Consider the following 57,671-nt stretch of genomic DNA (forward strand, 5'->3'; position numbering starts at 1 on the left):
GCTAATGCTGAAGAGACTTGCAGCCACTTCTTAAGATCTCAAATGGGTTCTATAATGGTACGGTTAGCTTCAGTTTTGGTACATCTTCCAGCAATGTGATCGAAGCTCCCTTTGATATCCTCGATATTCGCTCCAGTTCTCGTAACTACGAAGTATCCCTTCGCCAGCCACTGTTTCAAAGCACCTCTCAAGACTTTGCGATCGGCTTGACCGCAAGCCATCGCCAAAGCGAAGCTTCTTTGCTAGGGGGTGAAATCCCCTTTCCTTCCCTTGGCTCCGATGATAATGGCAAAACAAATCTCTCAGCCCTTCGTTTCTTTCAAGAATATGTGGAACGGAGTAGTGAAGAGGTGTTTGCTGCGCGGTCTCAATTTAGTTTAGGCATAGATGCTTTCGGTGCAACCATCAATCCTTCTTCCCCAGACGGTCGTTTTCTAACATGGCGTGGACAAGCCCAGTACGTCCGCCTGTTAGCACCTGAAACGCTGTTGCTACTTCGCGCCGATCTTCAACTTGCCGATCGCCCCCTATTGTCACAGGAACAGATTAGTTTTGGCGGACAGGATACTTTGCGAGGTTTCAGGCAGGATGCCGTACTCACAGATAACGGTCTGCTGTTCTCAGCAGAGGTACGAATTCCCGTGTTGAGGATTCCCGAAATTAGCGGTCTTTTACAAATTGCGCCTTTCTTTGATTTTGGTAAAGCATGGAATCACAGCATCAGACCCGATCCCGACCCCAGCACTTTAGCCTCGTTCGGCATGGGATTGCGCTTTCAAATCAGCGATCGCCTCACCGCTCGATTAGATCTAGGCATTCCCCTCAGCCGCATTTCAGGCGTGAAAAACACTTGGCAAGAGAATGGGTTTTACTTTTCTCTAGTTGCCAATCCGTTCTAAAAGCGCTAAAACTTACCGCTAAAATTGAGATATGTGGGCAAATCTAAAAAAGCGACTCTGGAAATGGCGTGGTGTCTTTGTTATCGTTCCTGCTACAACGGGTATTTTGCTGGGGCTTCGCTTTGCAGGACTATTACAGCCTTTAGAATTAGCCGCCTATGACTTGTTCTTTCAATTACAACCAACAGAATTAACCGACGATCGCTTTATAATCGTAGCGATTGACGAGCCCGATATTGTGAAATATGGTTTGCCGATTTCAGATGCCACCCTAGCCCAACTGCTCAATTTAATCAAGCAACAGCAACCCAGAGCGATCGGCTTGGATCTATATCGCGATATACCCATAGAACCCGGACATCAAGATCTAGTTAACGTATTTGAATCCACGCCAAATCTGTTTGGCATTCGCAAAGTGGTTGGCAACCGAGATGGTATTGGCGTTGCTCCTTCTCCTACTCTCAAAAAACGCAATCAAGTAGCAGCAAACGATTTACTACCCGATGGCGATGGTAAGATTCGCCGCGTCCTTTTGTCATTAAAAGATAAGCAGGGTAAAACAATTCCTAGTTTGAGCGCAGCCTTAGCATTGCAATATTTGAAAACAGAAAATATTATTCTGAAGGTGCTAGATCCTAAAATCCAGAAGTATAAATTAGGACAAGCAATATTTCTCCCTTTGGAATCAAATAACGGTGGCTATGTTCGAGCCGAACTGGGAGGGTATCAAATCCTATCAAACTATCGCAATTTTCAGAATGAGTTTCGCACAGTTTCACTGACTGACGTTCTAGAGGGGCATATTTCTAAAGACATCTTTCGCAATCGCATTGTTCTAATTGGCGTTACCGCAGAAAGCAGCAGCGATTATTTTGTGACTCCATATAACAATGCCATCTTTGGGCATTCATTTAGGACAACTAATGGCGTAATTATCCATGCCAATATCGCCAGTCAATTGATCGGTAATGCCTTGGGCGAACGACCGCTTCTCCGTGTGTGGACAAAACCCCTAGAGTCCTTGTGGATTGGAATATGGGCTCTTATTGGTGGGCTCTTTTGCTGGACGAGACGTCATGTAGGAGGACAGAAGCAATCAAAGCAGATCTTGAGTATCCCTTGGACGGTTTTGGCGATCGCAGTGTTAGGTACAGGTCTAGTCGCTGTCAGCTATGTGGCATTTCTACAAGGATGGTGGATTCCTATCGTGCCTTCCCTATTTGCACTATTCGGTTCGGCGATCGCTGTTGCTGGCTATACAGCTCGAAGCATTCGCTCCATGCGGCAGATCTTTGGGCGCTATCTCACCGATGAAGTCGTTACAAACCTCTTAGAAACTCCTGAAGGTTTGAACTTAGGGGGAGAGAAGCGAAAAGTCACCCTTTTATTTTCCGATCTGCGAGGATTTTCTGCTCTGTTTGAGCGCGTTACACCAGAACAAGGGGTCGAGGCGATTTCGCTTTATCTTGAGGTTATGACCTCCGTCGTTGCTAAATATAAAGGCACAATTAATGAGTTTGTTGGTGATGGCATCATGGTGATGTTTGGCGCTCCGATTCAACGGGAAGATGATACGCAACGAGCCGTTGCCTGTGCGATCGCGATGCAACTTGCTATGACTGAGATGAATGAAACATTGGATAGAATGCACCTGCCTGCATTACAAATGGGAATTGGCTTACATACGGGGGAAGTATTGGCAGGCAATATTGGATCGCATCAACGAGCTAAATATACGGTAATGGGTAGTGCTGTAAACCTAGCGTCAAGAATTGAATCCTATACCGTGGGTGGGCAAGTGCTAGTTTCAGAAGCGATTCTCGATGAAGTCAAATCGATCGTTCGCATTGACGCACAAATGCGCGTAAAACCCAAAGGATTTAACGAAGCGATCGTCCTGTTTGATATTGGTGGAATCAACGATCTCGCACTACCTGAGGATAAGGAAACCTTAGTAAAATTGGCGAACCCAATTACTATGGAATGGAACATCCTTGATGGAAAGCATGTTATAACCCAAAAATTTTCGGGTAGCCTGATCCAACTTTCAGCTAACAATGCCAAGATCCGCAGCGATCGCGTCATGGAACCCTTGACCAATTTACAAATCACCTTTATTGATGCCGACATGACAAGGAGGATAGATAACGTCTATGCCAAAGTCGTAGAAGTCAGTCTTGAAGATACTTCTCATTGTTGGATTCGCTTTACTGCCGTTCCACCAGATGTGGCTGAATGGCTCTACGATCTACGTCAAACTGCTTTGAGGATTCCTGTTCCTTTAGAGGAGATTGATTCTTAATACTCCGTGACACCCGAATAATCGCCGAATGTATGCCCATCCCCCATACCCTAGGTTCACGGTGCATACCGACTCGGATAAGGACAGATAGTATCGTTCGTTGCATCTGGCACTCTATCGGGGCAGGATAGGTTTGCATTTTCCACCTGTTTTGACTCTGTCTCTCTAGCTTACAGGCATAATTGAAGGATTACATTTTATTCAATCTTCGAGCCTGAGTTGTAATACTTCGCTGCTTGTTTTTAACTTCCCAATATCCCCAAATCCTTTGTTCAAAGGCTGATACAGTATTCATAAAAGAAGCAATGTAATAAGGAATTGCCAAGAAACTCATGTCGTTCCAAATCATTACGCTTGCTCCAATTCCAACAGTTTTAGATTGGGAATATCTGAAGGCAAAGGAACATGAGAGGTAAGAATTAACGCCCCACCCCGATCTGTAAAATCCCTAAGCACGTTTAGCATCAATGCCAAAGAATTTGGATCTTGCCCCACCATAATCTCATCCAGCAAACAGATTTTAGGTCGCCTCGCCAAAACCGCCCCTAAAGCAAGCCTTCTTTTTTGCCCCTGCGATAAAGACTGAGGGTGCCGATCGCCGCGATCGCTTAAATTCAGGCGCTCTAGCAAAGCCATCCCAAACTCCAGAGAAACCCCAGATTGCAGCACTTCCGATCGCACGCTATCAGCAAACAATTGGTGATTGGGATTCTGGAGCACAAAACCGACATCCCCAGCAATTTGCACGACGCTCCGCTTATTCACATTTCGCCCCAAAATCTCTAGCGTACCTGTCGAAGGCTTTAGCAAACCGCTCAAAAGCTTGAGGAGCGTCGTCTTACCGCAGCCATTATCTCCCTTGAGCAAAACCGTCTCCCCAGACGCCACCTCCATATCTGGGAAGAGAGGATATGCACCCCAACCCAATTGGCAAGTTCGTAGCAAAATTTTTGCAACCGTAGAAGATGGAGAAGAAATGCTGACGCGATCGAACTCTGTAGGGTTGCTGAAGCTACTCGCAGGTGAATCTTCTCGCCTATCGCTCTTCCTCTGTCCCGATTGCACCTCGAATAGCGTGCCATCTTCAAAAGCATAAAAGCGATCGCAGATTTCCTCCACCATATCCATTCTATGTTCGACCAGAACGATAGAGCGACCTTCCTCCGCTTTGGCACGCAATAATTGCAAGAGGAGCGCCACCCCTTTAGCATCGAGGTAAGCGAGCGGTTCGTCCAACAGCAGAACAGGCTGATCGATGAGCAACTGACAGGCAAGCAGCAAGCGTTGCTTTTGTCCGGCCGAGAGTTGCGCGATCGCCCAATTTCGCTGCACCTCTAGACCAAATTCTTGCAGTGCCGTATTAGCCAAATGGGGAATTCGCTCTGGAGGGATATTCCAATTCTCCAAACCAAATAGAAGCTCCTCCCAAACGCAATCTGTGAAAATTTGCGTCTCCACATTTTGCAGAAGCGTACAAAAATGCTGAGATCGCTGGCGCACCGATCGGCTCTGGATATCAACTCCCTCATACAGGATCTTGCCCTGCAATTTTCCACCCGTATGATTCGGCGAAATTCCAGCCAGACAGTTTAAGAGCGTACTTTTCCCGCTTCCTGTCGCACCCGCGATCGAAACAATCTCGCCCGAATAGAGTGCCAAATTAACACCCGCGATCGTAGGCTGAGACTGACCGGGATGCCTGAAGGAAAGATCGATTACCTCAAGCCTTGGGGAAGTCGCCATCTGCGTTTATGCCCCCCATTCCATATATCCAACGGTTACTAACATAGCAGCGCCAACTACGATAAAGACCGTATCCTTAACTTGCCAAGTCAAAGGCTGACCAGTGCTGCGGGGCGCGGCAGGATCGTAACCCCGCGTCTCTAAACCTATCACCACATCATCGGCATAGGCCACAATCCGAAAAATCAAGGGGATAAACAGACCAGAAAGCCATTGCTGGGGCTGGCGAGATAGATTGACACCCCGCAACTGATTTGCCTCAAGAATGCGCTGTGTTTCTTGCCGAATCAAGGGTAGAAACCGCCAAGTAAGCATCAGACTCAAAACTAAAAAATTGGGTAATCGTACGGCTTGAAATGCACGCACTAAATCAGTTGGGGAGGTTGTACTGGCGAGTAATGGGCCTGGTAAGAGAATTGCCATGAGCCGCAAGGCACTTAAAATGGATGTATGCCAATCTCTCAGCCAAGCAGAGATTCCCACAAACACAACTAAACAGAGTACTGTATAGGCAAAAATTTTGAAATGTACGCGATTGGAAGCCAGCAAAAAGAACAACAAAACCCCCACCAATAAGCCCATTGCCCCGATCTGCTGCAAAACTAGAGCGATGCTTGTGAGGATCAGGCAAAGAGCTATTTTGAGCAGAGGATTTATCTGGCGTAGGAAACCACGCTCTATGTTATTGGTTGAGTTGGCAGGCTGAGAAACTGACCTAGAGGCAGATTTAGGCGTCAACATCCATCTTTCCAGCTTTGCGTAATTGCGCGATCGCCAGTTCGCCCAGCCACCAGCCAGCACCACCCGCAATCCCAGACACAACTGTAAGCAAGATCAGCAACCAAGTCTGACTCACAATGTTCGTAAATGCGGCGGCTTTAGTACCTTTGATCAGGTAAGCTGCCAGTAGCAAGCCACCAAGGTTGGCACTGGCAAAAAAGAGGATGTTTCCCAACAGGCGATTGAGCTTTTGCCCGTAATTGCCTAAAAAGCACATGACTAACTCGGTCACCAAGACTGTGCTACCTAAATAGAGCGTAATAATGGGCGAAATCAATCCTAATATGAGTGCTAGGGGCAAAATCATGAGCGCCACGCTACCACGACGCTGCAACCGTGCCATGCCTAATGTCAGGAAAATTCCGCCCAAAGGAGCCCATAGAAGGAGTTGCAGTCCGGGCGGTGCAAAGGGACCTACCACGACAACCGCAATGACCATGCCGATGGTCATAAAGGCAGCGAATACATAGTCTCTAAGTTGCCAAGAATTTCCCATATTGGTTTTTTAGAGCCATTGACAGTAAATCTGAGCCGCGATCGAAAATATACGAACAGTATAAGGCTCATGCTTACCAGTAGTCATACCGTTTTAAAAAATCCCCTTACGCATTTCAGCCCTTACACATTTCAACTAGGTTCGCAAATTTCGTCATTTGCCTCAAATTCTCTAAATCCTAAGATTGGATCTTACAAGCACTCACTCCTCGTAGATTCAGCTTTCAGGTAAGTAAGATTTTGAAACGCGATCGCCTAACTAACCACCTCAAAAACAGTGCGATCGCCAAATCAATCCAAAACGCATATTTAACTTTGAGAAGTAGTTCAACTGGATTAGTTTTGAGTGAGTTCTTCTCGCAATACTCTACGCAATATGCTTTCTAGTGGTTCTTGGGTTTGTTGATGGATATGTTGGCGCAAGGCTTCGTTGATGGATGTTTGATAATTATCACCACCCTTGTTGTTCGCTTCTGAGCGAAACCATTCCAAGATGTCATCATCTAGTCGAATCGTAATACGAGTTTTGCCTTTAGCGACTGGCTCGATCGCTCCACGATTGCCTTTACTGAAGTCATATTCTGGTTCCATATTTTTGAAGGTTTGATGAGGCTTTGTTTTTGTCCTATTGATACTTCATCTAATTATAGTGTGTACAAGTGTACATACTATTCTGCCATAAATTTGTATCAAGGCGATAGCCCAATCAACCACCAAAAAGTAAAATGCGATCGCCTAACCAACTACCTCAAAAACACTGTAATTGCCAAATCCAGCCTAAATTAAGCTTTATACTGGACAAAGTTAACAAGAAAAAATTTAGGAATACCAATTCTAATGGGTCAGGCTTGGAATAAGGTAAAAAAGCGGCGGCAGGCGAAAAGTAAACTTGCCGAGTTAATGAGTAAAGCTGAGCAAGTTATAGTCATTCACTATTCCTGTGAAAGTTTCTATGACAGACCAGATGGATCATCACCAAGAATTACGTCTATTGCTGTTCGGAATCTAGAATCTGGTCAAACTACTTCTTTCTCAATTCACCAAGTGGCTGAGAGAAAAGGCTATTCGGCAAGTGCCTTAGAGCAGCATTACAATGAATTGGAAAAGCTTATGTTGGATGAGTTTTATGCCTATGTGCGTCTTCACGGCTCTCATTTTTGGCTACATTGGAATATGAGAGATATAAACTATGGATTCCCAGCTATAGCACATAGATATAAAGTTCTCCAAGGCGATCCTGAAGAAATTAATGAGTCTAAGTTGGTTGATTTATCCCGATTACTGATAGCGATTTACGGGGATAACTATATTCCACATACTCGACTATCGAATCTAATTGATAAGAATTCGATATCAAACAAAGATTTCTTAAATGGGAAAGATGAAGCAGAGGCTTTTGACAAAAAACAATATGTAAAACTTCATCAATCCACTCTTAGAAAAGTCGATGTTCTTTCTAGCATAATTGAACGCACCGCCGATGGTTCGCTTAAGACAAATTCTAAAAAAAGAGATCTTTACGGAAATTACTTCACAGCATTGACAGAGCTGATTAAAGAAAATCCAATCATAAGCGGGGCAATAGCATTAATAGGTTTTGTGAGCGCTGTGATCAGTTTTTTTAAGTAAATCTTTCAGCGCTCTACACTAAACTACTTCAATCGCTCAATTAACCGATCGCCTACTCTTAGAGCGTTTGCAATAATTGTCAAAGCAGGGCTAACTCCAGCATTAGACGAAAAGAAGCTACCATCGACAACATAGAGATTATCGAGATCGTGGGCGCGGCAATCGCGGTCAAGAACGGAGGTTTTCGGATCGTCGCCAAAGCGACAGGTTCCGCATTGATTTGCCATCACTTGTAAGGGAACTTCTCCACGGGGATGTAGGAAACCGCTATGGAAGCCATCTAGGGATTTTTCGATATTCTTTAATACATCTGTCCAGCGATAAATCAAGCGATCGTGGGCTTCAGTATTATTGGGCGTGTAATCGATATGAATCTTGTTGTTTTCTACACGTACGCGATTATTGCGATCGGGAAGATCTTCCGTTTGTGCCCACCAGCCGATGGAATGGGTGGCTAATTGCTTCAGTCCAAACCCTGGCATTAGCTTGGCAACGACAGAAAAGACAGGTGGGGATTCCGCAAAAATAATATCGGTGAGCAGACCGCCCGAATTTTGGATATGTCCCATCGGGTAGGGGAAATCCGCATCACCCCAGTAGAAATCATTCACATAAATTGTCTTTTGGAACGAGCCTGAATTTGGTTTTGTACTGAGTTGTACCACCGTTGACAACAGACTTTTCATCAAATTTCGTCCCACTTGATCGGAACTATTGGCGAGTCCTTTGGGATGTTGATCGCTGGCGGACTTCAGTAGCAAAGCCGCTGAATTGACTGCACCACAGGCAAGTACAACGATATCTGCCAAAAAGAGATAGGATTGACCCGCAACTTCCGCTTCTACACCTTTAACCACTTTCCCAGTCGGGTTGGTATGTAAACTGATGACCTTGGCTTGGTTTTTTAAGGTGACATTTTCATACTTCAAGGCAGGGACGATGCCGCTGACTTCCGAATCATTGGTGGGGTCATCTTCTTGACGGGTCAAGCCTAGGGGAATTGTGGATGGATGCAGACCTTGGTTGGCGATCGCATCGTAAATCTTTTGAATGTCAGGCTCGTGACTGACGGCAGGATAGGGATATTCGGAACTGTGGGTTGGCTCGGTGCGATCGCCATTCGTTGCACCATGTACCTTATACAAATTCTCAGCTTCGGTATAGTAGGGTTCAAAGTCAGCATATTTCAAACACCATTCGGGGGAAATTCCTGCTTGATGGGGTACTTCCTCAAAGTCGCGTTCTCGTAGGCGTAGCAGAGCCGCACCATAGATTTTGGTATTGCCCCCGATCGCATAGTTCGTCTGCGGTGAAAACGGTTCGCCTGAAATGTCGTACCACTGTTCGGGGGCGTGATAGCGTTCGCGTTTAAAGATATCGATATTGCTGCGGTTCTGTTCTTCGAGGGGCATAAAATCGCCACGTTCGAGGATGAGAATCTTCTTTCCTGTCGCCGCCAGCTTATAAGCAAGGGTTCCACCACCCGCACCAGTTCCCACAATAATTACATCGTAATAATGGTCGTCAATAATCATCGTTTTGCCTTTGAATAAAAGAATTAAGTGTATTGAGATCCCCGACTTTTTCTACTCCATCAAAAGAGACTTGCTAGTCCACAAAAAAGTCGGGGATCTATGTACGGGGATTTATGTACGAGGATCGAAGTTATTGCCAAATGTAAATCAAGGTAAACAAAACAATCCAAATCACATCGACAAAATGCCAGAATAGCGATGTCGAGGCAACACCAAATTCTCCCTTCGCATAATTATTGGGAAGGAACGATCGCCCTAGCATAATTAACTGCAACAGCACGCCCGTAAGTACGTGTAGACCGTGAAATCCTGTCAGCAGATAGAATGTGCCGCCAAATACGCCATCGCCAAAGCCAAAGGGTAATCCACTCCATTCCACAGCTTGACCGTAGAGGAAGTAACTCCCCATCGCGATCGTCAGCAACCAAAAAGCACGGAAGCCCCAGAGATTCTTTTTATGGAGGAATTTTTCTGCGAGATAGATTGTGAAGCTACTCGATACGAGAACTACCGTATTAATCGCAGGTTCTTGGATTTCTAAACCTGTCACACCAGCGGGGAGCCAATCCAAGGCTGTGGTTTTGTAAACGATATATCCTGCAAAAAAGCTGAGGAAGATCACACTTTCCGAAAGTAGGAACACCACAAAGCCAAACATGCGGTTGTCATGTTCCTCATGCGCTGACCCATGAGCGAGCGTTGACGCAGCGATCGCTGCACCAGAAGTATTCAGAGAAGTATCAATTGGTTGCATGAGCGACCTCCAATGCATCAGGATTAGAAACTAAGGGTTCATCTTTGCCGTAGCCGTAGGGTTCAGAAATCACAATGGGAAGCTCTTCAAAGTTCTCATGGGATGGAGGTGACGAAACTAGCCATTCCAAACCGATCGCCCGCCAAGGATTTTTGGGAGCTTTTTCGCCCTGTACCCAAGAACCAACCATATTCAGCAGGAACGGTAGGGTAGATATGCCCAAGAGAAAGCCGCCCAAACTCGCAATCACATTCCAAAAGGCAAACTCAGGGTCGTAGGAAGCAACGCGGCGGGGCATTCCCTGCAACCCCAAGGGATGCATGGGGAAAAAGCAGGCATTCGTACCGATAAACGTAAGCACAAAATGTAGTTTCCCTAAACCTTCGGAATACATGCGTCCTGTCATTTTTGGGAACCAATGGTAGATCGCTGCATACATGCCCATAACCACTGCGCCATAAATCACATAGTGGAAATGTCCGACCACAAAGTAGGTATTGTTGACGTGAATATCCACGGGAACCGATGCCAGCATGATGCCCGTGATTCCTGCAAACACAAACATGGTTAAACCGCCGAGAGCAAACAGCATTGCCGTCGTTAGTTTGAGTTTACCGCCCCAGATCGTTGCCACCCATGCGAACACCTTAATCCCCGTCGGCACGGAGATCATCATCGTGGTTGCCATGAAGATCATGCGCATCCAGCTTGGTGTGCCGCTGGCATACATATGATGCACCCACACAATGCCGCTTAAACCTGTGATCACCAGCGATGAAATCGCCACAACCTTGTAGCCAAACAGCGGTTTGCGGGCATAGACGGGAAAAATCTCAGAGAAAGTCCCAAAGATCGGCAAGATAATCACATAAACCGCAGGGTGCGAGTAGAACCAGAAAAAGTGTTGAAACAGAACGGGATCGCCGCCTTTTGCTGGATCGAAGAAACTCGTGCCGAAGGTGAGATCGGATAAGAGCATGACGGCTCCTGCGGTCAGGGCGGGTAAGCCAAACAATTGAATGATCTGTGCTGACAGCACTGCCCAGACAAATACAGGCATTCTGAACCAAGTCATCCCGGGGGCGCGCATTCTAAAAATGGTGGTAACAAAGTTAATTCCACCCATAATCGAAGAGATCCCTGAAAGCGCGACGGCTAACAACCAGAGAAACTGACCGTTGATGAGGTTACCCGTGGGATTTTGAAGACTAACGGGAGGATAAGCCCACCACCCCGACTGCGAGGGCCCGCCGGGTACAAAAAAGCTTGCCATGAGGATAATGCCAAATACAGGAACCATCCAAAAGGCAACCGCATTTAAACGCGGAAAAGCCATATCCTTTGCCCCAATCATCAATGGCACAAGGTAATTAGATAATCCCAACAGGGAGGGAAATGTCCAGAGAAATAGCATCACCGTGCCATGCATGGTAAACATGGCGTTGTAAACCGTGCGATCGAGCAGATCGGCTTCTGGGGTAATCAGTTCGCCCCGAATAATCATGGCAAAAATGCCGCCCACCAAAAAGAAAAAGAAAGAAGTAACCAAATACTGAATTCCAATTACCTTATGATCGGTGCTGAAACCAAAGAACCGCTTCCAGTTTTCGGGTTTGCCGGGGAGTGGCTGTTGCACGCCCCCGATCGCATCAACAGAAATATTCGTCATGAGTCACTCGCTTGAGAATTAGAACTTGAATAGTTGACCACTGGGGGAGCCGCAGGTTCGACGGTCTGCCAGTTATTGCTGCTACGATTATTGTATTCAGCCGATGCAGGATTGTAAGCAGCCACAGGAGTTTGCTGAGCAGCATCCGCTAGCCATTGCTGATAGGCTTCGGGCGACTCCACCACCACATCCGTTTGCATTGACGCAAAATAAGTCCCACTATATTGAGAATCGCGCAGACGATATTTCCCTTCGCGAATTGGCGTAAATTCAAAATCAATGGTTTGCCCGGGAATGATATCTTGTTTGACCCGAAAGGCAGGAATATACAATCCATGCAACACATCTTCAGAATGAAGTGCTAGCTTGATCCGCCGATTGTTAGGGATATGTAATTCCGTACTCGTAACATTGCCACCTGTCCCATTGCTATAACGGAACTCCCATGACCATTGTCTGGCAAAAACCTCAATATTTTCAGAGGTTGCAGCCTTCTTCTCTGTTTCTAATCGGGCAGCATGGGCAGCAGCGATCGTATGCACATGTTCCATAGGGCCCAATATCGACATCTGGTCGTAGATTTGGTAGCTATAGCCAGCAATCCAAATCACTAAAGCGATCGGAATTGCTGTCCAGACGATTTCTAGTTTGACATTTCCCTCAATGGGAGGCCCGTCGCTAGAATCGTATTTACCTGCCCGTTGAAATAAGATCGAATAGCTTAACGTGCCAATGACACCTAGAAAGATGAAAGTTCCTTGGGTGACTAAAAAGCTGAATAGATCGTCAATCAAAATTGATTCAGCCGAGGCTTGGGGCGGAAACCATGTATAGGCTTGTTGCCCCATCCACAAACTAATCAAAGCATTCACGATCGCCAAAACCACCAAAATTAAAATCGTGCGAATTTCCATAGATCTCCTTATTGTCCCAGCAGACTTAGATCTTTACCCATGCGTAACAGGCGATCGGCAGTGATATGGACGCCAAAATCAGAGGCAAGCTGTGCGCCCAAGGTTCCATGCACGAACATGATCGCAAAAATTCCCAATCCTGCTAACAAATAGCTCCACTCCACTTGACGCGCCATATCTTTGCGCCACAGAAACCTTTGAAACCCTCGCCACACGGTCATGCCAATAATTAGGGCGAGGAGTGCAACACCACCTACACCGTGCCAGAGCATTGTTTCCAGTGGATGCAAGCCCCAAGCACTCTTCACATGCTCATCTGGGGAAGCCAACAAGATTTCATAGAACCCTGCGCCCACCGTAAAGAAGGTGATAATTGCTGCCCCCACCATGTTGTACCAACCGACATCAAAAAAGTTGGAACGCGTAGCTGGAATCGCCAGGAATTTGAATACAGACTTTTCTAGGGGGAATAGGGCTCCGACAATATCAAACCCGATCGCGACAATAAACAAACCCAAGGTCATGTGAACTAAATTGGGATGAATGGGAATTGCGTAGGGTAAACCATTCGCACCTAGTTGAGCAATTAATCGATCGATTGAAACAACAGTCATTGCAAACTACCCTCTCTAAATGCTTCCACGACTGGAACTGTGTGCAATCCATACACCCAGACCAGTAAATCGCCAAGATAGACTTGAAAGAAGACCAGTCCTGTTAATAATACTCCCACACCCAAGAAGGCGACAGGTAACTCTTTGGGGTCGCGGAGCCGCACCACGTAACGCCATCCCGTAATGGCAGTAATGATGCCCGACAGTGCCCAGCCCAGTAAAGAATGTAAATTCAATGTCTTTTCCACGGAAGCATAGGGTTCTGCCAATCCCGCTTCGATCTGCCCAAAAATAATCGCAATAAAGATAGAAATGGTGGCAAAAAAGAAATTCCACCAACTCACTTCATACAGGCGAGGATTACGCGTGAAGTAGCCGATCGCGTCGCATAGTACGGCAAACAACACCATCGCAATGACAAAATGAACCACGATCGGATGAATCGTATCGGGATAGGGTAAGTTATGGTCGTTTAACGGTGGAAGGTATTCCAGCATAGTATTTTCAATACTTAACGAAATAATTGGTTTTCTGGTAGCGCTTTTAGGCTAAGCCAATAGCGCTGTGCCTTTCCAAATGCCCATCCAGATTTAGGACTGTCACTTAGATTAATTGATACATTCCTGTATTGGAGAAAATCATATCTGCTCTAAGCGCATCTTTAAAGTACAAGTTGTAACAAAAGAGAGGTATGAGGAGCGATCGGACATGATTAATTCATTGCTATTGAAATTGAAGTCAATAATGAATGGATTCTTAAGATTTATTGATTCTATTCTCAATAATCCTGTATCCTTTACATAAATTAACCTCTCAAAAGCTTGTTTGAAAAGTATTTGAGTCGGTAAAATTCGTTAAATAGACCTTTATTTTTTAGTGGAATACCTATCGATACTCCTTCGTTTTATCAATGTCAAAAGACGTCTTGTCAAGGAAGTATGAAGCTGTGTTAACTTGTAGGGTAGTTCTGGCATAGTCATCCAAATCTAGTTTGTACATGAGGACAATTCATAAATTGACTCCATCGTTCAATCCTGAAAAATAATCTCTTATATATCCTTTAGCCTGTCTAAAGTTCTTATCCTATTTCAGAATAGTTATTCAGAATACTTATATAGAATATTTAGCGAAACAGCTTTGCTACTAGCTCAGTTCGAGCCGAGACATTCAACTTGCAAAATATCCGTTTCAGAGATTGTTTGACCGTATTTTGAGTAATCCACAATTGAGCCCCGATTTCCGCATTGGTGAGCCCTTGAGCTACTAACTCAGCAATCTGTTGCTCTCGTGGTGTTAGTTTCGTGAATACATCGGATATAAATGGCTTTGGTTGAGATCGCAGCATTGCTAGCGATACAGAAAGATGGGCGCAAATTGCACTGAGATCCGCAAGATCTTGGCGATCGAATGCTGGGGTTCCCCTTGTGCGAGCAAAGTTAACAAGTCCAATGATTTGTCCAGATCCCACAATTGCACCTGTCATCGCATGTTCGTGATCGAACTGCTTCCCACAACCATGCAAGTATAAGTCGCTGCGCTTCCATCGCGCTTCGGTGAATAAAACCTGTTCGTGAACAGGGGCATGGTGAGCCAGTACATAGGCTCTCAAGGGATCGATCTCCATACCGTACTGAATGTAATAGTCAAGGAAACTATCTGGCAACCCTTTTAGATCGACCTGGGCCAAATTCCCTGCGCCATCCCTTAAAGAAATACTCCAATGATGCGAGTGAAATATAGCACCCGCACCATCCATAAATACCAAGCGCAGGTCTTTTTCGGTTTTGGCAAGCGAAATATTCCGAATTAGCGTTTTAACTGGGTTTGCAATCATTCAAGTGTACTCAACTGGGTACTATTAACCATTTTAGATCCAGTTTACGATGCAGAACAATCTTGAATTTTTAGAGAACCTGTATGTCTAGAGAAGCACTATTCCATGAAATTTCGATTCCAGATAGCGTACTTGCTCAAAGAGCTACGAGGCTCGTGCAAGAGGCCTCACCACAATTCCTATATCATCACTGCCTCCGAACCTTTGTATTTGCAGATCTAATCGGACAGCAACAGGAAATGAAATACGATCGCGAGCTACTATATTTGAGTGCCATCATGCACGACTTGGGGTTAACCGAACGATTTGACGGACAGCAACGCTATGAGGTAGATGGCGCTGATGCAGCAAAGTCATTTCTCATTGAGAATCATATCTCCGATGAGAAAGCGGAGCTGGTTTGGGATGCGATCGCGCTTCATACATCCGTTGGAATTGCATCTCGAAAACAGCCAGAAGTTGCCCTAGTACAAGTCGGGGCATCCATGGATGTGGGTGGATTCAGATTGCAAGATTTACCGAGGGAAACCGTAGAAAAAGTTTTAGCGACTTATCCCCGATTGAACTGTGGGCAGGCGCTATTAGATCTCATCTTGACTCAAATTAAACGCAAACCTCAAGCGATCGCATTTACTTGGATGTCTGAGATTGGTCGATGCCACGTGCATGATTTTGCCTGTCCCACGATTGCAGACTTAATCCAAAACAATCCGTTGGATCGAGGGTGACAAAGATCTGTTTATTCTTTGAAGAACAATCGGAGACGATTGTTCAGCGTAAGGTGAGTTAACCAGCAAAATAGCGAGTTTTAGGGGGACTTCTCTATGGCTTGCAATAAATTCTCCTCAGAGAAAGCTGTCACTAAACTGATAGGAACTGTCGGATTGCTGATCGTTTTGACATAGGTCGCACTCAGGTAGGGACGAAATTCCATTTGGTTCGCAAGATATGTCTTAAAGAAAGCCAAACTTAAAGCTTTAAGATAGGGCTGCGATAGGTTCGGATCGGCTCCGATTAGAGTTTGAGGAACCGTGAGTACGCCTCCTTCTCCACTAGCTAAAAAAGAGAAGTGCGTTCCTCCCTTTACTACAGCTAAGTACTTAATCGGGGCTGTTAACCAAGTAAATGGAAACATTTGTTCGGGAATTGCTGGTGTAAGCAGATCGTCCCCACTCGCAACAATCATAATTGGGATTTGAACTTGCCTCATGCCCTGTTTGCCAAATAACGTGTTTGCGAGGGGGTTGACAGCAAGTACTGCCTTAATGCGGCGATCGCGTAGGTTGTAATTGGCTGGTGGCAAGTCAGCAACCCGACATTGCAAAATCTGGGAGGCATTGAAAGAGCGGACATTTGGTTCGGGTTGAGCACAGGTTGACTGAATCTGCTCGAAGTTAAACTCAGCACCACTCAAGAGTAAAACCGTATAGCCTCCTAGGGATTGACCAATAACGCCGACTTGTTGCGGATCGATGCGTAAAGTTGGATCGCTTTTTGTTTGACGTTCCAGTTCGTCCAGCAAGAACTTGATATCTAAGGGGCGATAAACAAATTCTTTAGGATTCGGTGCGGAATGGAAGCCTGATAGGTAGGCTTTAAAATCTTTACTGCCAGTAGTAGGGTGTTCTAATACTGCCACGGCAAACCCATGGGAAGCTAAATGTTGCGATAGATAGGCAAAGGTATCGGGATTGGAGGCGAGCCCGTGGGATATCACAATTACTGGCGCGAGCGAAGTCTTGTCTTGCGATGGATAAATAGGCAAATAAATTTGAGCTGGAATTTTTACGCCTCTTTCAGGTTGTGGAACCGAGAAGTTACGAACCTGCCATTTAAGTTGACCAACTTGTCGCAGATCGGGAATTGCGGTAGGTATAGAAGAATTGGTTAAAGCTTCTTTTTCTGCTTCTAGCTGAATTGCGGCGATCGCCGCGTCTTTTTTGCCTAATAACAGTGCTAGCTGACTGTAAGCCTCAAGTCCCAATGGCAAGTCGAGTTTAATCGTCGTTACGGGAAATTTTTTCATCACATTGATCGGGGTTAAGCCATCAGGATCGGCTGCCGACAAAATAAATGCCGCTCTCAATGCGTAAAATCCATTTTGATTATCATCGGTCTTAAGAAATGCCCCGAGCCGCTTCACCAAAATCTGTCCTATAGGAGAATAGGTAAACTGGGAAACTGTGACATGGCTAATTGGATAGCGTTGGTTTAAGAACTCGCGAAATTGCGCTTTTTGCTCTGGTGATAAGGGGTCTAGATAAAAAGACAAGTAATCGCTAACAGTACCATCCTTAGCAAACTTAGCTAGATCTGCGATCGGGATTGTGAACTCGCCAAAAGGAGAGAACCAAAAAGAAATTTTGTTGGCGCAAATTGCTGGAGCTGCTGTATAGTGCTGGCCGAGTAGAGCGGCAGTAAATGTTCCAAAGGGAACTGCCATTCCTAGCAAAAGTGAGAGACAGGAATTTCGCCAAGTTCGCCGCTTAAGCCTACGCATCTATAACCTCACTTACTCGTTTTACCTTTTCTATCAGATTACAGCAAACTTACCGATAGAGCTTATTTCTAATGAAAGCAAAGAACCCCAAGAATGCGTAGCAAAGTTTATTGGTTCGCACTTTCTATTTTATTTACGTTAATTCTAAAAGATCTCGATCTTCGGAAACAATTAGCTACTGGTTCAGTTAATTTCCCGGTAGAAAGGATAGCATCGATCCCATTCTATAGATCGTTCTTTCAGGGTAGAGCTTTCTTTGCGATCTTCAACTTTGACTGTAGAAAAAGCGAGTAGCAGCCAAGTATTAGCTCTTAAGTTCAGAAAAAATTCTAGCAATCAATCGTCAAATTACTAGCCAGATCTAGTTCCTAAGGCAGAAGCAGAATATCAGCATATCCACTTCTCTGCGCGAGGCACTGTGAATTAGGTAGCATAAATTACAATCATCCCTTTGATTGGTCAGCGTTTGCGCTAATGAGTAATGGATTGTAGTTAGGCAAAAAGATTCTAATACAAAGCTAATTTTCTTGTGAAGAACTTAACCTCCATTACAAGGAAATAAAATCTATGGGAATTATTTGTGCGTATTACCTGAGCCTATCTCCTAATAAGCGATTACAAAAACAGAAAGATATAGAAAAGTGATAGAAAGGTTATCTATGCTTTGCGAATTACTCCATACCATGTTATGTAAGTAGAAGTAACGCAAGATAAATCAAGAGATTTCAAGATTTGTCCAGTCCGTCGATTGTTACTTTTGTCAGAGAAGTTTAAGGTCGCTGGATAAATATCTATTGCTGAAAAGCAGGCTGATTGTGGCAGGTTGATTTCTTGAAGATTTGCGGAACAGTTGATCGAGCAATCGTTCTCAGCAGAAGTAAAAAAAGTCATGACTACACCAGATCGACCTTGCCCCACCTGTGGCGGTGAATTAACCACAATCTCAAGCAATTTTGAGGGATTAGTAACAGACTATAGCTATTGGGTATGTCATTCTTGCGATTGGCACTCCGATCCTTTTTATTACCCAGAAACGCAACCAAAGCTAGAAAATTTAGAAACATCCCATCCAGATGTTCCTCTAACTAAGTCTGAATATGATTATCTAAAAGACTTGCTAGCAGGGCTTGCGATCGAATTACCATTTAACAATCGCGTTCAACATGCATTGATTTTGCTCGAACGGCGATCGCCTATTCAAGCCTTTTAACTTAATCCATCGGTGATTAGCGTGCGATCGCTATGGAGAGAAAAGAGCTTCAGGCTAGTTTGTGTCGTTGGGATAACTCTGATAGATTAAGATCATTCCAATCGATGCGTTAAGAGATTAAATCATGTGATTGCCATTTACCCCGGCAGCTTTGACCCAATTACCTTTGGACATCTAGACATCATTAAGCGCAGCAGCCAACTGTTTGAGCGGACGATCGTGGCAGTACTGCGAAACCCCAATAAATCCCCATTGTTTACAATTCAAGAACGGATCGAGCAAATTAAAGTAGCAACGCAGCATTTAGATAATATTGATGTTGATACATTCTCTGGGTTGACCGTCACTTTTGCGCGGCTCAAACAAGCACAGGTACTGATTCGGGGGTTGAGAGCGGTTTCAGATTTTGAGATGGAACTGCAAATGGCACATACCAATAAGACCCTCGCCGAGGAAATTGAAACGGTATTTCTCTCGACATCGAACGAATACAGCTTTTTAAGCAGCAGTGTGGTGAAGGAAATTGCAAGGTGCGGTGGGCCTGTCGATCATCTTGTGCCTGCGGAGGTGGCGATCGCTCTGTCACTTCGCTACCGACAAATGGAACTCAAGCAAGCAAGTAGTTCACCCTAGCTCCAGATGAAGCAGCGTATTATTGGCATCACGGGTGGAATCGCTACAGGGAAAACTACGGTTTCAGACTATCTGCATCAAACCTATGGCTTGCCCGTACTTGATGCGGATATTTATGCGCGAGAAGCCCTACAGGGAGAAATCCTCCATCAAATTATCCAGCGTTATGGAACAGAGGTTTTGGACGATCCTCAGGCGATCGCTTCCAAACAAAATCCTAGTTTGAATCGCCAAAAATTAGGAGCGATTATTTTTCAGGATGTGGAAGAGCGCAAATGGTTAGAGGGCTTAATTCATCCCTATGTACGCGATCGCTTCCACACTGCCGCCAAACAATATCAGTCAAATACTTTGGTAATGGTGATTCCCTTATTGTTTGAGGCAAAGTTGCAAAATCTAGTTACAGAGGTCTGGGTGGTTGCTTGCGATTTAAATTTGGAGTTAGAGCGACTGATGCAACGCAATGGATTGTCAGCCAAGGAGGCAAAACTGCGCATTCAAAGTCAGATGCCTCTATCCGAAAAAATTTTGCTAGCCGATGTCGTGTTAGAAAATAATGGGACATCGGCCGAACTATTCGATCAAGTGGATAACGCCCTATTTAACTCACCACTTGGCTTCAGTACAGCGTTTTTCTAGCTGTTTGGAAGATCGAGGAGCGATCGGAATTACCACTTCTTGTAAGGTAAGAACTTGCCATTCATCGTTACCTGAACGCGATCGCCCTTGGGATCCTCAATCTTTTCAATATCAAGCGTGAAGTCGATCGCACTCATAATCCCGTCCCCAAACTTTTCTTGAATCACTTCCTTCATGGGCATGCCGTAAACCTGCAAGATTTCATAGAAACGATATAGCAAAGGATCGACGGGAACAACTGGTCCTAGCCCTTTTAAGGGATAACTCATGAGTTCGGCGATCGCATCTGGCTCAAGTTCCAAGAGACTCGCAAGTTTACTCGCTTCATCCTCAGATGCGGTCGCCTGACCGTAAAACAAAGCAGCGATCCAAACTTCATCACGTGCCAAGACTTTCTCTAAATCTGCAAAGCTTAAGCCCTTTGCTTTCTTTGCTGCCAAAAGTTTTTGAGTCAAGACTGGAATCGACATAATATCCTCACAATTAAATTGCGTTCAAGGGTTTGAAAAAAATCAACCCAAGCCTAATCTAATTTTGGCGATTAAATGGTTCACATCGCTCAATTTTGCAGGTGTATTTAAATTTAAATAAACAGTGCTGTCTAAATTCTTGCAATTTAGTGTAGATAGTCCCTAAGACTGATGTTCAGACACATTGGATTTCATTAGGTTAATATTAGTTAATAATTAATTTCTTTATCATTAAAGAATATCCCTCTGATGGAGTTGTAGCAGTGAAAAATAACGGAAATAATAACAAAGATAATAAAAAGTGGAAGAATGTTGGTTTATATGCGCTGTTAGCGGTCGTGGTGATTACGCTCGGTACAGCCTTACTAGAAAGTCAGCCCCAGCCCCAAGGTGAATGGCGCTACACCAAGCTGATGGAAGAAGTGCAAAAGAAGCCCCCAACCGTATCTAGAATCACACTTAGCACCGATCGCTCTTGGGCAGAAGTCACCACTGGTGGTAAAAAAGTGCGGGTAAATTTGCCCAATGACCCCGAATTTAGCACCACGCTTAGAAATAACAATATTGAATTTGATGTTGCTGCCCGTCGCAATGATGGTGCGCTCTTTCAAACCCTTAGCAGTTTAATCTTGCCAATCTTGCTCTTGGTAGGATTGTTTTTTTTACTGCGTCGCGCCCAAGTTGGGCCTGGTAGCCAAGCGATGAATTTTGGCAAGTCCAAAGCCAGAGTGCAAATGGAGCCACAAACCCAAGTTACCTTTAGTGACGTTGCAGGCATCGAGCAAGCCAAACTAGAGTTAACTGAAGTTGTAGACTTCCTCAAAAATAGCGATCGCTTTACCGCAGTCGGAGCCAAAATTCCTAAAGGTGTCCTGCTGGTGGGGCCTCCCGGAACTGGTAAAACCCTGCTTGCGCGTGCCGTGGCTGGCGAAGCTGGTGTACCTTTCTTTAGCATTTCTGGCTCAGAATTTGTGGAAATGTTTGTAGGGGTTGGCGCTTCCAGAGTACGCGACCTGTTCGAGCAAGCCAAATCGAACGCACCTTGTATTGTATTTATTGATGAAATCGATGCGGTCGGTCGCCAACGTGGCGCCGGGCTCGGGGGTGGCAATGATGAGCGCGAGCAAACCCTGAACCAACTGCTCACCGAAATGGATGGGTTTGAAGGTAACACAGGTATCATCATCATCGCTGCAACCAACCGCCCTGATGTACTAGATGCTGCCTTACTACGCCCAGGTCGTTTCGATCGCCAAGTTGTAGTCGATCGCCCCGATTTTGCTGGCCGTTTAGAAATTCTAGGCGTTCATGCCCGTGGCAAAACCTTGGGGCAAGATGTTGACCTCGAAAAGATTGCCCGTCGTACCCCTGGGTTTACAGGTGCTGACCTCTCTAACCTGCTGAATGAAGCCGCAATTTTGGCAGCTCGCCGCAACTTGACAGAAATCTCGATGGACGAAATCAACGATGCCGTCGATCGCGTCTTGGCTGGACCCGAAAAGAAAGATCGGGTGATGAGCGACAAGCGCAAAAAGTTAGTTGCCTATCATGAGTCAGGGCATGCCCTGGTTGGTGCTTTACTGCCTGATTACGATGCCGTGCAGAAAGTCACAATTATTCCACGCGGACGTGCGGGTGGTTTGACTTGGTTCTTACCTACCGAAGATCGGATGCAAAGCCGTATCTACTTGCAAAACCAAATGGCAGTGGCTTTAGGTGGCAGACTAGCCGAAGAAATTGTGTTTGGGGAAGAAGAAGTTACAACTGGAGCCTCTAGCGATCTGCAACAGGTGGCAGCGATCGCGCGCCAAATGGTTATGCGTTTTGGCATGAGCGAGAGACTAGGTCCAGTAGCCCTCGGACGTTCTAGTGGCAATATGTTCCTCGGTCGTGAGATTGCGGCTGAACGCGACTTTTCCGAAGAGACGGCTGCGATTATCGATGACGAAGTCGGTCAACTGGTCGATCGCGCCTACAAGTTGGCGAAACAACTCTTGCTAGACAACCGCCATGTGCTCGACAAAATTGCAGAAGCATTAATCGAGCGTGAAACCGTTGACTCTGATGAGCTACAGGAAATTTTAGACACAAGCGAACTCAGATTAGCTGCTACTTTCTAGACCACTTGTCTGCAATTTTCATCAGAGATTACTTAAATCCTTATTCTAAATGCCTCCTAATCAACTAGGGGGTATTTTTTTGCTCTGATGCATAATTAGCCACGGTTTATACCCCCAGTTTCAGCAAAATTAACTAAAATGAAGCTAAATCAGACTTCACTTCGACCCTCACTTCATGTCAATAATTTCTCTAGCCATAATTAGTTTCTTTGCATGGGTGGTTAGTACCCTCGCGGGCGGTGGTAGCCCGTTCATACTCATACCTTTAGTCAATGTCATGTTGGGAACTGCCGCCGTTCCTCCCGTGATTACGATTGGCATGTTTTTAGGGAATGCCCATCGCATTTCCTTGTTTTGGCGACATATTGATTGGAAATTGACATTTTGGTACGCTCCTGGGGCGATCGTAGGTGCAATCCTTGGTGCTTATACCTTTACTCAAATTCATCTCGAGTGGCTGCAACTCCTCATTGGTGTTTTTCTGATCGTCAGTGTTTGTGGTTTTGCGATCGAAAAGAAATCGGATAAGAACCCCGAAGCAGACCTAAAGGCGAAAACCGAGAATCTCCCTTCCCAGCCAAGACTAAAGGCTTGGTATATCTTACCTGCGGGATTTTTAAAAGCCTTTGTCTCTGGACTCGTTGGCACGACGGGTCCCGTATTAAACCCATTTTACCTAGGCTATGGTTTGGTCAAAGAGCAGTTGATTGCCACTAAAGCGATCCATATGGTCATTATCCACTTGGTTAAAATCATTACCTATGGAATCTTTGGGGTATTGTCAGCGCAGAATATTGGAGCGGGTTTGGTGATTGGGCTGGTAGCAATTCCAGCTAATTTTTTGGGTAAATATATTCTAGAGAATCATATGAATGCCCAGCAGTTTCGCCAATTAGTCTTAACCTCAATGGTGGTCAGTGGTATTTGGCTCCTATGGGGGCAGCGAGACTTAATCAGCCTTTGGCTGTAATTTAACTATCGTTATTAGCATTTAGCTATCGGCTTTTTAAAAGTTCTCGATCGCAAAGCCTGCTGTTACCACAAGCATTCTCATTTTTCTGGCAACAGATCTGGTTCTAGGATTACCCATGGGAGATTACCCATACAGCGAGCATCAAATTTCGCAAGAAATTCATTTGACCATGGTCAATAATTTTATATGAGAAAATCTTAGATAAGCTAATCTTCTACTATTAACGTCTTACCCAGACATGTCTAATCACCTTCCTAATTCGATCGCAGCTAAATCACCACAGATCGAGGTTTTAATCGTGGACGATTCTGAAAGCGATCGCAAGACTTATTGTCGGTATCTTCAATCAGACCATAGTAAAAGCTTTAACATTTTAGAAGCGGAAACCTTGGAAGAGGGTTTACACCTATGGCAATCGCAAAAACCCGACGTGATATTGGTCGATTTTCAGTTGCCTGACGGAGACGGGTTGAAGTTTCTAGAGTTCATCGGAAAAGACAATACAGAACTGCAAATACCCGCAATTGTGCTAACGGGGAATGGTGACGAGCGACTGGCTGTGAAGGCAATGAAAGCAGGGGCAATGGACTATTTGGTAAAAGGTCACCTTACTCCCGATTCACTAGCTCTGAGCATTGATGGCATACTCGCTCGAGTAGCACACCTCCGCAGCTTGCTACATTTACAGGAACAGGAGACTCTAATTACAAAAATTGCCCTCAATATTCGGCAATCCCTCAACTTAGAAGATGTTTATCGGGCGATCGTACAGGAAGTGCGCGTGTTTCTGAATGCAGATCGCACGGCAGTCTACAAATTTAATGCCGATATGAGCGGGAATATTGTTTCAGAAGCGATTCTCTCACCTTGGCGACCATGCCTAAATGCGCATATTGTCGATACTTGTTTTCAAGAAAATTTGAATGTCCGAGGATACACTCAAGGCGATATCTTTGCCATATCCGATATTTATGCGGCAAATCTGCCTGAATGTTATATCCAACTGCTAGAAAGTTTTCAGGTGCGTGCTAACCTTGTCGTGCCAATCTTATTAGATAATTCTGGGACAAATTCTCAGTTTTTATGGGGGCTGCTGGTCGTCCACCAGTGTGATGCACCGCGTCACTGGGAAGATACCGACCTAAGGTTACTCAAACAGTTATCTGTGCAACTATCGATCGCAATTCAACAGGCAGATGCATTAAAAAATAGCGATCTCAAATTTCATGCCATTTTCAATAATACTTTTCAGTTCACAGGACTACTTACTCTAGATGGAATTTTGCTTGAAGCCAATCAAACATTTTTGGACTTTGGGGGGCTGAGCCGTAACGATGTCATCGGTAGACCAATCTGGGATGCCTATTGGTGGAGGATTTCGGAAGAAGCGCAAACACAACTTAAGCAAGCAGTAGAAAAAGCTGCCCAAGGAGAATTTGTCCGCTACGAAGTGGATGTTTTAGGAGCAGGCGGAATTGTTGCAACCATTGATTTCTCGCTACGTCCTTTAAAGGATGAGACAGGTCAAGTAATTTTACTAATTCCTGAAGGACATAATATTAGCGATCGCAAACTAGCCGAAGAGAAATTACGACAGAACGAAGAACTACTCCGAATGACGATCGATAATGCCCCTGTAGGAATTACCACACTCGATCTAAAAGGGCAGTACTTAACCGTAAATCATTATATTTGCAAGATATTTGGCTATTCATCCGAAGAAATGTTGCAAATGAATTTGTTTGAACTTACGGCTCCTGACTTTATCGAAAAAACGCTAATCTTGATGAATCAACTGATCGTAGGTGAAGTTAAAAATGGCCATATTGAGAAAAAGTACAGACATAAAAGTGGCGAGCAAATCGATGCGATCGTGCATGTTGGATTGGTCAGAGATGTAAACGATCGTCCCATCCAATTTATTGCAGGGATAGAAGATATTACCGATCGCAAGCAGGCCGAAGTGGCTCTCGAAGCTGCCAGACTTGCAGATGCGGCAAATAAAGCGAAAAGTGAATTTCTTGCGGTCATGAGTCATGAGCTACGAACTCCGATGAATGCAGTGATAGGTATGACTGGACTCTTGCTTGATACGCCTCTGTCTGCACAACAAACAGAATTTGTCTCGACGATTCGTCAAGGGGGCGATATGTTGCTATCTGTAATCAACAAAGTCCTCGATTTCTCCCAAATTGAGTCAGGCAAGATCGAATTAGAAGAACATCCATTTAATTTATGTCAATGTATTGATGAAGTTCTCGATCTGATGTCATCTCGCCTCGCTGAAAAATCGCTAGAACTATCTGCTCTCATTAATCTAGATGTTCCTCAATGTATTCTTGGTGACTCTACCCGTCTACGCCAGATTTTAGTGAATTTGGTAAGTAACGCGATTAAATTTACGCAGCAAGGAGAAGTTGTAATTACTGTCAGAGCGACAGCGATCGCACCAGCATCAAACAGCTTGGAGTTACACTTTAGCGTGCGCGATACAGGTATCGGTATTGCCCCCGAAGCGATCGGCAAACTTTTTAAAGCCTTTAGTCAGGCAGATAGTTCCATTACCCGCCAATATGGTGGCACAGGACTAGGACTGGCGATTTGCCAGCAGCTTTGCGAACTGATGGGTGGTGAAATTCACGTTAAAAGTGAGGCGGGGAATGGTTCCACCTTTAGTTTCTTTATTCGGGCGGAGGCGATCGCGACGGAACCTGAAGCGATCGCACCAGAGTTAAAGGACAAACGGCTCCTGATTGTCAATGCAAATTCCACCATTCGTCAAATTTTGTCTCTATATAGCCAGTCATGGGGAATGATCGTGCAAACCGCTTCCTCTGATCTAGAAGCACTGCAATGTATGGAGTTTTCATATTTTGATACGGTCATCCTCGATCGACACATGTTGGTAAACAACGAATTTAAATTAGCAAAAAGCATTCAGGGGCTCTCTCCCACTTTACCTCTGATTTTACTGACTTCTCGGGTAGATTCCGAAGAACCGAGTTCTCTTAACTTATCTGCCTATTTGACAAAACCGATCTCCAAATCTAAGCTATATCAAATATTTTTACAGATTTTTTCTGTTAAAACTTTAGAATCGCCAAATCCGCTCGACACCTCAAAATTAGATACAAGCTTTGCCAAGCAATTTCCCCTGCAAATCTTGATTGCTGAAGATAATCCCGTCAATCAAAGAATTTTGGCGCTTATGTTAGAGCGACTAGGCTACAAAGGCGATGCTGTCGGCAATGGTATGGAAGCAGTTGCCGCTTTAGATCGGCAGTCTTACGATCTTGTATTTATGGATATCCAAATGCCTGTAATGGATGGATTGACAGCTAGTCAAGGTATTCGTCAATTATCTCATCGCAATCCTTGGATTATCGGTCTCTCAGCCAATGCTTTTAGAGAATCTCGCGAAGCTGCCCTATCAGCAGGTATGAACGACTATCTTACGAAGCCATTGCAAATCAAAGAGTTGGTTGCAGCATTACAACGTGTTCCCCACAGTCCCATTCAAGATTTGGAAGCGATCGAGATTACCGAGACAAAGGAGCTACTTGAAATGGCAGTCTCTTCTATACCTTCGGTTATCGATCTTGATGCACTGGATAAATTGGAAAGTTTTATCGGTGCAAAATCTCTGACTGAAATCATTCATTCCTATTTAACAGAATCGGCGCGATCGCACGCAAAGATGAAAGAAGCTTTACGCAACAAGGATCTAACAACATTGAACTTTGAAAACCACTCGTTTAAAGGGGGCAGCGCACTTTTTGGAGCCAAGCAACTAGTTGATCTGTGCAAGCAGATACAGTCTCTCAGCAAGTCAAATTCAAGTTTAGAATCCCTGTTTACTGTTTTAGGAGATCTTGAAGTGGAATATATCCAAGTCGTGACAGCGCTCAAAGCAAAACTCGAAATCCTGAAAAATGCATGAAAGATTCCTCGTAAGCTCCCAAAGCTTAGAACCCTAGGGAAATCAAACGCTGCGACTCCATGACATTGATTTGTGTTGATTTGTTTGTTCCAAGATTTCTAGAACAAACTTCATCCGATCTGAAGTGACGAAATCTATAGGATCTTACGGCGTTGGTTTAGGAATGGGTGGTGCGCCCTCAGTCAATTGCTTTTGAGCATCCTTGCTTTCATAGACACAGTCCACTCGGGGCTTGCCTGTCAAGTCACCTGTAAACCCAAACGTATTCATACGATTGCGGCATTGCTGAATGTCATTATTGCTAATGGCATTTTGTTGTAGCAATAGGTTCCAGTTTTGGGGTAAAACTACGCAACCAGGCACCGAATCTGCCTGACTGACAAACACATTAAAGGGGTTAAGGGTGACATAGACGCGGGTGGTCATCACCATTGCCGAAGAGCCGTAGTTATTACAAAAATCACGACTAGGGGCAAGATTATCGAGCCGAATTGCATCGACAGTACGTGCCGTCGGGTTGAGTGTCGAAAGGGCAGCGCCCACACCCAAGCCGACCGCAAAGATTGCCCCAGCGATCGCTAGTTTAATGCCAGTACTCGTGGTACTCGATGTGTTCGTGGGAGGGTTGATGGTGGATGAATATCTACGACGAGCCATAGATTTTAGTCTAAATACCTTTCTACGTTAACCGATCTGTAAAGTAAATTTAAAATCTACTTTAACCCCTTCTGTAAATCCTTGCCATTCAAACAATGGGCGGAATACCCGCCAAATCGAGAATTTGAGGAATTAAATGCTCGGCTTTGACTGCCATCAGGTGAACCCCTTGGCAAATCTGTTGTGCCGCTTTGACCTGTTCTGCCGCGATCGCGATGCCCTCCTGTAAAGGCACCTTGGCTTTGGCAAGCCGCTCGATAATTATGTCTGGAATATGGACACCAGGCACGTATTTATTAATAAATTGGGCATTTTTTGCTGATTTTAGTAAGAAAATACCCGCTAGAACGGGTTTATCTGACAAATCGCCAATTTGAGCCATAAATTTCGAGAGTAGATCGAAATCTGTAATCAACTGACTTTGAAAAAACTGTGCGCCTGCGGCGATTTTGCGTTCAAACCGTCGCCGAAGCCCCGACCAACTAGGTGACTGAGGATCGACCGCAGCCCCAACAAATAAGTCTGTGCCACCTCCAGAAAGCGTTTTGCCATTATGATCGACGCCATGATTGAGTTTATCGATCAGTTGTAGTAACCGTACCGCTTCTAGATCGAATACGGATCTAGCTTTGGGATGATCGCCTGCCTTTACAGGGTCGCCAGTCAGAGCCAAAATATTCGTAAGACCGAGTGCGGCAGCTCCCAATAAGTCCCCCTGAAGCGCAATGCGGTTGCGATCGCGGCAAGCCAGTTGACAGATAGTTTCAATGCCGACTTGTTGTTGCAAAATCACAGAGGCAGCAAGGGGACTCATGCCCATCACGGCTCGACTAGAATCTGTAATGTTAACAGCGTGAACCCGACCTTTTAATAATTGGGCTTGGGCGATCGTATGCTGAGGGTCAGCACCACTGGGCGGCGAGACCTCGGCGGTGATCAAAAAGTCCTTACGGGCAACGCGATCGCGAAAATTAGAAAATTTTGGTTGGCTAGACATTCAAGGCTTAACGTAACGCCAAATTCGCGTTGAGAGCAATGCGATCGGCTTGGACATCAATAATTTACTTTTTCTATTATTCCTTACGCGTAGTCACGATCTGACGCAGAATCCTCCTCGATCGCATCATCTTGAATATGGAGACTAATCAAGCGTGCCGATGACTCTACCCCAAGTTGCACTTCTAAATGATTGCTTGACAGAGATTCTAAGTTGCTGAGCAGCGATCGCAGGTGGGGCGTGCTGGCTCCGCTTTCGGTATAAACCTGTTCGGCTAGACTGGTCAGGCGCTTCCAAGTGGTATAGAGCTTGGCGATCGTTTGTTCTAGCTGGGCGGCGTTGCTGACGAGATCGGCGGTAGATTTGAGACACCCGATGCGAAGCGCTTCCTCGAGGGCTAGCTCTAGATTCACGTCTTGGCTTAATGCCTGCACTTGCGTACTGGTGCTGAGATATTTACTCAGACGTTGCGCCTCGGCTGTGACTTGGCGAATATTGTCGATATCAGAGTTTTCAGCGATCGCATATTTAATGGAGTCTTGATGGGCTTCGGGCAGTTTTTCTAGCTCCCGTACCAGTGGGGCAACATAGCGGGAGGGAATGGTGTGTTCTGAAACTTTTTCGCGGACTTCGATCGGTAGCAACTCTGAAGACATCGCCGTCCATTCATCGGAAAGTTGTCGTACTTCGCGCCGCGTGATCCGATCGCCGTTCCGTGCAGCTTCGCTCACCAGTTGCTGCACTTCAGGGGATGCCTGTGCTGTCTCGACAAAGGCGCGTTTGCTAAACTGCTTGACGTCATCGGCTTCTAAAAAGCCCCCATCCACAAGCGTATCGGCACTATTGGCGAGGGTAATCCAAGCATAGGCTTGACTTTTGCTAATTTCGCGCTCTTGTAACCACTGCAAAAAGCCACTGCCCCGACTGTCGCCATTAATCTTTTCGCGATCGCGTACCGAGCGTAAAATTCTGCCCCGCCAAATATCGGTTTGTAAATCGAAGCGATCGCACACTTGCCAAGCTCGATCTAAAGACTCATGAAACTCGTGATCGGCAATTTGCTCGTCTTCTGGATCGGGTAGCTGTAGATCGAAGCTTTCTGGCTGCATGAATGGCAAGGCACTACCGTTTGTGTCAGCGATCGTGAAAATATCATTAGTAATTTTATTTTCAGTTTGGTCAAGCACTATAGTCAAAACGTACTTCTCTTAAAAGTTGGCTTGCCAATTCTAACTTGTCCAAGAGTTGCGTGAATTTTCTTAAAGACCACAAAGCAATTTGATTCAGTTTGATCTTTCAGTATTGGGGTGACGTTGATAGTTAATTATCAAGAAGTAGTATGCTTCAATTGAGTTAGAGAATATATGTTGCAGAACTTTTGAGTGGCGATCTATGACCCAAGTTAGTTTAGACATCTCTTACGAACAAACAAGAACTTTAATCCTTGAGAACCTAGAATCTTCAAGTGGTGGGCAAACAACAATCCTCTATGGCAACTTGGCACAATCAGTTGTTTCAAAAGGAATAGCTCCAGATCCTCATGCTGGGGATGGAACTCGGCACATGAATCCACAATACGAACTCCCCCAAAAGTACAAAGCTTGGATTGAAGATATTATCTGGGACTTAATAATAGAGGGTATAATCCGCCCTGGTCGAGGAATTGGCAATGCAAATGAAAATAGCCTCCCTTGGTATCATATTTCAGAGTATGGAAGATCTAAGCTTGGAAGCCAGCCACCCGAACCCTATGATCCAGATAAGTATTTGGCTAGAGTGAAAGCTATATCTAATGATCATGTAATACTTGCCTATTTAGAAGAGAGCTTAAAAGCCTTCCGAATTCATTGCCTTTTATCTTCGGTTATTACATTAGGATGTGCTTCTGAGAAGGCTATTTTACTATTGATTGATGCCTGCGAAAATTCAATATCAAATCCAACAGATAAAGCTGATTTCAAAAAAAAGACAGATACTATTTCGATCAAGAGAAAACATGATGAATTTCAAAACATTCTGAGAACAAAAATAAATCAAACTTTACCATCTGATATAAAAGAGAACCTAGACAACTATCTTACTGGTCTTTTCTCCATTATTAGAAGTCACAGAAATGATGCGGGACACCCGTCTGGAAGAGTTATAGAAAGAGAGCATCTTTACGCATTATTAGTTACATTCCCTGCGTATTTAGAAAAAATTTACAGTCTTATAGACTGGCTTAGTAATAACCATATTTAGGTGTATCTATAAAGCTTCAGTAGTTCAAAAAATAGAATTGCTACAGAATTGAATGTTAAATAAACTGTTAAAGGGCATTAATTATGACGATATCATTACAATTAGAACCAGAAATAGAAACTCGCTTAATTGCCCAGGCAGATGCTCAGGGAACATCTGTTGAGGAGCTACTAAGTAGATTGATTGAAGGCTTCTTAAAAGCCTCAGCAACATCCAATACCTTGCTACAAGACTCCCCACAAAAGAAAACAGAACAGTTCTTGCGTTGGGCAAAAAGCCATAGCGATATTCAAGCCCCTATTCTCAGCGATTATGATATTAGCCGAGAAAGCATTTATAGCAGAGAAGATGAAATGCTATGAGGTTCTTGATTGATACAAATATCCTGTTGCGGATTGCGCAAAAAACACATCCAATGAACGAAGTGGCTGTGCAATCAGTAAAAGTTTTGTTTGAACGAGGAGACGCACTCTTTATTACCTCTCAAAACTTGATCGAATTTTGGGTTGTTGCCACTCGTCCAATAGAAGTTAATGGTCTTGGTCTATCAGTAGCTAGAGCACTTGAAGAATTAGAAGAGATTAAAAACACTTTTACTCTTCTCTTGGATACAGAAAATATATTTCTAATTTGGGAAGATTTGATTGCACGTTATCAAGTTTCTGGCAAACCAGCGCATGACACAAGGCTGGTAGCGGCAATGATTGCTCATGGTTTAACTGATTTACTAACTTTTAACACTGATGATTTCAAAAGACTTTTAGAAATTAATGCGATCGCTCCAAATCACCTTTACACATAGAGTTTTTACCTAAAATGGAGATTTACCTTTGATTAGCCGACTTGGAAGGAAAGGCAAGTCGATACCGAGCGTTTAGACATTTGTGACAAAGAAGCGATCGCTAAGGAAGCAATCCAAAACAAATCGTGACGCAACTCTTGCAAATGCAACTGCTGAAGTTGGTTGCGTTCTTGCCGCAATCTCAACCCTTCACGCACAACTTCACGAACTGATCCGTATTGAATTATAATTCTGAGACTACGGAGGATAATTTATTCATGCAAGAGGCTGGAGATCGAATCGAGTCTGCAAAGGCAGGTATTATTGCAGCGATCGCAGTTAGTCTTGCGGCAGCGATCGCCAAAATCGCTAGCCATTTCTGGCTGGGGATGGGGATTTACGCCAGTGAAAACTTACTGCCATTTTTGGGAAGTCTTGCGATCGCGGCAGTCAGTGGATTTTTGTTTGGCGTTACCTACCGTTATGCCGTTAGGGATGAAACCAATCCGCATTTAAAAACTGGAACGTTGCTGGCATTTGCCCTCGTAAGAGGATTAGGGCAGGTAGAAATGCTACTAAACAGCCAAGATTTAACGCAATCTTTAACCCAAATAGTAGGGATGGCTGCCTTGGTACTGGGAGAAAGTATGTTTTGGTTTACGATCGCCCAAGCCTGTTTGGAGTTTTGCTTTTCTAAAGATCTGCTCCAACCGGTCGCGAGCGATCGGAGATAGCTCCAACCACTAAACTTGAACCCCACAGTAGCTATGGAAATTCGATTGTTTCAACCCCAAGATTGCGATCGCTTAGCCAAGTTTTTGCTTGACATCCATAAACATACGGACAGCAAAGACTCGTCAGACCTCGATCTAAATCGAACGATCTATCTTGCTGAGGAAGCAGGAGAAATCGTTGGTCTAGGCGAATTTGAACCAAACGGTCAGATCGATCGCTTTTACTGTCACAAAGATTTTCAGCGTAGTGGCGTTGGAATAAGGCTCTATCGGGCGATCGAAGCAAAAGCTTTAGAGTTAGGTATTACGCGTCTGTTTACCTCCGTGACGGGTTCGGCAAGGGCTTTTTTCAAGAGCAGAGGTTTTGCGATCGTAAAAGAATGGCAAGTCTCTTGCCATGGTCAGAAGGTTGCCCACTATGCCATGGAGAAACTTCTGGAAAAGTCAGAACAATTTGTGGTGGCGACTTTCTATCATTTTGCCGAATTGTCAAACTATCAAGAAATGCGTCCCTCGATCAAGTCCTTTTGTCATATCCATGGAATTAAGGGATCGATTCTCTTAGCCCATGAGGGAATTAACGCCACGATCGCGGGCAGTCGCGCAGGCGTTGATGCTTTACTCAGTTACTTGCGATCGGATTCTCGGCTTCAAGGTCTTGAGCATAAGGAGGCTTACTGCGAGGTTATACCGTTCCAAAAGATCGAGGTTAGATTAAAAAAAGAGCTGGTCAAAATGGGCGTTCCTACCATCGATCCGACTCGTGAAGTTGGTGTTTATGTGGAACCTAAGGATTGGAATGCTCTGATTTCAGACCCTACCGTACTCGTTATTGATACGCGCAACATTTACGAAGTCGAATTTGGTACATTTCATGGTGCGATCGATCCAAATTTAGATACTTTTGGTGAGTTCCCTCAGTATGTAGACAAAAATCTCAATCCCAATCAACATCAGAAAGTCGCTATGTTCTGTACGGGCGGAATTCGTTGCGAAAAAGCAAGCGCCTATATGTTAGCGCGGGGATTTTCAGAGGTATATCACCTCAAAGGGGGTATCCTCAAATATTTAGAGGAAGTTCCCACAGCAGAGAGTCTTTGGCAAGGAGAATGCTTTGTCTTTGACGATCGGATTGTTTTTTAGCTGTTGGCTGTTTTTGAAAGTTTGATAGTCTTTAGGATTTAGAACAGTAAGCTGCTAGCTCCTAAATACATATTACCCCAAACCTGAATTATCCCAAACCTGAAGTTAGTCTTGTCCAGTAGGTTTCATAAATGCGCGACACCTCAGGGTCAAGTTTGGAAATTCTTCCACTGCGGTTAATATAGATTTTCGTTGGTTCCCAAACTGCGATCGCTTTTAAGTCCTCGTCTACCAGAGATTTTGCCAGTTTATTGGTTGTGCCAAAACTGTTAGCGTTACTAATTTTGGCAGCAATTTCAGGACGCATGATGTAGTTCATCCAAGCATGGGCTGCTTCTAAATTCGGCGCACCCTTGGGAATTGCAATCATATCCATAAAAATAGACGTGCCGCTGGCAGGCAAAATATATTTAATTTCAGGAACCGAGGCATCTTTCTCGCGATCTTGTTTGTTTTGACGCATTAAACTAATGCCATCACCCGAAAATGCCATTGCCAGGGTTAAATCTCCTGCTGTCAAGGGGTCGCGCCATGCATCCGTATTAAAATTAGCAGTGGCTGGCATTAGTTCTCGTAATTTCTCAAATGCCAAGCGAATTGCTGATTCTTCTTTGGCATTGTAAGAAAAATTGAGGGAATGGAGCGCCATCCCCATCACTTCACGCACATCATTGAGCAATGTGATCCGAAGTTTGTTGCGCTGCTCCCATAAAAAGCTCCAATCTGTAGGTTCGGCACCGACGATTTCTCTCATCGCCTTAACATTGTAGGCAATCCCAGTCGTACCTAAACTTACGGGAATTCCATATTTATTGCCCGGATCGTATAGTGTAGCTGACACGAAATATTCTTCACCAATATTTTGCAGGTTAGATAGCAGTTTCTTGTTTAAGGGCAACAGCAAATCCAGCTCGTGCATCTGGGCAACCATATAGTCGCTGGGATAAATAATGCTATACCCTGACTTGCCGCCTGCTGCCTGTAACTTTGCCAACATCACCTCGTTAGAATCGTAGCTGTCACCGACAACCTTAATTCCCGTCTCCTTGGTAAAACCCTCCATCACCTCGGTATTGCTGACATAGGTGGCCCAACCGTAGATATAAAGAGTGTTTTTATCACCAGTCACCGTCGGGGCCACGGTTGGCTCTGCTGTTTCTGTTGTGGAAGGTGGTTGGGGCGTGTCAAAGATGCCACAACTCGATAATGTTGTACCCGCCATCAGTGCTGAAGCGGCATAGGCAGAGTTTCGGATAAATTTTCGGCGGGATACTCTCATCTGGATACTCTTATCTGGATACTCTTATCTGGATACTCTCGATCGCGGCATGCCAAGCTCAGATCGCTTGCATAAAAGAATTTAGAGAAGATCTAGACTGGGCTGAGGCATGGGTTTTGCTAAGGCCAAACAGTCCTCAGGAGTCCAAGATATATAAACTTGACTATCAAAGGGTGGAACTTTATCCCCAAGTGTGTTTTGGCGCACTAAGGTTACGCGTACTGGTGGTACATTCTCGCTGGCTAACAAATCCACAATATATTGAGAATGATCGCCGAGATAGAAAACATTGTTTAAAACACCACGATAGGTATTGTAGGGCTGATTGGGATGCTCGGTAGACAGTTTGATCTTTTCTGGACGCACGCTCACCCATGCCTCTTTGCTGAGCTGCCAATCACTTGGTTTCTCGACCACGATCGCCAGTCCCGAGTTAGAACGCAATTCTAAAAAAGCTCCATCCTGTTCTACCAGCTTGCACTCAAACAGATTGGTTTCGCCCACAAATCCTGCGACAAAGGGGGTTGTGGGGTAATTATAAACTTGACTGGGTGTGCCCACCTGTTCTAGCTGGCCTTGGTTCATCACCGCAATGCGACTAGAAATGCTGAGCGCTTCCTCTTGGTCGTGGGTAACCATGACAAACGTGATGCCCAGATCGTATTGCAAGTTGGAAAGCTCTACCTGCATTTCTTTGCGCAATTTTAAGTCCAATGCGCCTAAGGGCTCATCCAGCAGCACCACCTTGGGACGATTGACCAAAGCTCTGGCTAAAGCCACCCGCTGCTGCTGTCCACCCGATAGCTGGCGGGGAAAGCGATCGCCCATGACTTCTAGCCTGACTTTGCGGAGGGCATCTTTGACGCGATCGTTAATTTCGGCTTTAGGTAAGCCCCGTACCTTTAAACCAAATGCCACATTATCAAAAATGCTCATATGCCCAAACAGTGCATAGCTTTGAAACACCGTATTTACGGGACGACGGTAAGCAGGCACATAGGTCATCGTCTGCCCCTGAATTAACACCTCTCCTGCGGAGGGCTCTTCAAACCCAGCGATTAAGCGCAGTAATGTGGTTTTGCCGCAACCTGATGGGCCAAGAATGCTAAACAGTTCTCCTTTTTGGATCTGTAAATCTACCCCTTGAACAACTGCGCCAGAGCCAAAAATTTTAAATACCTTTTTTAGTTCTACGTCAGGTACTGTGTCGGTTGTTATGCCAGTCTCTTTGACAGTTGTAGATTGAGCCATAATCTAAAGGGTAGTCCAAAAATTAGAGAATCTAAGCAGTTCTTGAGGCAATTTTGGGGGCAATTTAGCTTTCTTGTTAAACAATCAATGAATCTTAACAGATAGAAATGCGTTTATAGACTACTAAAATATAGCGCTTACTGTAGTAAATACAGATCGTCTATATCTGAATATTAGGATAAATCTATCGACGCAGCCACAATTCACAAAAATGTCATGTATGGGTGTGCGATCGCATCCCTATAGCATGGGATCCCGCACCCGCTAAGCGTAACAGAACCTTGGTTGAATTACAAAACTGTAATTTAAATCGAGGTGATTTTGTTATTTTAGATGGGCATAATCAGACTGATCGGCTCGATCGCAGCCCCAAAATTTCTGCAAGCCCAAAATACTCATATCGCAAGGATTATGGAAATTCGCACAATGTCCTCCAATCAATACCTAAATCCTGAATCAGTTTGGCAAAGGCTGAGAAATAATCAGATTTGTTCCTGTGAGGAGGCACTGCGTCAACTCGTCGATCCAAAGGGGCTGGTCAAGCTTGAACTGTTAGACCAAGAGCTAAATCATCGTTTTTTTCGAGAATTTGAAGATCTCTCTGCGCTTCCCCCCGTGATCCCATTGTTGCTCTGGCGCAGTTGTTTTTATATTGGTAGTCCCTATGTGCTCTCACCTGAGGAGCTAAGGGCGATCGGCGATCGCACCCTGACAGAAGTTCGCTCAATTCTGATCGCTCCTGAAAGCTATCGGGTTTGGTTTCGCAGACAGAATATTCCCAGTCAAAATAGTATTAATTCTGCGCCTTTAATCAATCCCCTCACGGGCGAAACCGAGCTTGCCGATATTAGCGAAGTTACCGATCTATACCTATCGCAAGCCGTCGATCAAACTCGCAGGATCAATGCCCTAATCTCAGTTGCCTTGCAGCATCGTGCCAGTGATATTCACCTAGAACCGACTGCCCTAGGACTACGGGTGCGCTATCGCATTGACGGTATTCTGCGCGACATTAAAACCTTGCATTTAGACATCAGCCGCAAAATCATTGTGGCGCTCAAAGTCATGTGCAATATGGACATTGCCGAAAGTCGTCGTCCTCAAGATGGACGTATTGGCAAAAACTATACCAACACCGAGGAATTAGACTTAGACCTCGATATGCGGGTGAGCACGCTGCCCTGCGTCCATGGCGAAAAAATTGTAATTCGGTTACTGCCCCGTGAAAATCCGTTTTCTGATCGCATCGAAAGTCTAGGCTTTACCAAACGGGCGTTAAGTATCTATGAGAGTTGGATCTGGCAACCGCAAGGCTTGATTATCATGACTGGCCCAACGGGGTCTGGCAAAACCAGTACGCTCTATACCAGCTTGCAGATACTGGCAACGGAACATGTCAATGTTGTCACCGTAGAAGACCCCGTAGAGTATGTGCTGCCCAATATTACGCAGACCCAAGTCCACGAACCCGCAGGCATGACCTTTGCCGCAGGGTTACGCGCAATTTTACGCCAAGATCCCGATATCGTCATGGTGGGCGAAGTACGCGATCCAGAAACCGCTGAGACGGCAGTACGAGCGGCTCTGACAGGGCACTTGGTCTTATCGACCATGCACACCAATGATGCTGCCAGTGCAATTCCGAGGTTAAAAGACTTAGGCCCAGACCCCGGCTTGATTAGCGATGCGCTTTTAGGTGTGGTGGCACAGCGTCTCGTCCGCAAGATTTGTCCCCATTGTGCCAAACCCCATACTCCGACATTGGCTGAGTTAAAATCCCTACACATCGATCCTGACACCGTCGATCTGACCCACTGGCGCAAGGGAGTGGGCTGCAATCGCTGTTTTAATACAGGTTTTTTAGGACGAGAAGCTGTGGTGGAACTGCTGGATGCCGATGACACCGTACGCCAATTGATTTACGAAGGTACGATTACGCAAATGAATCGTTACCTAAATGAGATTGAATTCCATTCGTTCCGACTTGCCGCGATCGAAAAGCTCACCATTGGAATCACAACTACCGATGAAATATTGCGCGTCCTTCCCCGCAGCGCTTTGTATCGCAAGTCAACCCACCCATCAAGACATCACATGAAAGCGATTAACGCCAGTAGTCCTTAAAGCCCTCCCATTTTAGAATCTACTCTCATGATTCAAAAAACTTCTCCCGAACTGACATTGATTAGGATTGGGAACTAGAAGAGGACAGTTCGATTTCGCTGACTAGGCGGCGGCGCACCTCAATGATTTGACTGATTTCTCGCGCAAAACTGGGTTGGCGATCGATCATCTGATTCACTGCGATCGCTGAGATCATCATCACTTCTAAATCGTTGACAGCAGTAACGGCGATCGCACTGGGTTCTCCAGAAAAGAGGGTCATCTCTCCAAAGAACTCTCCTGTTTTGACTGTAAGAATTTCATGTTCTATACCCATCGAATCTGTAACGGTCATGACTGCTTGTCCTGAAACCACGATAAATAGAGCATTGCTCGCCATGCCCTGTTTGATCGCCTTTTCACCCGCACCAAAATGTTGCAAATCTATGCCTTCCGATGCCGTACTACCTAGGCTCTCAGGGTCTTCCAATGGCACAAATGCGGGTAGCGATTGCAAGCTCTCGGTAAACTTTTTAGAAGTTCCCTCCGCTTTTGAGGTAGGGCCATGAAAATGATAGAGCGTCCGAATTGGGAAGGGAATGGTTAAATTATTACGCTGCGCTGCATACCAGAGCCGACTCATAAAGCGATCGCGAATTTCTTCTAGTTCGCTATAGTCCGCAATAAAAAACTTGACCTCATAGGTAATCGCCGAATCATCATAGGAGTGTGTAAAAATCTTGGGTTCTGGGTTGGGCAGAATTCCCTGGGTTTCTAGGGCGGTGGTTCGCAAAACCCGCTTGGCTAAGTTGGGCGGATCGGTATAGGCGAAGCCAATGCGAATCCGCTCGGCATGGAGGGCAAGGGGACGGCTGTAGTTGTGAATAATTTCGCTACCGATCAGTTTATGGGGAATGATCACCATCTCGCGTTCAAAGGTTTGGAGCCGAACCGATCGCCAGTTAATATCAATCACCTGACCCACCATATTCCCAATCTTCAGCCAGTCTCCCACGGAGAAAGGATGCTCGAACAGGAGGGCAATCCCCGACATCACACTGCCTAGGGTGTCTTGAAGCGCCAAACCGATCACAATCGAACTAACGCCCAGTGCCGTAACCAGTCCAGCCAAGTCTGCATTCCAAACTGTTGCCAGCACGATCGCCGTTCCCAAGAGCACCAAAAACAACCGAAATAAATCGATCAGGAGCTTGGGAACCCTTGCCCGCCAAGTATCTGCCTTTGCCTGCTCGAATAAAATCGCGTTCAACAAAGAAAGGGAAGCATGGAGTACGCAAACCCAAAATAGAGTTTGGATGCTCTTTAGCAACTCGTCGCTGGCTGGGCGCTGGAGCACGAACTGGGCAAATAGCATGAATGCTAACACGGGCAAAACCAAGTTGCGAACCACCTTTAGGGTGGAGGCAAGTGGCTTCCGACGATTTTGTAAGCGATAAATCAGTTCGCCAAGTGTGATTGTAGATACGGCTAAACCGACGATCAGTGCGATCGCCCAGATAATCAAATGATTAGAACTAGACTGAACCATCGATCTCAACCTCAGTTTGGATAAATTGTTGCGTACTCTTGAGTCGCCATGCGGGGAGCAACTCTTTACCATTCTCGACCTTGGCAGCGAGGGGCTCAAATTCGTAAATATCGACTAAGCGGCTATAGGTTTCACTGGAAACCAACACAGAGCCGGGGGGACAGGCTGATTTTAAGGCACTAGCAAGGTTAATCGTATCGCCCCAAACATCGTAAATAAATTTATTGCGACCGACGATCCCTGCCACAATATCACCAGAGTTGATGCCAATGCTGATATTTAATTGGAAGCCCCGTTCTTGGCTAAAACGCCGCACGATCGCTTGCATCTCTAGGGCAAAATCTAAAGCCCGTTTATCGTGATCGAGGTAGGGAACCGAAAGCCCGCAAACTGCCATGTAGCTATCGCCAATGGTTTTAATCTTTTCCATACCATAGCGTTCTGCACCTTCATCAAAAGAGGTAACGAGGTCGTTGAGAATGCTGACAATTTCGTAAGCTGTGAGAGAATCTGAAAGCTTAGAGAAGCCAGTCAGATCGGAAAATAGAACGGCAACATTGGAAACGCTTTCAGCAATGTTCTTTTCGCCTTTTTTGAGACGTTTGGCGATCGCGGCGGGGAAAATACTCAGCAGGAGTTGTTCGTTCTCGCGATTTTTCTCTTCGACGAGGTTGGTTTGGTCGCGGAGACTGAGCACCATGGCATTAAAGGATTGCGCCAATTCGCCAAACTCATCTTTGGTTTCGAGCAGGGCGATCGCATCTAGCTGTCCTGCGGCGACCTTACGCGAACTGTCAATCAATTGATTAATAGGTTTGACAAAGAAATGCGAGAGCGTCATCGCTAATAAAATCACCAACAACATCAATAGGGTTGCCGAAATCAATAACTGGCGCTCAAAGTCGTAGATCGGGGCGTAGGCTTCCGACAAATCCATTTCTGCCAAAATCACCCAGTCAAGACCTTCAATCTGTAAGGGAGCATAGGAACTCAATACGGAAATATCGCGATAATCCTGAATGATCTTGATCCCCTGCTTACCTGTTAAGGCTTCTTCAGCGGCAGTTGTTTTCACCTTCTGTTCGAGGATGGAGGTTTTATATTGGCGAATGCGATTGATTGTCTCTTTATTCACTCCCAGCGAAGAGAGGGTTTGCAGGTACTCTTCAGGCGTTTCCACGAGGAAACGCGAAACCGATCGCATAAAGTAATCTTTACCCACCAAATAGGTTTCGCCAGTTTTGCCCAGTCCATCCCTCTCCCATTTGAGATTGCCCGTCATGACGTTGTTGATCTCATCCACAGGCACTTGAATGGCGAGAACGCCGATAAATTTATTGCGATCGAAAATAGGCGCTGCGATAAAGGCGGCAGGAGCGCCGTAGGATGGGCTATAGGCTTCAAAGTCAATGATTTTAGCAAAGTCTCTCTCTTTCGACTTTCGCACGGACGAAACTAGGCGAGAAAGGTTGCTTTCGTTGTAAGCTCCCGTTGTATAGTTCGTGGTAAAGTCCGTCTCTTTGTAAACCGTATAGATTACAGTTCCTTGCGGATCGATCAAGAACATGTCGTAATAGCCAAATTTCTTGATAATGTTGCGAAAAATGGGATGATAGCGGGCGTGAATGCGACTGTATTCGCTGCCATCATTCGCCATATCCATCAGATCCTTTTTACCGACGGGATTAGGATTGGCGGCAATGTAGTGATATTGCAGGTAATTGGCGGCGGCGGTTTCAGGGAGAAAAGAGTTGAGTACGGGCGAGCCCTGCTGGGTTTTGGCTAATCTAGGTAAAAATTCGTTTTGGTAATAGTCTCTGAGTTTTTGCTGCGCCTCAGGTGCCATCTGAACGGTATCGAGCTGACGGTAAGCATTGGTTAATTCTGTAATCGCCGACACAACCGATGGATCGTCACTCAGAGTCTGAATATGATTGCACGTGGTTTTGAAATAAGACTCAATTTGATAGGCTTTGGAGGCGCGTAAACTCGTGAGCTGGTTAAATACGCGATCGGTCAGGTTAGACTGTCCGCTGCGATAGCCCAGATAGGCAGTCACTAAAATAGAACTGCTGCTAACCGCCAGCAGCATGACGATCAGTTTTGACTGAATACTAAGCCATTTAAGCCATTGCATAGAAAAAATTCACTTAGGATTGTGCGACGTAACAGGGGCGATCGCAGGTATTCTAAAGTACAAATTTTGATGAAATTGTTTGTAGAGGAACATTTAAGCGATCGCTTTTGAGCTTTGCTTGCGAGTAGCTCTCCTTACATGTAATTTGAATTATGTTGATTAAGGGCAATTTATGAATTCCCCCTACTTAGCAGAAAGGGTTTTTACCCCCCAAAAATTGGGCAAAACAAGATAAATAGCCTTCCTAGCCCTAAAAAAGGGAGAAAAGTTAAAGAATTAGAAATCTATGGATATTCATGAGTTAAGGCAGGAATACACGCAAGCAGAGCTTGGGCGGAAAGATTTACAAGAGAGCCCATTTAAGCAATTTGAGTTCTGGTTTCAGCAAGCATGTAATGCCGATTTGCAGGAACCGAATGCGATGGTGTTGGCTACGGCTTCATCAAAAGGGGAACCACTCGTCCGCACTGTACTTTTAAAGTATTTTGATTACAGTGGGTTCGTATTTTTCACGAACTACGAAAGTCGAAAGGCTCGACAGATCGAAGAGAATCCCCATGTTTCGCTTTTATTTCTATGGTTGCCCTTGCAGCGACAAGTGCAAATTACGGGAATCGCTCAAAAAGTTTCTACAGTTGAGTCTCTGCAATATTTCCTCTCGCGTCCCAAGGGAAGTCAACTGGGTGCATGGAGTTCCCGCCAAAGTTCGGTGATCTCATCTCGCCAACTTTTGATCAATGAGTTTGAGAAGATGAAGCATAAGTTTCAAGATGGAGAAATTCCTCTCCCTTCCTTTTGGGGCGGTTATCGCGTTGTGCCAAAAAGCTTTGAATTTTGGCAAGGTCGTCCCAACCGCCTCCACGATCGCTTTTTGTATACCCACCAAAGTGATGAAGCATGGGAAGTACATCGATTATCTCCATAAAGAAGTCTGCTCATCTAGGGAAGTAGGTAAAATAGCAAAATAGGAGAAAGCATATTTCAAGAAAGTCAAACTTGCCAGGATGAAATTCTCCCTGACAGAATTGTTGCATGAGTAAATATAATTTACATCAGGAATTTCGATGTTGACGATTCCAAAAGCCAGCCTAAACTCAAGCCAGTTGAAGCCAATAAAAGCAAAACAAGGAAAATATAGAGCTTATCTATCCGCTTCTGAAGTTCATTTTTGACTTGTGACATTCCTGAAATCACTCCCCAGAAAAGAAACATAAGAGCGAGTTCTAATATCTCTTCAGACAAAGTCTCTGCTCCACCCATTTGCATATCTCCCGTAGCACATCCCTGTTTCTCTTCAGGGGGTGAATCTTTCTCTTTTTCCTCCTCTTTTCTATAAGAGACAAAGCAAACGGAACCTATAGAAAAAATAAGAATAAAAACAAACAAAGTAGAAAAGAAGTGAAACGTCACATAGCCTAGTGCTGCATAAAAGAGAACAGTTGTTAGCGAGAATTTCAGTAGAGAGATTAAAGCCATTTTATCTCGTTAGATTCCTGCTATACAAACCTCACAGCTTTTATTCTTGAAGTAATTTGAAAAATGCTTCCTTCTCAATGCCGACATCTTGAATCATTCCCATCAAAGTGCCTTGCTTTATATCTTTCCCTGAATGGATTGGAATAACCACTCTTTTCCCGTCAGCATTCTTGTAGACAGCATGACTACCTTTTTGGCGATCGAAATAGAAACCCAGTTTTTCGATAGCCCGAATAAATTCTTTGGCTTTGACAGTTGCTAAAATGCTTGTGCCACAATGCTTAGAGGTTTGACGATTAAATTTTCTGTGGGAATAGGCAGGTTATCAGCTATTAAACTTTCGAGATATAACTCGATCGCTTCGGTCATATTTGCGATCGCTTCTTCAACTGTATCTCCTTGAGAATGACAACCTTTGAGAACGGGACAAAACGCATGGTAGCCTCCATCTTCTTCCTTTTCTAAAAGCACCGTGTAATTGTAAGTTTGTTTGCAATTACCGTTCATCTGTTTTCATTCCATTTGGATTTATCTTGAATAGTAGCAATATATCGAATGAAATTTTCATGATATTGTTTTATGATGAAGTAAGCGATCGCTTTATACAGGCGCTATACTAAAAATATAAATCTCATCTGTTTAACTGTAATGACGTTCAAAGAATTATTATTACAAGAAATCGACAGTACTCCAAACGAGTTGCTAGAGGATTTATTTGCCTTCTTGAAATCTCTCAAAGCGACCCCAAAACAGTCACAGCCTACATACAATGAACTCTTAGACCGTGTTGACTATCTAGAAGCGATCGTAGGAATTCGCAAGGGGCTAGATGAATTCGAGCGGGGTCTAGGAATTCCTGTCGAGCAAGCTTTGGCAAATCTACAAGAAAAATTTAGTATTCCTCCCCGTTCATGAGTTACCAGATACTCATTCAACCTACTGCTTTTCAGGAAATTGAAACAGCTTATCGTTGGATGTGCGATAACCTAAGTGCTGAAGTAGCCAACAACTGGTATTACGAACTTCAAGACGCGATCGCTTCGCTACAAAAGTTCCCAATGCGATGTGGCATAGCGCCAGAAGCCTCAGTAATTGGTCGTGAAATTCGGCAGCTTTGGATTGGGAAGCGAATTAAATATCGGGCTTTGTTTGTCATAGAAGAAGATGTTGTAGCAATTCTTCACGTTCGGCATAGCCGTCAATCTAATGTGGGTGAAGATTAATTTTTGGGTTGGCGATCGCAACGTTAAAGAAGGCAATGCAGCTAAGGTTCGAGAATAATTGAAGCGATCGCAAGCTATCGAAATTTTTATGTCCCAAGAATCCCCCCCAACTGCCCTTTTAGATTCCAAATTGATGGTTATTTTTTGAGCAATATAGTGGAGTGGGGTGAAAGGAGGTCTCACAGTTAAAGCTTCAGAAGAATTTAATCGGTGTGTGATCGCATCTTCATAGCATTATAAACTCACTTGTTCCAGATTTGTCTTCTGTTGGGACTACAGTCACTTGAGGTCATTGGGTGTCAATCCTGATGACATTTGAGAAAAGTGATTACCTGTAGAATTTAGATCGGGGATAAGAGATTCAATAAATTACTATAATAGGATAGAAGTTAGACAACGCTCTGTCTATAAGGGTCTAAATAATTAAAATGACTTACCTCAAACTTTTCTTCTAGCGCTTCAAGACCTTCTTTTTTCTTGTAATTGACCTCCTTGAGCGTCACTGGAATAAGCCATAAAAATCGAACATTAGCTCCTTCTATAACTGTATTTTCCAATTCGGAACCATCAAGATATGGAAGAGAAATTAATCCACGATCGCAGTAGGAGTCAGGAAGCCAAGGTCGCCCAAAATTTACTGTATGACCATCTGCAAGAGAAGCTTCTGTCCTGTGGTAATGAGCAACAACTGTCAGCAACTCAACTAGTTCTTTTGTTGCAAAAGGTGAAAAATATGTAACTCAATAGCTTTTTTATCACTTGGTTGAGACATTCCACAGGTTGAATATGTCCACATATTTCTTCCCTGATTGGGCGAAAATTCTAAAACGCAGAATGAGGGCGATATTTTAGTCATAGAACCCAATTCCCAAGTAATAGGAGTTCCTATATTAGACCAAACTTTTTCGTAATGAGATTTGATGCTTTGATTATATTCAAGCATTAAAGACATTCCTCCGATGCAGACTAGATAAACCTATACTTTTTAACCTGCGGAGGCAGGTATGGTCAGCAAAGCTGCGATTTTAACTGCCAAGTTACAATGATTTATCGATTGATCGATCTTTAGAACTGTTAAGAATTTTTTGGGCGATTTTTGTGGTTGAGGTGGGAATTTCGACCTTAATTAATTCTAAACTTGCGCCGCAGGCTTTCACTGCTGGGGTTTCGGGTAAAGTATCGGGCGTATAGTCGCCGCCTTTGACATAAATATCTGGACAGAAAAGAATAGGCTAAAATCATTTGGTACGCTGCAAACCTAAAATCCATGAGCCAAACTTTAGTCAAAGCAGACAACCAATATTTTATCAAGCAGGCTGTAACATGGGAACAATTTAAGGCTCTGAAATCTGCCTTTGAGGAGATTGGCGGAGTCAGACTAATGTTTTGTGAGGGAGTTTTAGAAATTGTGGGGATTGGACGACTGCATGAAATGATTTGTTCGTTGCTTGGACTTCTCCTAGGGCAATATTTTATGCTTAGACGGATCCCTTTTGTCTCTACAGGTGCTTATACGCAATCAGTAAAGGGCAGTACCGAGTTTCAGGCAGATCTTTCGTACAACTTTGGCACAGAGAAAGAGATTTCTGACTTGTGTATAGAGGTCGTGGTGACAAGTGGAAGTACGCAAAAGCTCAGAAAATATCAATTGTGTGGTGTACCCGAAGTTTGGTTTTGGGAAGATGGGAAGATAAGCATTTATTGCTTGCAGCAAGGGAGATACGAGCAAAGGCAGAGCAGTTTATGTTTGCCCGATCTGGATATTCACGATCTAGAGCAATGTTTATTGATGGATTCTCATCTAGATGCGATGGTTGCTTTTGGGGAGAGTCTTAGAGAGATTGAGAATTGTTAAGAATCTTTTGGACGATTTTTGTGGTTGATGTGGGGATTTCGACCTTAATTAATTCTAAACTTGCGCCGCAGGCTTTCACTGCTGGGGTTTCGGGTAAAGTATCGGGCGTATAGTCACCACCTTTGACATAAATATCGGGCGCGATCGCCTCAATAATTGCCACCGCTGTTACTTCTGAAAAAATTACCACCGCATCCACAGATTTCAGCGCAGCTAAAACTTCAGCGCGTTGGGCTTCGGGTACATAGGGGCGCGTGTTGCCCTTAAGCTGTTGCACCGAGGTGTCACTGTTAACGCCCACCACCAAGGTCTTACCTAGTGCCTTAGCCGCAGCAAGATAGCGTACATGCCCCACATGAATCAGATCGAAACAGCCATTGGTAAACACTAAAGGCCGCCAATCTTGTGGCGACTGGGCTATCAGCGTTTGTAATTCTGCTAGGTCGTAAACTAGATGCATAGAGTAGTACGCTATGTGAGCAACTGGTATAGTTTATAGGCAATCTATTAGAATAATAGAATTGCTTGTGTGTTGAAATATCCTAATTGAGTGCTACAGATTGAGCGTTATTGAAAGTTTGGCGATCGCCTCACAAAACCTAGAATATAACCCTATGGTGACTAGAATTTTTCTTTGCGATGAGCAAGTTGAGCCCGAAATCAGAGATTTTCTCGCTGAAGCGATCGAGGATATTGCCGAGGGGGAGCAATATATCATCACTTGGAACTGTGCCAATATTCAAACCGTTAAAGTTGGTGACAGGGCATACTTTAAGCGCATTGGTAGCAGCCTTCAGGGCTATTTTGCCAGCGGTCAGGTCGTACCCGCCGATCGCGAATATCAACTAAGACTCAAATCGCCCCGCTACCGAGAACTGAGCGAGGCCTATGACATTGATTCCTCGCCCAATAACTTTCGGGTGTGGATTGCGATCGACGCTTGCGTCAGCTTTGACGAGCCTCTGAGAATTGATAAATTGCGTCAACTGCCCCAATTTGAGGGGCTGCCCCTAGAGCCCCAAACCGAGGCAGGTGTATTTCGCGAAGAATATACGCGCTTGCTCGATCGCGAGTGGGATCGATTTTCTCTACAAGCGGCAAAAAAACGCAAGGGCATCAGGATCGTCGATGTGTTTTATCGCTGGGGTCTAGAGGATAGCCAACAGGGATTTACCGAAGATGCGATCGATTCCTTTACCCAGGCGATCAAATCTAGATCTAACTTCGTGCGTGCCTACATTGGGCGTGGCGATGTTTACTTTGGCTTAAAAGAATATAAAGAAGCGATCGTTGACTATACCCAAGCGGTTTCGTTGCGTCCAGACAAAGCCAAAGATGCTTACTACAAGCGCGGTCTCGCCTATTTCAAATTAGGACAATATGAAAAGGCGATCGCCGACCATTCCCAAGCGATCGAAATCGACGCCGGCTATACAGATGCTCTGTTTGCCCTCGGCAATACCTTTTTTAAACTCAAAAGCTTTGAGCAAGCGATCTCCAACTACAGCCGTTATTTGGAAATCGATCCCAGCCAAGAGCAGGTGTGGTTCCGACGCGGGCGGGCGAATTTTATTCTTAAGGAATATCCAGATGCCGTGCGGGATTTTGGCGAAGCGATCGCGCTCAAGGCTGACTTTGCCGATGCCTATTATTTCCGTGGCTTAGCGCATTCCCAACCTGATTTTAAGGATGACAATGCTGCCAAAACAAATCTGCGTAAAGCAGCCAAGCTTTATAAGGAACAGGGAAAACTCGATAATTATCAAAAAGCAAAGGTTTTGATCGAAACCCTTGCCGAAGAATCCGATGCCGAACCCACGACAAAACTACTAACCGAGAAACCCGATTCGTCTAATCTATCGCTCGAACAAAACTCCCATCAAACCAATGGATTAAACGAGGCAAAGCGCATTGCTTTAGATTTTTCTACCCCCGATCGCGATCGCGCCAACCTGCCCCATGAAGTCCCAGAGAGGCAACCCCTATCCGCTAGAGAGTCGCGAGAATATCGATCTGAATTCATATCTGAATCCGAGCCCAAACTCGAGTATCGACAAGACTTCCATCCGCAGGATGAAACGAGGGAACCAGAACAAAGATTCGCCGATCGGGCTGCATCCCAAGTACCCGTCGTGCAGGACGATGTGGAATCCTCGCCTCAGATCGTGATCCAAAAAGAAATTGAAACCGTTGAGGTGATCGTTGAGAAAATTGTTGAAGTTGAGAAAATTGTTGAAGTCGAAAGAGTTGTAGAAAAAACTGTCGAAGTCGAGAAAATTGTTGAAAGAGTTGTAGAGCAGCCCGTTGAAAAGATTGTGGTTGTACCCTTAGGCGAATATAACTTCGCTGACAGAACTGCAATCATTACCGTGACTTCGCAATATATTCTTGACGGCTGGCAAGTGCGCTCGGTAGAGAGAACCGAATCCATTTACGATTTGGAATGTACTAAAGAAGATTTGCGGGAGGATGTCTCAATCAAGAGCTTCTCCTTAAATTCCGATCGCCAAATCTCCTTTACGATTACCTGTACGGAAATAGAAGCAGCGAAAACCAATCCCAATTTCGTACTTTGGGCGGTGAGTAAAGAGTTTGATTTTTCCTTGCATCAGTTTACGCACCACCGCTGGACTGGCGCAGAAATTCTGGCTAAATTCGATCTCGATGCGATCGCATTTCTCACAAAGCAAAAGGTGATTGAGTCTTAAGATCGCGAGTTTAAAAATTGAATTTTTGGAACTCTCTGTATCCTTACAAATCTAAAAATTAGGGTTGGCAAATAGTCTCAAATCGGCGAAATTGTATAGAGCACAAAGAAGCTTTATGCAAAAGAAATGTATTGTTCGATTGACCGAGGATGAACGGAAACAACAGACTTACGCTCAACCCTACGATCCGAATTCTGCATGGATGAGCAACCCGTGCAGTTAATCCGAGAAGTGCGAAAGCCTTTGCTTGCCACCACCAAGCATGGCAAACGGGTCGATTACGAGTATGAACGAGCAGGAACCGCCAGCATTTGTATGATGACGGAACCACTGGTAGGATGGCGGGAAGTCAGTGTGCGCCCCAGACGAACCAAAGTCGATTGGGCTATTGAAATGGCGCAACTGCTAGAAGGTCGCTACGCTGAGTGTGAACGAGTTATTCTCATTTGCGATCAACTGAACACTCACACCAAGGGTGCATTCTATGAAACCTTTGAGCTAGAACGGGCACGTCAGTTGGTTCGCCGCCTTGAGTTTTGTCATACGCCCAACCATGGCAGTTGGCTCAACGTTGCGGAGAATGAACTGAGTTCACTCACTCGTCAGTGTATCGATAGTAGGCGATTTGAAGACATCAAAATATTGCAGGAAGAAACTGCCGCTTGGTCTATGGATGTCAACCAGAGACAACGGGGCGTGGATTGGCAGATGAAGATCGATGATGCACGTTGTAAACTCACTTCTATTTACCCTAAAATTAAGTTGTGACGCTGTAAAGCTCTATCGGTAAATTTTTCTTTAATTACAACCAATTCCCCACCAAGATAAAAGACGACCAAAAGAAAGGATGCCTGAGGTCTACATTCCCTGTGCCTTTTGGTAAAGTAATGGCTCCCAACCCTTCAATCCCAACAATTTGATTGTTTTCAACTTTAACCTTTCCCCTCAACAGATCGAGTTGCGCTTGCCGTAAAGCAGTTGCTTTACTGATCGCATTGGGAAAAGCCTTATAAAGGCTAATCATGAGGGGAGCAGTCCCCGCATCTGACACCGTCCATAAAGAGGCAAGAATGCTTCTAGCCCCAGACTCTACTGCCAAACCACTGATACCCAAATTGTTCCCAACAGCAGTTTCGCAAGCACTTAAGGTCAGCATGTCGATCGCAGGCTTATCAAATCTTAGACCGGGAATTTGGTGCGATCGCAGCTTGCTATCCCAAAACTGAATATAGGAATCTTTAACGCGATCGGCAAGGAATTGACCGTGGGTTCCCAAATGCAAAATTCCATAGCTAGCTTTGCTCCTTTGCTCTTGCATATTGCCAACGGTGAAATCTTGGTCTAAAAATGCAACACCAGAGAGCACCTGCGTACCAATGGTTCTAATTTCAATTTCGACGGCTGGTAACGCACTTAAACCTTCTCTTGCTTGGGTTAACCCCATAGCTAAAACGCGGGTATTTTTGCGATCGCGATCCTCTAACCTAGTTACCCGCAGTGCAGGAATATTTGCAGAGGCATAACGTTCCATGAGGAACTGTTTGCCGTCATGCATCGCCGCAGGTGGAATCACGCGCAAGCCTGAGTCCATCACAAAGACAACGGTTTCTATTTTCAAAGCTTGTAGTTGGTCATCAATCGGACGCATAACCCAGTCATATAGCTTTTGCGCCTGTACCAAATAATCTTGCGAACTAGAATCGCGAAGATTGGCTCTGTATTCTTCTAAAAGAGCTACGATTTCAGCTTCGTTGGCGTAATTGGTATAACGATGAAAGGGTTTGCCTTTATCTTTGGGAGGGATGACCAGAATTTCGATGCGATCGTTCAGCATCACAGGATAAATCAATACCGAAATACTTCCAGATCGTCTTGAAACATCACCTATGATTTCTTGGGCTTGGTTCATGTTTAATACAGGCGGCTTGAGATCGTCTCCCAAATAAACCTCTAGCTCAGAAATATAGGCTTTTTCGATCGCTTCAAATGCTTTTGGTAAGTTCTCTTCTTTAAAGTAGCGATCGACCTCTCGTTTCATTACCTCCCTGATTTCTAGCAGTTTCAAGGTGTCTAGATCGGCGGCAAGAAGATCGACTAAAAGGTCAGGGGGTGTAAATACCGTATCCCCTGAGGGAGCGACAAGAATATTGCCTTGGGTAAAGATGCTCGTGCCGACAGGAATGATTTTACCGAGGGCTAAGGTTGATGAACCTGTGGTGACGATGCCTGCGGTTCCATTAATACTCGGATCGCCAATGATAAAAGGAGCTAATCCGCCATGTCTAAGAAATATCTGACCGCCCGTTCCACCATTACCGCTAGCAGAACAAATACTCGCACCCGCACAGGCAGCAAATGGACTGGTTACAAAACCAAGAACTCGAATATTACCCCCTGTTGAAGAAGCCGAGAAACTTCCACCCTGAATCGCTCCCGCAGTATTCGCAGAGTTGAAGATGATGTTACCTATGGGGTCGAGGGTAATGTTGCCGCCATTGGCGATCGCACTACTCGTATTGAGATTATTCGTGGTAATACTCGTGCGGGCTGTGAAGTTAATATTGCCACCATTGCCATTGGTAGAACTAGCATCAATATCCCCTGTGGTTGTGTTAATTGCTCCATTTGTACTGGTAAGTTTGATGCTACCACCACCCAAATTACCTGTCGCCAAAATCTGACCAGTATTGATGTTACTAGCTGCCTGAAAATTAACACTGCCACCCAGACCATTCCCTCCGGGGATAACCCTCGCTCTCACGTTACCTTGGGTCGTATCAATGGCACCTCCAGTACTAGTTACAGAGATCGAGCCAGCGTTGCCAGCTATACTAGCACTTGCAAGAAGATCTTTCGTTGTAACGTTCCCGACTGCTTGAAGTGAGATAATGCCTCCGTTGGCCGAACTTGAATTGGAGGATACAGCATTGGTGATTATGTTATTAGCAGATTGAAGTGTGATAATTCCTCCGTTGCCAGAATTTGAGTTGGAAGTTACGCCAGCAGTGATTATGTTACTAGCAGCAAAAAGAGAAATATTCCCACCATTGCCAATATTCGTTCCCGCGTTTAAGTCTCCTAAGCTTGTATCGATCGATCCATTTGTACTAGTGAATGAAATATTACCAGGAATGCCACTGCCCCCTAAAGAGACATAGGAACTCACAGCAGGGAATGGAGCATTGCTACCAGTCTTGATATTACCAAACGCCCTAAATGTAATGCTTCCACCATTTCCTATGTTCGTTGTAGAAGCAACTCGTCCTGAACTAACGTCGATCGCGCCGTTTGTACTCGTCAGGGAGATATTCCCTCCATTCCCAGTAAAAGGGAACACAACATATGTTGCAATACTTTCTCCAGCAACATTGGCTCCTGTGGTTTGAATGTTACCGCCTGCCCGTACAATTACATTACCGCCATTTACATTTGAAATTGTTTGGAAGCTATTTACGCTGATATTTCCGCCAGCAGTAAGATTGATATCCCCAGCATTAGCCGCAGTTGTAATGAGATCCGCAGTACCCGCAATATTGCGACCCGCGCTAAAGTTAATTGCTCCGCCGTTTGTAGTAATAGAGCTATTGAAGTTGATATCTCTACCAGCCTGCGCTGTCAGCCCCACCCCTAAAGTGCCTATATTCACAGGATTAGTCGGTGTATTGAAGTTGATATCATTCGTCGCCTGCAATATGACATTTGTTACCGCACCGTTAATCAAGCTCACGCCGAGTCTGTTTAATCCCACATCGGGTAGGGCAAATTGATCGACTTGGTTCAAAGCTGTAAAATCTGCTGGGAATAAAGAATCATCGATCACATTGATATCTGTCGGATCGAGCAACAGAGTTCCAATGGTTCCATTTGGTGCAAGCGTATTCACAGTGCCCCTATAATCAAGGTTCTGTTTCCCTGAAACCTCCACAAAGCCACCATTCCCCGACTGCGTTCCACCCTGTGCCAAAATCGTGCCTAGAAATCTCGTGTTTTGGTCAGACCAGACTATAGTTTTCCCACCATCCCCATTTAAAATTGCACTGACATCTATTCTTGAATTACTATCAATAAACATTCTCAGAGCATTTGGAACGGTTCCCTTGCCTTGAAAATCGCCTCCAATCAGAACTGTGCCACCGCCATTTAATCCAGATGCATCAATCCGCGCATTTACTAAACCTACTTTTTCGCCAAAGATGCCAATTACCCCCCCCTGCCCCCCCTTGTCAAGGAGGGGAGAAACATTAATCTGTCCTGAGACAATCGTCATGCCATTTGTGACCGCAAGATCGGTTGGTTCAGGACTTGCCACTAGGGCAAGAGAGCCATCGGCTTTGACCACTACTTGATTCGCTTCAGGAACTTTACCCGTAAGCAACTCAGCTAGTTTGGGTAGCTCTGTAATCTTGCCACTCCAGTTAGACGGAATTGCATTGGCTGTGACTTGTAAGCCTAAGACCGCATCAGGCGATCGCAACTCCACAACAGAATTTCCTGCCACAGAAGTTAGCGCCACATTCCCAGCAGGGGCCGTCAACGTGCCTGTATTGATTACGCTACCGCCAGTCAACGTAATGCTTTTGCCCGTATCTACCGATAAATTGCCTTGATTGATGATTCCCGCAGGTTGAGAAATCGCGAAGCGAATACTTTTTGGATCGCCGCTCGGAAAAACGAGCGAATTCTTATCCACACTAAAATTCTGACCGTTATCAAATCCCAAGCCCGTACCCGTAGTGGCATGAAACGATCCGCCAATATCTAGACGCGCATTTTGTCCAAATACAATCCCATTCGGATTCACGAGGTAAAGATTGGCATTGGGGAAAGCTTGACGACTTTCAATCGTGCCTAAAACCGCAGAGGGATTGCCACCTGTAACGCGATTGATAATATTTTGAACTTCCGCCCCTTTTACTGAAGAGTTCCCCGTGTTAAAGATAACCCCTGATTGGGGAACGTTAAACTCGTTGAAGCTGTGATAGAGATTGCCGCCATTGACTGTGCCCAATCCTGTGGGTGCGATCGCATTGCCATTGACTTGAGTAGCCGTAGTACCATCAGGTGCAATTTGGGCTTGAGCCGAGTATGTCGCACTAAGGAAAGCGATCGCTGACAAGAGCAAGCAATATCTATTCTTCATTTCAACTCATCCCAAAGGGTAACGATTAGAAGTAACTAGACCATAAACGAAGAATTCAGTATTCAAGTGTAATAAGCTTAATACCTATGGTTCATGATTCTGTCAAACCCTAAATTATTCTTAATTTTTTGGGAAACTCAGACAAAACCCAGCTAACTTACAACCAATTTCCCACCAAGATAAAAGATGACCAAAAATAAGGATGTCTGAGGTCAACATTTGCAACTCCTTTAGGCAAGGCGATCGCACCTAAACCCTCAATTCCCACAATTTGATTGTTCTCAATCTTGACCTTTCCTCTCAACAAATCGAGTTGTGCTTGTCGCAACGCCGTTGCCTTACTCAGAGCGCTAGGAAAAACCTTATAAAAATTGATCATCAAGGGAGCAGTCCCCGCATCTGATACCGTCCACAGAGAGGCTAGAATGCTTCTCGCGCCTGACTCTATTGCCAAACCACTGATACCCAAATTATTCCCAACCGCAGTTTCGCAGGCACTCAAGGTCAGCATGTCGATTACAGGCTTATCAAATCTCAGTTCGGGAATTTGATGCGATCGCAGTTTACTATCCCAAAACTGAATGTAGGAATCTTTCGCGCGATCGGCGAGGAATTGACCGTGAGTTCCTAAATGTAGAATTCCATAGCTAGATTTGCTGCGTTGATCTTGCATGTTTCTGACGGTGAAATCTTGGTTTAAAAAAGCAACGCCAGAGAGCACTTGCGTACCGATTGTTTTCACCTCAACTTCAACGGCTGGCAATGCACTTAAACCTTCTCTTGCTTCGGTTAGACCCATCGCTAAAATATTTGTGTTTTTGCGATCGCGTTCTTCAAACCTCGTCAAACGTAATGAAGGAATATTTGCAGAAGCATAGCGCTCCATAAGGAATTGTTTGCCATCGTGCATCGCCGCAGGAGGAATCACGCGCAAGCCTGAGTCCATTACAAAGACAACGGTTTCTATCTTGAGCGCTTGCAGTCGATCGTCAATCGGACGTATAACCCAGTCATATAGCTTTTGTGCCTGTACCAAATAATCTTGCGAGCTAGAATCGCGAAGGTTAGCTCTGTATTCCTCTAAAAGCGTTATAATTTCGGCTTCATTGGCATAATTGGTATAGCGGTGAAAGGGTTTGCCAAGCTCTTTTGGAGGGACAACCAGAATTTCGATGCGATCGTTCAGAATAACTGGATAGATCAGTACGGAAATACTTCCAGACCGCTTTGAGACCTCACTTATCGTGTCTTGGGCTTGGTTCATGTTTAACGTAGGGGGCTTGAGGTCTTCCCCTAAGTAAATTCCTAATTCTGAAACATAGGCTTTTTCGATCGCCTCAAAAGCTTTTTGTAAGTTCTCTTCTTTAAAATAGCGATCGACCTCCTGTTTCATTACTTCTCTGATTTCGATTAGATCTAGCGTATCTATGCCAATAACCAGCACATCGATCCAAGGATCCGGGGGCGTAAATACTGTATCTCCTGAAGGAGCGATGAGAATATTGCCTTGAACAAAAATACCCGTGCCAAAACGAAATGTTCTACCAAGTGCTAAGGTTGACGAACCAGTCGTCACGATACCTGCGGTTCCGTTAATACTGGGATCGCCCACTGTGAATGGTGTAGCCCCGCCAAATCGAAGGAAGATCTGACCGCCCGACCCACCATTGCCACTGGCAGTACAGATGCTCGCCCCCGCACAGGCAGAAAACGGACTGGTGACAAAACCCAGAACTCGTATATTCCCTCCAGTTGAGAAAGCAGAGAAACTCCCACCTTGAATGGCTCCAGAAGTATTCGCAGAAGTGAAGATGATGTTTCCTATGGGGTCTAGCGAGACACTCCCTCCAATACCTGTAGTTCCGCTAGAATCGATCGCACCAGTAGTAATCTGACTACGAGCACTAACAGTAATATTGCCACCATTCTGACCTGAGGAATTGAGATTGCCAGTCGTGACTCCACCGTTACTGCTCTTGGTTGTAATACTTCCACCATTGGCATTGATGCTACTCGTATTTAGATTTGCAATTGTGATGTCGTTCGAGGCAGCAAAATTGATGGAACCACCACTCCCAGTAATGGAACTAACATCAATATCGCTTGCACCAGTATTAATGGCTCCATTTATGCTTGTAAGGTTGATGTTACCACCACTCAAACTACCTGTTCCAAAAATTTCACCTATATTGATATCGCCCGATGCTTGCAGCGAAATAGTTCCTGCATTACCATTAACAGATTGAACGATTAGCTGTCCTGCTGTCGTATTAATGGAACCTGCCTGACTGATGAGTGTAATCTTTCCGCTATTTCCAGGAATACCATCCCCTGAGGAGGCAGTTATATTGGATGTAATGATATTATTGGCTGCCTGAAGGAAAATATTACCAGCATTGCCAATGTTTGCATTTCCAGCATCTAGATCCCCCAAACTTGTATCGATCGCTCCGTTAAAACTAGTCATCGAAATATTTCCAGCGTTGCCAATCCCCCCAGAGGTAATGCCAGAAGAAACAGCAGGTGTTGGAGCAACTCCACTTCCCGTCTTAATATTGCCTGCCGCCTGAAATGTAATGTTCCCACCACTGCCCTGAAACCCAACCGCATGAACTAGCCCAGAGCTAACATCAATGCTTCCATTGGTACTCGTTAAAGAAATATTGCCAGCATTGCCAGATGTATTGAAAGAGGCATTTGCGACAATACTATATAAACCGCTAGTTATGCCACTAGATGTACCG

50 protein-coding genes (1 of these 50 running past the window's edge) are annotated in these 57,671 nt (G+C 44.8%); 22 read left to right on the forward strand and 28 right to left on the reverse strand.

The annotated features are described in order from the left end of the window. The first annotated feature begins 17 nt into the window (after positions 1–17). Together V2H45_RS03005 and V2H45_RS03010 are read left to right on the forward strand one after the other, a co-directional pair. Positions 18–899, forward strand: a complete 882-nt coding sequence (locus tag V2H45_RS03005; RefSeq protein ID WP_330482132.1) for a ShlB/FhaC/HecB family hemolysin secretion/activation protein — start codon at positions 18–20, stop codon at positions 897–899. Positions 900–930: 31 nt separating this feature from the next. Further along, a complete protein-coding gene (locus tag V2H45_RS03010; protein ID WP_330482133.1) occupies positions 931–3,201 on the forward strand; it encodes a CHASE2 domain-containing protein in 2,271 nt (756 codons plus the stop codon). Between the two features lie 348 nt (positions 3,202–3,549). Here V2H45_RS03010 and V2H45_RS03015 read toward each other — a convergent pair whose 3' ends face one another. The 4 genes from V2H45_RS03015 to V2H45_RS03030 all read right to left on the reverse strand — a co-directional run bounded on the left by V2H45_RS03015 (position 3,550) and on the right by V2H45_RS03030 (position 6,810). Next, on the reverse strand, positions 3,550–4,944 hold the full coding sequence (locus V2H45_RS03015; RefSeq protein WP_330482134.1) for an ABC transporter ATP-binding protein: 1,395 nt from the start codon (positions 4,942–4,944) through the stop codon (positions 3,550–3,552). 6 nt (positions 4,945–4,950) lie between these two features. Beyond that, on the reverse strand, positions 4,951–5,748 hold the full coding sequence (locus V2H45_RS03020) for an energy-coupling factor transporter transmembrane component T family protein (RefSeq protein WP_330482135.1): 798 nt from the start codon (positions 5,746–5,748) through the stop codon (positions 4,951–4,953). Then, on the reverse strand, positions 5,672–6,220 hold the full coding sequence (locus tag V2H45_RS03025; RefSeq protein WP_330482136.1) for a hypothetical protein: 549 nt from the start codon (positions 6,218–6,220) through the stop codon (positions 5,672–5,674). The genes V2H45_RS03020 and V2H45_RS03025 overlap by 77 nt, the downstream gene beginning before the upstream one ends. A gap of 335 nt (positions 6,221–6,555) precedes the next feature. After that, the gene (locus V2H45_RS03030) at positions 6,556–6,810 is read right to left on the reverse strand and encodes a BrnA antitoxin family protein (RefSeq protein ID WP_330482137.1); all 255 of its coding nucleotides are present in this window, start codon (positions 6,808–6,810) and stop codon (positions 6,556–6,558) included. A gap of 246 nt (positions 6,811–7,056) precedes the next feature. On the opposite strand from V2H45_RS03030, the gene V2H45_RS03035 reads away from it, so the two are divergent. Beyond that, complete coding sequence (locus V2H45_RS03035; RefSeq protein WP_330482138.1) at positions 7,057–7,848, forward strand: hypothetical protein; 792 nt, start codon at positions 7,057–7,059, stop codon at positions 7,846–7,848. Between the two features lie 23 nt (positions 7,849–7,871). Here the strand turns inward: V2H45_RS03035 and V2H45_RS03040 are convergent, their stop codons facing one another. From V2H45_RS03040 to V2H45_RS03070, 7 genes are all read right to left on the reverse strand, one after another. After that, positions 7,872–9,383, reverse strand: coding sequence for a GMC family oxidoreductase (locus V2H45_RS03040; RefSeq protein ID WP_330482139.1), 1,512 nt, complete (start codon positions 9,381–9,383; stop codon positions 7,872–7,874). Positions 9,384–9,513: 130 nt separating this feature from the next. Then, a complete protein-coding gene (locus V2H45_RS03045; protein WP_330482140.1) occupies positions 9,514–10,137 on the reverse strand; it encodes a heme-copper oxidase subunit III in 624 nt (207 codons plus the stop codon). Beyond that, positions 10,124–11,806, reverse strand: coding sequence for a cytochrome c oxidase subunit I (ctaD, locus tag V2H45_RS03050; RefSeq protein ID WP_330482141.1), 1,683 nt, complete (start codon positions 11,804–11,806; stop codon positions 10,124–10,126). The genes V2H45_RS03045 and ctaD overlap by 14 nt, the downstream gene beginning before the upstream one ends. After that, on the reverse strand, positions 11,803–12,720 hold the full coding sequence (locus V2H45_RS03055; RefSeq protein WP_330482142.1) for a cytochrome c oxidase subunit II: 918 nt from the start codon (positions 12,718–12,720) through the stop codon (positions 11,803–11,805). Before V2H45_RS03055 ends, ctaD begins: the two co-directional genes overlap by 4 nt. A gap of 8 nt (positions 12,721–12,728) precedes the next feature. Beyond that, positions 12,729–13,334 carry a DUF2231 domain-containing protein gene (locus V2H45_RS03060; protein ID WP_330482143.1) on the reverse strand — a complete coding sequence of 202 codons (606 nt, stop codon included), beginning with the start codon at positions 13,332–13,334 and terminating at the stop codon, positions 12,729–12,731. Then, a complete protein-coding gene (locus tag V2H45_RS03065; protein ID WP_330482144.1) occupies positions 13,331–13,831 on the reverse strand; it encodes a DUF2231 domain-containing protein in 501 nt (166 codons plus the stop codon). The genes V2H45_RS03060 and V2H45_RS03065 overlap by 4 nt, the downstream gene beginning before the upstream one ends. 626 nt (positions 13,832–14,457) lie before the next feature. Next, complete coding sequence (locus V2H45_RS03070; RefSeq protein WP_330482145.1) at positions 14,458–15,168, reverse strand: helix-turn-helix transcriptional regulator; 711 nt, start codon at positions 15,166–15,168, stop codon at positions 14,458–14,460. Positions 15,169–15,251: 83 nt separating this feature from the next. Here V2H45_RS03070 and V2H45_RS03075 point away from each other — a divergent pair, with 83 nt between their 5' ends. Further along, positions 15,252–15,896, forward strand: a complete 645-nt coding sequence (locus V2H45_RS03075; protein WP_330482146.1) for an HD domain-containing protein — start codon at positions 15,252–15,254, stop codon at positions 15,894–15,896. A gap of 80 nt (positions 15,897–15,976) precedes the next feature. Here the strand turns inward: V2H45_RS03075 and V2H45_RS03080 are convergent, their stop codons facing one another. Further along, on the reverse strand, positions 15,977–17,668 hold the full coding sequence (locus tag V2H45_RS03080; protein WP_330482147.1) for an alpha/beta hydrolase: 1,692 nt from the start codon (positions 17,666–17,668) through the stop codon (positions 15,977–15,979). Positions 17,669–18,557: 889 nt separating this feature from the next. Between V2H45_RS03080 and V2H45_RS03085 the strand changes: the two genes are divergently transcribed. From V2H45_RS03085 to coaE, 3 genes are all read left to right on the forward strand, one after another. After that, positions 18,558–18,878 (forward strand): hypothetical protein, encoded by a 321-nt coding sequence (locus V2H45_RS03085; protein WP_330482148.1) that lies wholly within the window; start codon positions 18,558–18,560, stop codon positions 18,876–18,878. A gap of 126 nt (positions 18,879–19,004) precedes the next feature. Then, positions 19,005–19,511, forward strand: coding sequence for a pantetheine-phosphate adenylyltransferase (coaD, locus tag V2H45_RS03090; RefSeq protein ID WP_330482149.1), 507 nt, complete (start codon positions 19,005–19,007; stop codon positions 19,509–19,511). Between the two features lie 6 nt (positions 19,512–19,517). Beyond that, complete coding sequence (gene coaE / locus V2H45_RS03095) at positions 19,518–20,150, forward strand: dephospho-CoA kinase (RefSeq protein ID WP_330482150.1); 633 nt, start codon at positions 19,518–19,520, stop codon at positions 20,148–20,150. A 29-nt stretch (positions 20,151–20,179) separates the two neighbouring features. Here coaE and cynS read toward each other — a convergent pair whose 3' ends face one another. Further along, positions 20,180–20,620, reverse strand: coding sequence for a cyanase (gene cynS, locus V2H45_RS03100; protein ID WP_330482151.1), 441 nt, complete (start codon positions 20,618–20,620; stop codon positions 20,180–20,182). A 263-nt stretch (positions 20,621–20,883) separates the two neighbouring features. On the opposite strand from cynS, the gene ftsH reads away from it, so the two are divergent. The 3 genes from ftsH to V2H45_RS03115 all read left to right on the forward strand — a co-directional run bounded on the left by ftsH (position 20,884) and on the right by V2H45_RS03115 (position 27,653). After that, positions 20,884–22,740: an ATP-dependent zinc metalloprotease FtsH gene (gene ftsH, locus V2H45_RS03105; RefSeq protein WP_330482152.1), complete on the forward strand. Its 1,857-nt coding sequence runs from the start codon at positions 20,884–20,886 to the stop codon at positions 22,738–22,740. A 175-nt stretch (positions 22,741–22,915) separates the two neighbouring features. Further along, a complete protein-coding gene (locus V2H45_RS03110) occupies positions 22,916–23,710 on the forward strand; it encodes a sulfite exporter TauE/SafE family protein (protein WP_330482153.1) in 795 nt (264 codons plus the stop codon). A gap of 241 nt (positions 23,711–23,951) precedes the next feature. Then, complete coding sequence (locus V2H45_RS03115; RefSeq protein WP_330482154.1) at positions 23,952–27,653, forward strand: response regulator; 3,702 nt, start codon at positions 23,952–23,954, stop codon at positions 27,651–27,653. A 144-nt stretch (positions 27,654–27,797) separates the two neighbouring features. On the opposite strand, the gene V2H45_RS03120 is transcribed toward V2H45_RS03115, so the two are convergent. The 3 genes from V2H45_RS03120 to V2H45_RS03130 form a co-directional block, all read right to left on the reverse strand. Next, on the reverse strand, positions 27,798–28,310 hold the full coding sequence (locus V2H45_RS03120; protein WP_330482155.1) for a DUF3172 domain-containing protein: 513 nt from the start codon (positions 28,308–28,310) through the stop codon (positions 27,798–27,800). An 88-nt stretch (positions 28,311–28,398) separates the two neighbouring features. Further along, the gene (locus V2H45_RS03125) at positions 28,399–29,307 is read right to left on the reverse strand and encodes a methylenetetrahydrofolate reductase (RefSeq protein ID WP_330482156.1); all 909 of its coding nucleotides are present in this window, start codon (positions 29,305–29,307) and stop codon (positions 28,399–28,401) included. Positions 29,308–29,390: 83 nt separating this feature from the next. Further along, complete coding sequence (locus V2H45_RS03130) at positions 29,391–30,416, reverse strand: hypothetical protein (protein ID WP_408648707.1); 1,026 nt, start codon at positions 30,414–30,416, stop codon at positions 29,391–29,393. 283 nt (positions 30,417–30,699) lie between these two features. Between V2H45_RS03130 and V2H45_RS03135 the strand changes: the two genes are divergently transcribed. From V2H45_RS03135 to V2H45_RS03145, 3 genes are all read left to right on the forward strand, one after another. Continuing rightward, positions 30,700–31,548, forward strand: coding sequence for a hypothetical protein (locus tag V2H45_RS03135; RefSeq protein WP_330482157.1), 849 nt, complete (start codon positions 30,700–30,702; stop codon positions 31,546–31,548). Between the two features lie 83 nt (positions 31,549–31,631). Further along, on the forward strand, positions 31,632–31,910 hold the full coding sequence (locus tag V2H45_RS03140) for a hypothetical protein (protein ID WP_330482158.1): 279 nt from the start codon (positions 31,632–31,634) through the stop codon (positions 31,908–31,910). Continuing rightward, positions 31,907–32,350 carry a type II toxin-antitoxin system VapC family toxin gene (locus V2H45_RS03145; protein WP_408648705.1) on the forward strand — a complete coding sequence of 148 codons (444 nt, stop codon included), beginning with the start codon at positions 31,907–31,909 and terminating at the stop codon, positions 32,348–32,350. Before V2H45_RS03140 ends, V2H45_RS03145 begins: the two co-directional genes overlap by 4 nt. Positions 32,351–32,382: 32 nt before the next feature. Here V2H45_RS03145 and V2H45_RS03150 read toward each other — a convergent pair whose 3' ends face one another. Next, complete coding sequence (locus tag V2H45_RS03150) at positions 32,383–32,547, reverse strand: hypothetical protein (protein ID WP_330482160.1); 165 nt, start codon at positions 32,545–32,547, stop codon at positions 32,383–32,385. A gap of 60 nt (positions 32,548–32,607) precedes the next feature. On the opposite strand from V2H45_RS03150, the gene V2H45_RS03155 reads away from it, so the two are divergent. Both V2H45_RS03155 and trhO read left to right on the forward strand, forming a co-directional pair. Then, on the forward strand, positions 32,608–33,063 hold the full coding sequence (locus V2H45_RS03155) for a hypothetical protein (RefSeq protein ID WP_330482161.1): 456 nt from the start codon (positions 32,608–32,610) through the stop codon (positions 33,061–33,063). A gap of 33 nt (positions 33,064–33,096) precedes the next feature. Continuing rightward, positions 33,097–34,206, forward strand: coding sequence for an oxygen-dependent tRNA uridine(34) hydroxylase TrhO (gene trhO / locus V2H45_RS03160; RefSeq protein ID WP_330482162.1), 1,110 nt, complete (start codon positions 33,097–33,099; stop codon positions 34,204–34,206). Positions 34,207–34,294: 88 nt separating this feature from the next. On the opposite strand, the gene V2H45_RS03165 is transcribed toward trhO, so the two are convergent. Beyond that, positions 34,295–35,485, reverse strand: a complete 1,191-nt coding sequence (locus V2H45_RS03165) for a polyamine ABC transporter substrate-binding protein (protein WP_330482163.1) — start codon at positions 35,483–35,485, stop codon at positions 34,295–34,297. Positions 35,486–35,566: 81 nt separating this feature from the next. Then, a complete protein-coding gene (locus tag V2H45_RS03170; RefSeq protein WP_330482164.1) occupies positions 35,567–36,736 on the reverse strand; it encodes an ABC transporter ATP-binding protein in 1,170 nt (389 codons plus the stop codon). A 411-nt stretch (positions 36,737–37,147) separates the two neighbouring features. Between V2H45_RS03170 and V2H45_RS03175 the strand changes: the two genes are divergently transcribed. Then, positions 37,148–38,860 carry a GspE/PulE family protein gene (locus V2H45_RS03175; protein WP_330482165.1) on the forward strand — a complete coding sequence of 571 codons (1,713 nt, stop codon included), beginning with the start codon at positions 37,148–37,150 and terminating at the stop codon, positions 38,858–38,860. Between the two features lie 61 nt (positions 38,861–38,921). Here the strand turns inward: V2H45_RS03175 and V2H45_RS03180 are convergent, their stop codons facing one another. Both V2H45_RS03180 and V2H45_RS03185 read right to left on the reverse strand, forming a co-directional pair. After that, positions 38,922–40,388 (reverse strand): mechanosensitive ion channel family protein, encoded by a 1,467-nt coding sequence (locus V2H45_RS03180; protein ID WP_330482166.1) that lies wholly within the window; start codon positions 40,386–40,388, stop codon positions 38,922–38,924. After that, complete coding sequence (locus V2H45_RS03185; RefSeq protein WP_330482167.1) at positions 40,375–42,525, reverse strand: adenylate/guanylate cyclase domain-containing protein; 2,151 nt, start codon at positions 42,523–42,525, stop codon at positions 40,375–40,377. The genes V2H45_RS03180 and V2H45_RS03185 overlap by 14 nt, the downstream gene beginning before the upstream one ends. Before the next feature lie 286 nt (positions 42,526–42,811). Between V2H45_RS03185 and pdxH the strand changes: the two genes are divergently transcribed. After that, entirely contained in the window at positions 42,812–43,450 is a 639-nt protein-coding gene (gene pdxH / locus V2H45_RS03190; protein WP_330482168.1) for a pyridoxamine 5'-phosphate oxidase, read from the forward strand. A 122-nt stretch (positions 43,451–43,572) separates the two neighbouring features. On the opposite strand, the gene V2H45_RS03195 is transcribed toward pdxH, so the two are convergent. From V2H45_RS03195 to V2H45_RS03200, 3 genes are read right to left on the reverse strand one after another with little or no spacing between them, the layout of a single operon-like run. Beyond that, a complete protein-coding gene (locus V2H45_RS03195; RefSeq protein WP_330482169.1) occupies positions 43,573–44,001 on the reverse strand; it encodes a hypothetical protein in 429 nt (142 codons plus the stop codon). A 40-nt stretch (positions 44,002–44,041) separates the two neighbouring features. Then, positions 44,042–44,266, reverse strand: a complete 225-nt coding sequence (locus tag V2H45_RS25510) for a type II toxin-antitoxin system HicA family toxin (protein WP_408648708.1) — start codon at positions 44,264–44,266, stop codon at positions 44,042–44,044. After that, positions 44,260–44,508 (reverse strand): type II toxin-antitoxin system HicB family antitoxin, encoded by a 249-nt coding sequence (locus V2H45_RS03200; protein WP_330482170.1) that lies wholly within the window; start codon positions 44,506–44,508, stop codon positions 44,260–44,262. The genes V2H45_RS25510 and V2H45_RS03200 overlap by 7 nt, the downstream gene beginning before the upstream one ends. A 141-nt stretch (positions 44,509–44,649) precedes the next feature. Here V2H45_RS03200 and V2H45_RS03205 point away from each other — a divergent pair, with 141 nt between their 5' ends. Together V2H45_RS03205 and V2H45_RS03210 are read left to right on the forward strand one after the other, a co-directional pair. Then, complete coding sequence (locus tag V2H45_RS03205; protein ID WP_330482171.1) at positions 44,650–44,916, forward strand: hypothetical protein; 267 nt, start codon at positions 44,650–44,652, stop codon at positions 44,914–44,916. Continuing rightward, positions 44,913–45,224 carry a type II toxin-antitoxin system RelE/ParE family toxin gene (locus tag V2H45_RS03210; protein ID WP_330482172.1) on the forward strand — a complete coding sequence of 104 codons (312 nt, stop codon included), beginning with the start codon at positions 44,913–44,915 and terminating at the stop codon, positions 45,222–45,224. Before V2H45_RS03205 ends, V2H45_RS03210 begins: the two co-directional genes overlap by 4 nt. Positions 45,225–45,613: 389 nt before the next feature. On the opposite strand, the gene V2H45_RS03215 is transcribed toward V2H45_RS03210, so the two are convergent. Continuing rightward, on the reverse strand, positions 45,614–45,922 hold the full coding sequence (locus V2H45_RS03215) for a suppressor of fused domain protein (RefSeq protein ID WP_330482173.1): 309 nt from the start codon (positions 45,920–45,922) through the stop codon (positions 45,614–45,616). Positions 45,923–46,491: 569 nt separating this feature from the next. Here V2H45_RS03215 and V2H45_RS03220 point away from each other — a divergent pair. Beyond that, on the forward strand, positions 46,492–47,079 hold the full coding sequence (locus V2H45_RS03220) for a Uma2 family endonuclease (protein ID WP_330482174.1): 588 nt from the start codon (positions 46,492–46,494) through the stop codon (positions 47,077–47,079). On the opposite strand, the gene rfaE2 is transcribed toward V2H45_RS03220, so the two are convergent. Continuing rightward, positions 47,057–47,539 (reverse strand): D-glycero-beta-D-manno-heptose 1-phosphate adenylyltransferase, encoded by a 483-nt coding sequence (gene rfaE2, locus V2H45_RS03225; protein WP_330482175.1) that lies wholly within the window; start codon positions 47,537–47,539, stop codon positions 47,057–47,059. The two genes, V2H45_RS03220 and rfaE2, sit on opposite strands and share 23 nt — an antisense overlap. A 100-nt stretch (positions 47,540–47,639) precedes the next feature. Here rfaE2 and V2H45_RS03230 point away from each other — a divergent pair, with 100 nt between their 5' ends. Both V2H45_RS03230 and V2H45_RS03235 read left to right on the forward strand, forming a co-directional pair. Beyond that, on the forward strand, positions 47,640–49,787 hold the full coding sequence (locus tag V2H45_RS03230) for a tetratricopeptide repeat protein (RefSeq protein WP_330482176.1): 2,148 nt from the start codon (positions 47,640–47,642) through the stop codon (positions 49,785–49,787). Positions 49,788–49,985: 198 nt separating this feature from the next. Further along, a complete protein-coding gene (locus V2H45_RS03235; protein ID WP_330482177.1) occupies positions 49,986–50,555 on the forward strand; it encodes a transposase in 570 nt (189 codons plus the stop codon). 34 nt (positions 50,556–50,589) lie between these two features. Here the strand turns inward: V2H45_RS03235 and V2H45_RS03240 are convergent, their stop codons facing one another. Together V2H45_RS03240 and V2H45_RS03245 are read right to left on the reverse strand one after the other, a co-directional pair. Beyond that, positions 50,590–54,927: a CHAT domain-containing protein gene (locus V2H45_RS03240; RefSeq protein ID WP_330482178.1), complete on the reverse strand. Its 4,338-nt coding sequence runs from the start codon at positions 54,925–54,927 to the stop codon at positions 50,590–50,592. Between the two features lie 157 nt (positions 54,928–55,084). Continuing rightward, a protein-coding gene (locus tag V2H45_RS03245; protein ID WP_330482179.1) for a CHAT domain-containing protein crosses the window boundary here: on the reverse strand, positions 55,085–57,671 show its 3' portion. Its footprint extends 1,853 nt past the window's final position; only the last 2,587 of its 4,440 coding nucleotides appear in the window; its start codon lies off the right edge, out of view; the stop codon is at positions 55,085–55,087.

The sequence above is a fragment of the Tumidithrix elongata BACA0141 genome, assembly GCF_036349135.1.
GTDB classification, from domain to species: Bacteria; Cyanobacteriota; Cyanobacteriia; order Pseudanabaenales; family Pseudanabaenaceae; genus Tumidithrix; species Tumidithrix elongata.

What these genes read in the sequence shown, in the direction of transcription:
- V2H45_RS03165 (WP_330482163.1), bottom strand. Translation starts at nt 35,485, where the DNA reads ATGAGAGTATCCCGCCGAAAATTTATCCGAAACTCTGCCTATGCCGCT.
- V2H45_RS03195 (WP_330482169.1), bottom strand. Translation starts at nt 44,001, where the DNA reads ATGGCTTTAATCTCTCTACTGAAATTCTCGCTAACAACTGTTCTCTTT.
- V2H45_RS03035 (WP_330482138.1), top strand. Translation starts at nt 7,057, where the DNA reads ATGGGTCAGGCTTGGAATAAGGTAAAAAAGCGGCGGCAGGCGAAAAGT.
- V2H45_RS03145 (WP_408648705.1), top strand. Translation starts at nt 31,907, where the DNA reads ATGAGGTTCTTGATTGATACAAATATCCTGTTGCGGATTGCGCAAAAA.
- V2H45_RS03220 (WP_330482174.1), top strand. Translation starts at nt 46,492, where the DNA reads ATGAGCCAAACTTTAGTCAAAGCAGACAACCAATATTTTATCAAGCAG.
- trhO (WP_330482162.1), top strand. Translation starts at nt 33,097, where the DNA reads ATGGAAATTCGATTGTTTCAACCCCAAGATTGCGATCGCTTAGCCAAG.
- cynS (WP_330482151.1), bottom strand. Translation starts at nt 20,620, where the DNA reads ATGTCGATTCCAGTCTTGACTCAAAAACTTTTGGCAGCAAAGAAAGCA.
- V2H45_RS03065 (WP_330482144.1), bottom strand. Translation starts at nt 13,831, where the DNA reads ATGCTGGAATACCTTCCACCGTTAAACGACCATAACTTACCCTATCCC.
- V2H45_RS03140 (WP_330482158.1), top strand. Translation starts at nt 31,632, where the DNA reads ATGACGATATCATTACAATTAGAACCAGAAATAGAAACTCGCTTAATT.
- V2H45_RS03015 (WP_330482134.1), bottom strand. Translation starts at nt 4,944, where the DNA reads ATGGCGACTTCCCCAAGGCTTGAGGTAATCGATCTTTCCTTCAGGCAT.
- V2H45_RS03175 (WP_330482165.1), top strand. Translation starts at nt 37,148, where the DNA reads ATGGAAATTCGCACAATGTCCTCCAATCAATACCTAAATCCTGAATCA.
- pdxH (WP_330482168.1), top strand. Translation starts at nt 42,812, where the DNA reads ATGGATATTCATGAGTTAAGGCAGGAATACACGCAAGCAGAGCTTGGG.
- coaE (WP_330482150.1), top strand. Translation starts at nt 19,518, where the DNA reads ATGAAGCAGCGTATTATTGGCATCACGGGTGGAATCGCTACAGGGAAA.
- V2H45_RS03200 (WP_330482170.1), bottom strand. Translation starts at nt 44,508, where the DNA reads ATGAACGGTAATTGCAAACAAACTTACAATTACACGGTGCTTTTAGAA.
- V2H45_RS03240 (WP_330482178.1), bottom strand. Translation starts at nt 54,927, where the DNA reads ATGAAGAATAGATATTGCTTGCTCTTGTCAGCGATCGCTTTCCTTAGT.
- V2H45_RS03085 (WP_330482148.1), top strand. Translation starts at nt 18,558, where the DNA reads ATGACTACACCAGATCGACCTTGCCCCACCTGTGGCGGTGAATTAACC.
- V2H45_RS03025 (WP_330482136.1), bottom strand. Translation starts at nt 6,220, where the DNA reads ATGGGAAATTCTTGGCAACTTAGAGACTATGTATTCGCTGCCTTTATG.
- V2H45_RS03055 (WP_330482142.1), bottom strand. Translation starts at nt 12,720, where the DNA reads ATGGAAATTCGCACGATTTTAATTTTGGTGGTTTTGGCGATCGTGAAT.
- V2H45_RS03170 (WP_330482164.1), bottom strand. Translation starts at nt 36,736, where the DNA reads ATGGCTCAATCTACAACTGTCAAAGAGACTGGCATAACAACCGACACA.
- V2H45_RS03155 (WP_330482161.1), top strand. Translation starts at nt 32,608, where the DNA reads ATGCAAGAGGCTGGAGATCGAATCGAGTCTGCAAAGGCAGGTATTATT.
- V2H45_RS03135 (WP_330482157.1), top strand. Translation starts at nt 30,700, where the DNA reads ATGACCCAAGTTAGTTTAGACATCTCTTACGAACAAACAAGAACTTTA.
- V2H45_RS03235 (WP_330482177.1), top strand. Translation starts at nt 49,986, where the DNA reads ATGGATGAGCAACCCGTGCAGTTAATCCGAGAAGTGCGAAAGCCTTTG.
- V2H45_RS03060 (WP_330482143.1), bottom strand. Translation starts at nt 13,334, where the DNA reads ATGACTGTTGTTTCAATCGATCGATTAATTGCTCAACTAGGTGCGAAT.
- V2H45_RS03070 (WP_330482145.1), bottom strand. Translation starts at nt 15,168, where the DNA reads ATGATTGCAAACCCAGTTAAAACGCTAATTCGGAATATTTCGCTTGCC.
- V2H45_RS03180 (WP_330482166.1), bottom strand. Translation starts at nt 40,388, where the DNA reads ATGGTTCAGTCTAGTTCTAATCATTTGATTATCTGGGCGATCGCACTG.
- V2H45_RS03205 (WP_330482171.1), top strand. Translation starts at nt 44,650, where the DNA reads ATGACGTTCAAAGAATTATTATTACAAGAAATCGACAGTACTCCAAAC.
- V2H45_RS03185 (WP_330482167.1), bottom strand. Translation starts at nt 42,525, where the DNA reads ATGCAATGGCTTAAATGGCTTAGTATTCAGTCAAAACTGATCGTCATG.
- V2H45_RS03110 (WP_330482153.1), top strand. Translation starts at nt 22,916, where the DNA reads ATGTCAATAATTTCTCTAGCCATAATTAGTTTCTTTGCATGGGTGGTT.
- V2H45_RS03120 (WP_330482155.1), bottom strand. Translation starts at nt 28,310, where the DNA reads ATGGCTCGTCGTAGATATTCATCCACCATCAACCCTCCCACGAACACA.
- V2H45_RS03075 (WP_330482146.1), top strand. Translation starts at nt 15,252, where the DNA reads ATGTCTAGAGAAGCACTATTCCATGAAATTTCGATTCCAGATAGCGTA.
- V2H45_RS03040 (WP_330482139.1), bottom strand. Translation starts at nt 9,383, where the DNA reads ATGATTATTGACGACCATTATTACGATGTAATTATTGTGGGAACTGGT.
- V2H45_RS03045 (WP_330482140.1), bottom strand. Translation starts at nt 10,137, where the DNA reads ATGCAACCAATTGATACTTCTCTGAATACTTCTGGTGCAGCGATCGCT.
- ctaD (WP_330482141.1), bottom strand. Translation starts at nt 11,806, where the DNA reads ATGACGAATATTTCTGTTGATGCGATCGGGGGCGTGCAACAGCCACTC.
- V2H45_RS03125 (WP_330482156.1), bottom strand. Translation starts at nt 29,307, where the DNA reads ATGTCTAGCCAACCAAAATTTTCTAATTTTCGCGATCGCGTTGCCCGT.
- V2H45_RS03210 (WP_330482172.1), top strand. Translation starts at nt 44,913, where the DNA reads ATGAGTTACCAGATACTCATTCAACCTACTGCTTTTCAGGAAATTGAA.
- V2H45_RS03080 (WP_330482147.1), bottom strand. Translation starts at nt 17,668, where the DNA reads ATGCGTAGGCTTAAGCGGCGAACTTGGCGAAATTCCTGTCTCTCACTT.
- V2H45_RS03130 (WP_408648707.1), bottom strand. Translation starts at nt 30,416, where the DNA reads ATGCAGCCAGAAAGCTTCGATCTACAGCTACCCGATCCAGAAGACGAG.
- rfaE2 (WP_330482175.1), bottom strand. Translation starts at nt 47,539, where the DNA reads ATGCATCTAGTTTACGACCTAGCAGAATTACAAACGCTGATAGCCCAG.
- V2H45_RS03115 (WP_330482154.1), top strand. Translation starts at nt 23,952, where the DNA reads ATGTCTAATCACCTTCCTAATTCGATCGCAGCTAAATCACCACAGATC.
- V2H45_RS03030 (WP_330482137.1), bottom strand. Translation starts at nt 6,810, where the DNA reads ATGGAACCAGAATATGACTTCAGTAAAGGCAATCGTGGAGCGATCGAG.
- V2H45_RS03010 (WP_330482133.1), top strand. Translation starts at nt 931, where the DNA reads ATGTGGGCAAATCTAAAAAAGCGACTCTGGAAATGGCGTGGTGTCTTT.